Here is a 55,887-nt window from a genome sequence, read left to right on the forward strand (position 1 = left end):
CAAGGAGATACCTCGATGTCGGCGCAAGGCAAGGCGCCGGTCCGGCCCCGGGGGCGCATGAAAAACCCCGGCCCGCATCAACTGCGGACCGGGGCCGGACATGGGATCGGGTCGAAGAACCCGGCCGAAGCGATCAGGCGTTCGGCAGGATCACGATTTCGACGCGGCGGTTCTGGGCCTTGCCCTGCGCCGTCAGGTTGTCCGCCACCGGCTGGTCTTCGCCACGGCCGATGGTCTGAAGCCGGCTGCCCGAGACGCCCGCGGCGACCAGCACATTGGCAACCGATTGCGCCCGGCGTTGCGACAGGCCGAGGTTATAGGCGGCGTCGCCGTCGCTGTCGGTGTGGCCGACGATCTGGACGGTCGAATTCGGATAGGCCTGGAGGTTGCCGGCCAGCGCCCGCAGGTCGCGTTGCAGATCGGGACGTACGGTGGCGTCATTCACAGCAAAGAGGATGTCGTTCGGCAGGGTCACGATCAGCCGGTCACCGGTGTTGGTGATGGTGCCGTTGCTCATGCTCTGGCGCAGGTCTTCTTCCTGTTGGTCCAGACGGTTGCCGATGACCGCGCCGGCGCCGGCACCGACAATCGCGCCGCCGATGATCCGGTTGCGTTTCTCGACCTCGTTGCCGCCGGCGATCGCGCCGGCCGCCGCCCCGGCAAGGCCGCCGAGGATCGCGCCCTGTCGGGCTTTCTGGTTCTGGTTGGGGCCCTGGGTGGTGCAGGCCGCAAGCGAAAGCGCGGCGGCCGAAGCCAGCAGGATGGGTTTGCTCAGAAAAGTCATGATAGTCGTTCGCCTCATTGATTGCGCTGTCGCACGCCGCGCGTGCTTTACACTGGTCGCGATCCTGTCGCCGCTCACAATTACGTGCAAGGGGGAATCGGCGAAAGCTTGCCACCTCTCGGCGTTGACGCGGTGTCGCGAGGGCGGGGCGGTGCCGCCCCCGACCCGACCGAGGATATCTGTGAACCGAAGAAGGACCGGCGTCAGGCTTCGGCGCGGGCCGATTCATATGCCAGCAGCGCGCGTTTCACCGGCAGGCCCCAGTGATATCCGCCAAGCGCGCCTGATTTGCGCAGGGCGCGATGACAGGGGATCAGCCAGGAGACCGGGTTGCGGCCCACCGCCGTGCCCACCGCGCGCACCGCCTTGGGCCTGCCGATGCTCGTCGCGATTTCGGAATAGGTGGTGACATGGCCCGAAGGGATCGCGAGCAGCGCCTCCCAGACCTTGATCTGGAACGGCGCGCCGATCAGGTAGAGCGGGGTCTCGCCCCGCACCTCGCCAAAGGCGGCGCCGACCCAGGCGGCGAGGCGCTCCGGCGCCTCCTGGTAGCGGGCCTCGGGCCAGCGGCGGCGCAGATCCTCCATACAGGCCGCCTCGCCCATCTCGGCGGCAAAGCCCAGCCCGCAAAGCCCACGGTCGGTGCCCATCACCAGCGCCCGGCCAAAGGGGCTGTCGAACCAGCCCCAATATATGCTCAGCCCGGCGCCGCCATGGGCATAATCGCCGGGGCTCATCGCCTCCCAGCGCAGGAACAGATCGTGCAACCGGCCGCCCCCCGAAAGCCCGGCACCATCGGCCGCCGCCAGCGTGGTGAAGCGCTCGCGCAGCAGCGCCTTGGCATGACCCAGTGCCAGATACTGCTGATAGCGTTTGGGCGAGACACCGACCCATTTCGAAAACAGCCGCTGGAAATGCGCCGGGCTCATGTTCATTTCGCCGGCCAGCGCCTCCAGCGTCAACGGCGTCTGGCTGGCGTCGATCAGATCGATGGCGCGGCGCATGACCTGATAGTGATATCCGTTTTCCTGCATGGTCATCGGGCAACTCCTTTGCCTCAATCTAGGGTGCAGGCCGGACTGTCGCGACCCGAATGTTGCGCTTGCGTCGGGGCTGGGCCATAGAACGGGCATGGCCAAGCAGCTCGATTATCACACGATCCGCGAGATTTTTAGCCGGTTTCACGCCGCCGAGCCCGAACCGAAGGGCGAGCTCGACCATGTGAACGCCTATACGCTGGTGGTCGCCGTGGCGCTTTCGGCGCAGGCGACCGATGCCGGGGTGAACCGGGCGACCAAGGAGCTGTTTCGCATCGCCGACACGCCGGAGAAGATGCTGGCCTTGGGCGAAGCGGGGCTGACCGAGCACATCAAGACCATCGGTCTCTATCGCAACAAGGCCAAGAACGTCATCAAGCTGTCGAAAATCCTTGTCGAGGACTATGGCGGCGAGGTGCCCAATTCCCGCGCCGCGCTGATCTCGCTGCCCGGGGTCGGGCGCAAGACCGCAAATGTGGTGCTCAACATGTGGTGGCGCTACCCGGCGCAGGCGGTGGACACCCATATCTTTCGCCTCGGCAACCGGTCGGGCATCTGCCCGGGAAAGGATGTCGAAGCCGTCGAACGCGCCATCGAGGATCACATCCCGGTGGATTTCCAGCAGCACGCCCATCACTGGATGATCCTGCACGGCCGCTACGTCTGCAAGGCGCGCAAACCGATGTGCGCCACCTGCATCATCCGAGATCTCTGTATGTACGAGGACAAGAACCTATGAAGACCTATCAGGTTGTCGGCATCGGCAACGCCGTCGTCGATGTGATCACCCAAGCCGACGACAGCTTTCTCGAACACATGGGGATCGGCAAGGGCATCATGCAGCTGATCGAGCGCGAGCGCGCCGAGGTGCTCTATGGTGCCATGGGCGAACGCAAGCAGGCGGCTGGCGGGTCGGTGGCCAATACCATCGCCGGGGCCGGCAATCTGGGCATGCGGACAGCCTTTGTCGGCCGGGTGCATGACGATGCGCTGGGCCGCTTCTATGCCGAGGCGATGGAGAAGGTGGGCACCGCCTTTGTCAATCCGCCGGTGCCGGGCGGCGAACTGCCGACCTCGCGCTCGATGATCTTTGTCTCGCCCGATGGCGAGCGGTCGATGAACACCTATCTCGGGATTTCCGCCGAACTCGGGCCGGAGGATGTCGACGAGGCGGTGGCGGCTGCGGCCGAGATCGTCTTTCTCGAGGGCTATCTGTTCGACAAGGACAAGGGCAAGGACGCCTTCACCCGCATGGCTCGCGCCTGTAGCGCCGCCGGCGGCAAGGCCGGGATTGCGATCTCGGATCCGTTCTGCGTCGAGCGGCATCGGGCGGATTTCCTGCAATTGATCGAGAACGAGCTGGATTACGTGATCGGCAACGAGGCCGAGATCCGCTCGCTGTATGAAACCGACGACACCGAAGAGGCGCTGGCCAAGGTCTCGGCGATCTGTTCGCTGGTCTGCTGCACCCGATCCGGCGACGGGGTGACGATCGTGGCCGACGGCCAGCGTACCGATGTCGGCGTGCAGCGGATCGTGCCGGTGGATGCGACCGGGGCGGGCGACGGCTTTGCCGCCGGCTTTCTTTACGGTCTGGCGCAGGGCCGTGACATGCAGACCTGTGGCCGCATGGGCTGTGCCGTGGCCGGCGAGGTGATCCGCCACGTCGGCCCGCGGGCCGAGACCGAATTGTTGCAGGTTCTGGAGGCTGCGGGCCTGGCCTGAGACCGCGGCCCCGAACCTCGCGGTTTTGCGCGTTGAGGCCGGCCAAGAGGCCCCGGCGCGGGGGCCGGGGCACGGTTTTCGGGGTGGCCGGTTTCTGAGCAACGGGTGACAAACCGGCGCCCGGTGTCCTGGCCTATTCCCCCAGCTTGGCGTGTACCTCGTCGAGGTCGATCTCGGCCACCGGCATCTTGTTCGACGGATCGGCGGGATCGTATTTGAAGACGTCGAAATCGCGCTTGTACATTTCGTAGACCAGGTGCATCGACAGGTCGTCAAAGTAATCCTCGACCGGATGCGCGCGTTTCGGCCCGTGGCCCTCGCTCTCGTTGAAGCGCGGGATCTCCGCGAGCTTGACCTCGTGGCGGGTGTCGATCTTGCCCAGCACCTCGGACATGCCCTCGTTGAACTTCTCGGTCCAGATGATCTTGTCGTAGCGCCCGCCGTTGCAGATGAAGGTCGAAACGTGGCCGGAGGTCGCCGACCAGTGGATGTCCGGGTCCATCGGCTTGCGCCAGCGAATGGTGTCGCGGGCGAACAGCAGGAAGCGACGGAAGCTGGCGATCTGGTCGAACTCGCCCTTGCCGTCGTCGCCGCCGACCTCGATGCCGTATTTCTGCACCAGCATCGGCACCAGGTTGCCGCGGTAGCGGTTGCCGTTGCGCTGGATGCCGCAGATCTTGTCGAAAAAGGACGACAGGATGCGGGTATAGGGGTTGCGCACACAGGTGAAGGCATAGGCCTGATGCGTCTTGACGTTGGCGTTGATCAGGTTCTGGCTGTCCTCGCGGGACCATTTGTGCAGCCCCGTGGTGGCGTCATGAATGTCGCCATCGTAAAATTCGCCGTGGTCGGAATAATAGAGGATCTGTCCAATGGTCGAGCAGGCGCATTTCGGCACCACGCGATAGACCACGCTTTCACTCTCCGTCATCCATGTGCCGGGAAAGCCCATGGGCTGCTGCCTCCAGTCTGCTCTTGTCGTTGCAAAGCTTATACGCTCGTTTGTTTTTGTTACTAAACCCTGTTTATTCAACACGTCATCGGCTTTAACTGAGGGCCAGGGCGGGACGCGCGGAATATGACCTAGATCACAATGTCGAAAATAGCCTTCATATTGCTCTGTCACAAGGATCCAGAGGCCGTTATCAAGCAGGCCCAGCGGCTTACGGCAAAAGACGACTACATGTCGATCCATTTCGACGCGCGGGCGCCGCGGGCCGCCTATGACCGGATCCGCAGCGCTCTGGCCGACAACGCGCATGTCACCTTTGCCAAGCGCCGGATCAAATGCGGCTGGGGGGCCTGGTCGCTGGTCGAGGCGACGCTTCTGGCCACCGAGGCGGCAGTCGCCGCCTTTCCCAAGGCGACGCATTTCTACATGCTCTCGGGCGATTGCATGGCGATCAAATCGGCCGAATACACGCATGAGTTCCTCGACGAGAACGACGCCGATTTCATCGAGAGCTTCGACTTTTTCGAGTCGGACTGGATCAAGACCGGTATCCAGGCAGAGCGGCTGATCTATCGCCACTATTTCAACGAGCGCGAGAACAAGCGGCTGTTCTACGCCGCGATGAACCTGCAAAAACGGCTCGGGCTGGAACGCGAAATCCCGTCGGATTTGCAGATCATGATCGGCAGCCAATGGTGGTGCCTGCGCCGCCGCACCATTGAATGGATCCTGGCCTTCACCCGCGAACGTCGCGACGTGATGCGGTTCTTTCGCACCACCTGGATCCCCGACGAGACCTTTTTTCAGACCTTGGTGCGCCATCTGGTGCCGGAAGAGGAAATTCGCAACCGCACGCTCACCTTCCTGATGTTCTCGGACTACGGGATGCCGGTGAATTTCTACAACGATCACTACGATCTCCTGATGAGCCAGGATTACCTCTTCGCCCGCAAGATCAGCCCCGAAGCGCAAGAGCTCAAACGCCGGCTGGGGGTGCTCTATTCCTCGGACGGGGCCGAGTTCCAGATTTCCAACGAGGGCCGCAGCCTTTACACCTTTCTCACCGGGCGGGGCCGCGAAGGCCGGCGCTTCGCCCCGCGCTTCTGGGAGAACGAGGGGTCGCTGGGCCGCGACCGCGAGATGCTGATCGTGGTCTGCAAGAAATGGCACGTCGCCAAGCGGCTGGTCTGGCGCATCCAGCAACTTACCAATGTTCCGGCGGTCGAATATCTGTTCAACGAAGACAATTGCGCCCTGCCCGATCTCGGGGGCATCCAGGCCTCGATGGACAAACGCCACCGCCACCGCAGGGCGCTGATGCGGATGCTGTTCGACTATTACGACACCGACCGGCTGCTGATCTGCCTCGACCCGGCGAACATCGACCTGTTGCAGGATTTCTACGGCGACCGCTCGGTGACCCGGCTGCTCGAGGTGCAATGCCACTTTACCGACGCCTATCTCGTCGGCCACGCCAAACGCGTGGGTCTGGCCGGGGACCACACCAAGCCCGACGCGCTGCGCCGTCTGCTGCCCACCATCCGCAACGACGTGCTGTTCGAGAGCGAGACGATCCGCGATGCCGGGTTCGCCAATCACAGCCAAATCCGCGAATGGGAAACCGCCGAGCAGAATGCCCGCGCCCTCGCAGATTTCCTGCAAGTCCCGCCAGAGACCGCGCTGGACGTCGCCCACACCGATCACCTGTTTGCCGATTGAGGAACCGCCATGTCTTATGCCTATGACGACCAGAACATCTTCGCCAAGATCCTGCGCGGCGAGATCCCCAACACCACGGTGATCGAGACCGAGCATTCGCTGGCCTTTCACGACATCACGCCGCAGGCGCCGACCCATGTGCTGGTGATCCCCAAGGGAGCCTATGTGAGCTTTGACCATTTCGCCAGCGAGGCCGGCGAAGCGGAAATCATCGATTATGTCCGCACCATCGGCCAGGTCGCCCAAATGTGCGGCGTCGACCTGGGCGAAGGCGGCGGCTTTCGCCTGATCTCGAACGCCGGCCGCGACGGTGTGCAGGAGGTTCCGCACCTGCATGTCCATGTTCTCGGCGGCCGCGGGCTGGGCCGCATGCTGCAACCGGCGTGATCGCGCCCCGGCGCCGTGCCTTGATTGGCCGGGAGGCCCCGGATCGGGTCCGGGGCGCGCGGGTTCTTTGCCGCACCCACAGACCGTCTTCCGGACCTATTCATGCCACCGGTCTCCCGCCCGTCCCGGCCGCCGCGCCGGGACCTCTCCGCCCCAGGCCAAGGGGCCCCGGCGCGGAAGCCGGGGCGCGGTGGTCGCCTGACAAGGCGCCAATGTAAAAACCCCCGGCACAGGGACCGGGGGTGAAATCGTTACACGGAGACAAAACTTACCAGTCGGTCGGGCCCTTGTCGGCAAAGGCATGGACCAGGAAATCGATGAAGGCGCGCACCTTGGGCTGGGTGAACCGGCCCGGCGGATAGACCGCATAGACGCCCTGGGTCTCGACCGGCAGATCGGGGATCGCATCCTCGACCAGGCCTTTCTCCATCGCCTCGCCGTACAGGAAAGACGGCAGATAGGCGATGCCCAGCCCCGCCACCGCGGCATTGAGCAGCGATTGGCCGTCGTTTACGCTCAGCCAGCCGGCGGTGCGCACCTGGCGTTTTTCGCCCGAGGGGGCGGTCACCTTCCAGACATTGCCGCTCGACTGGTTGGAATAATGCAGCAGCTTGTGCTCGTTCAGATCGTCGATCTTGGTCGGCCGGCCGTATTTCTCGAAATAGGCCGGGCTGGCGATCATCCGCTTGGTGGTTTCGGTCAGCTTGCGGGCGCGCAGCGTGCTGTCCTCCAGCTCGCCGATCCGCACCGCCATGTCGAAACCTTCCGAGATCAGCTCGACGTAGCGGTTGTTCAGCACCATGTTGACGGTGATGTCGGGAAATTCGGACAGGAACTCTCCCAGGATCGGCGACATGTGGTTGACGCCGAAATCGGTCGCGACCGAAATCCGCAGCAGCCCAGATGGCGCCGATTGCATCGAGGTGACAAGCGCATCCGCCTCGCCGGCATCGTTCAGCACCCGTCGGGCGCGGTCGTAATAAGCCAGTCCGATCTCTGTCGGGCTCACCCGGCGGGTGGTGCGGTTCAGCAGCCGCGCGCCCAGCCGGGCCTCGAGCGAGGAGACATGTTTGGAAACGGCGGACTTCGAAATTCCCATCTTCTTGGCGGCATCGGTAAACCCGCCCTGATCGACAACGGTGGCGAAAGCTTCCATTTCAGTCAGGCGATCCATACGTGTTCCTCGATAAACTGTGACATCCCGGAGAACAGTAATGATCGTCAATTCGGGCAGAACCGGGGCCGTGCGCTGACAATATCGCGGTATCTAGCGCACTGTTCACAGGGCAAAACACGCATGGCGGGTGTCCCTCATCGTCGCACCATTTTGCGGTGCAAGCCCGCACTTTGTTTCCAAAGATTGTGGCCGCTCCGTGACGTCCGGGCGACAAAAAAAGGGCGGGCACAGCGGCCCGCCCTTTCCTCGATTCACGGCGCGCGTCAGGCGGCCTGCCGATCGTGCCTGCCCTCTTCGATCTCCTCGACGATCTTCGAGACAAACGCCTTGAGGTCTTCGGGCTTGCGCGAGGTCACCAGCCCCAGGTCGGCCACGACCTCCTTGTCCTGCCAGAGGCCGCCGGCATTTTCGACATCGGTGCGGATCGACGGATACGAGGTCACTTGGCGGCCCTTGACGAGCCCGGCCTCGACCAGCAGCCAGGGCGCGTGACAGACCGCCGCCACGACCTTGCCCTTGGCATAGAACGCCTTGATCAGCGAGATCGCATCGGCTTCGACGCGCAGCAGATCGGGGTTGATCTGGCCACCGGGCAGAACGATGGCGTCATAGTCCTCGGCCTTGGCCTCGACGATCCTGAGGTCGGCCTCGGCCTCGCGGCCCCAGTCGGTGCCTTCCCAGCCCGTGATGGCTTTGCCGTCAAGCGTCGCCACGTCGACCTTGGCGCCTTTGACGCGCAGTTGGTCACGCGGGAATTCCAGTTCCGATTGCTCGAAGCCATGGGTGGCGACGACGAGGATACGGGCATTTTCGATCTTGGGCATGACGCGGCCTCCTGTTTTCGGTTCAGCCCGCCCAACGCAGTCCGGCGCCGTACGTTCCCCCCGGCCCGCGGCTTCTCCGGTCACGCCCGCGTGAGGTCCAGCGCCGCGGCATCGCCCCCCCCCAAGACGCGCGGCCCGTGGGCCGGCCGGCCTCAGAGCGCCGCGGCCAACCGCGTGCCCTGGTCGATCGCGCGTTTGGCGTCGAGCTCCGCCGCCACATCGGCGCCGCCGATCACATGCACCGAAACGCCGCGCGCCTCCAGCGCATCGGCCAGCGACCGCTCCGACAGCTGCCCGGCACAGAGCACCACGGTATCGACCTCCAGCAGCTCGGGAGCCTCGCGCGCCTCCCCCTTCGAGATCCACAGCCCCTCATCGGTGATCCGCTCATAGTTCACCCCGGCGCGCATCTCGACCGACTTCATCTTCAGAGCCGCCCGGTGGATCCAGCCGGTGGTCTTGCCCAGCCGCCTGCCCGGACGCTCGGGCTTGCGTTGCAGCAGAATGACCTCGCGCTGCGGCGCCTCCGGTCGCGGCCCCTCGGGCGCCAGCCCGCCGCGTGCGGTTTCGGGGTCGGTCACGCCCCAGGTCCGCATCCATTCCGGCAGGTCGAGCGTCGGCGACTGGCCCTGCTCGACAAGAAATTCCGCGACGTCAAAGCCGATGCCGCCGGCGCCGATCACCGCCACCCGGCGGCCCGGCACCGCGGTGCCGCGCAGCACCTCGACATAGCTGAGCACATTCGGCCGCCCTTGCCCCTCGATGCAGGGGTCGCGCGGCAGCACGCCGGTGGCGACAATCACCTCGTCAAAGCCCTGCAAATCCTCCGCCCCGACCCTCCGGCCCAGCGTCACGTTGACGCCGGCCGCTTCGACCATGCGTTCGAACCAGGCGACGAAGGGCACGAATTCCTCCTTGCCGGGGATGCGCTTGGCCATGTTGAGCTGGCCTCCGAGCTCCTCGGCCTGGTCGAACAGCGTCACCGCGTGGCCGCGCTCCGCCGCGGTGATCGCCGCCGACAGCCCCGCGGGCCCGGCGCCGACAACCGCCACCCTCTTCTTGGTCCCGGCCGGGGCGATCACCAGCTCGGTCTCATGGCAGGCCCGCGGATTGACCAGGCAGCTCGAGATCTTGCCACCGAAAGTGTGATCGAGACAGGCCTGGTTGCAGGCGATGCAGGGCGCGATCAGATCGGCCTGGCCGGCCTCGGCCTTGGCCACGAAGGCCGGATCGGCCAGGAAGGGCCGCGCCATGCTGACCATGTCGGCACAGCCCTCCGCCAGCACGTCCTCGGCCACCTCCGGCGTGTTGATCCGGTTCGAGGTGATCACCGGAATGCCCACCTGCCCCATCAGCTTCCTAGTGACCCAGGCAAAGGCCGCGCGCGGCACCGAGGTGGCGATGGTGGGAATCCGCGCCTCGTGCCAGCCGATGCCGGTGTTGAGGATCGAGGCCCCGGCCTTCTCGATCTCCTGCGCCAGCTGCACCACCTCCTCATGGGTCGAGCCATCGGGCACCAGGTCGATCATCGACAGTCGGTAGATCACGATGAACTCCGGCCCCACCGCCGCCCGCACCCGTTTGACCACCTCGATCGGCAGGCGGATGCGGTTCTCGTAGGAGCCGCCCCAGCGGTCGGTGCGCCTGTTGGTATGGCTGACGATGAACTGGTTGATGAAATAGCCTTCCGAGCCCATCACCTCGACGCCGTCATAGCCCGCCTCCTTGGCGCGGCGGGCGGCCTCGGCAATATCGGCGATCTGCTTTTCGATGCCGGCCTCGTCCAGCGCCTTCGGCGGAAACGGCGAGATCGGCGATTTGACGGCACTGGGGGCGACGCAATCGGGGCCATAGGCATACCGTCCGGCATGCAGGATCTGCATCGCGATCATGCCTCCGGCGGCATGCACCCGGTCGGTGACCACCCGATGATTGGCGATGTCCTCGGGGCTGAACAGCCCGGCGGCACCGGGAAAGACCCCGCCTTCGCGGTTCGGCGCCATGCCGCCGGTGACCATCAGCGCCACGCCACCGCGGGCCCGCGCAGCATAGAACTCCGCCACCCGGTTCCAGTCCCGCGTCTCCTCGAGCCCGGTGTGCATCGACCCCATCAGCACCCGATTTTTCAGCGTGACATGGCCCAGATCCAGCGGGCGGAACAGGTTTGGGTAGCGGGTCATCGGCAGCCTCCTCTTTCGCAGCGGAGGTCAGCGGATTGACGTGACTTTGTCACGCGGAACGTGGGGTCAGAACGCCATCCGCCGTTCCGTCACCCGGTCACGGCTTTCCTCTTGCGGAAAATACCGCGGGGGTCCGGGGGCAGCGCCCCCGGCCTGTCGGCCTGCGCAGGCAGGACGAAATCCCCGCCTCAGCCGGTCTCGCGGCAATGCCGGCGAAAGGCGCGCTTGAGCATGTCGAGCTCGGCCCGCAGCATGTCCACCTCGGCACGGATATCGTCGCCCAGCGCCTCGCCGGCGATGATCGAGAAGCTGTCCAGCACGCCGCCATCGCTGGCATCGGCAAAGACAAAGGTATGGCTGCCCTCGCTCAACAGCCGCGCCGGCACCGGAAAGCGCAGCGTCCAGCTGCCCGGCGCGGCGTCGCGGCGCAGCTCCACGCCCTCGACCGGCCGATCCTTGAGCAGGACCTGAATCGCCGGGTCGCCGGCCCCGGGGGCGCGGTCCTGCACCACGCCCTCCCATGTGCCCTCAAAGAACCGGGTCCTGGTCAGCGTCAGTTCCGACATGTCATCCCCCTCATATCTCTGCGCGCAGCCGGCGGCTGAAGGTCAGGTCACGCAGCACCACCTGGTTCATCTGCGGCCCCTCGAAGATCAGGTCGAGCCAGGCCTTGTCGATGCGTTTCTCGTTCAGCCGGGAATAGGCGAGGTCGAACTCCACATACCGCTCGCCGCTGTTCAGCGGCACTTCGCGCACGAGCTTTTCGGTATTGGGCCCACTTTTTACGTTCAGCCGGGCAAAGATCTCCAGCGGGCTCTCCAGCTCGACCATGCAGTCGACCCGCATCAGATGCGCCTTGGTCAGCCCCGCGACCGCCGCCGACGGCAGCGCCACCGCCAGCGAGAGATAAGAGCCGTCGAACCGGAACACATCCATCCGCAAACCAAAGGGCGCCAGGTCGGCCTCGCGGGTGTTGCGCAGCTGGCGCAGGGTCAGCTCGGAGATCGTGCAATCATGAAACAGCGTCACTTCGCCACCCAGCTGCACGCCGCTCTCGACCGCCGCGCCCCCCGCCGCCGGCAGTGGGCCGCGCCAGGCCTCGGGGCGCCAGGTCCAGTCGCTGTCATGCGGTGCGGCGATGGCATCGCTGCCGATCGCCGGCAAGGCCAGCCGGTAGTCCGCCACATGCAGAAGCTCGTCGAGCTGCCGGCGGAGCTTGCGGGCGCGGCCGCGCTGACGGCGCAATTCGGCCAGGTCGGCCTGCGGCGCGGCCAGCGCCGCATTGCGCCAGCGGCGCAGCGCGCCGCGATGGGTGATCCGATCCAGAAAGCCGCGTCTCTGCCCTGCCATTGCCCTGCCTGTTCTACTGCCCCTGCTGCACCGGTGCCGCGTGTCGTTGCCGCACGCAGTCTTACCCCGAACCCTTACAATTCCACAAACGCCCGAACCGTGCTGCCGGGTCAAGACCCATGTGCCCGCCCCGGCGCGAACTCACTCCGGCCTGTTGCCGCGGATCCCTTTGGCAATGGCCAGCAGCAGCGCCGCGCCGGCGCCGCCGGCGATCTGGCCGCCCTCCGGCCCATAGGCCGCCAGCGAGATCGCCCGCTGTTCATGCACAAAGACCGCGCGCCAGACCGGATCGCCGAGCTGCGAGGGATCGGAGGACACCCGGGGCCGCAGCCGCATCAGCGCCACGTCGTCCACCCGGTCCTCGCTGCGCACCGCACCGCTCTCGACCGCCTGGCGCAGCGCCTCGACCGCATCCGCCTCGCCCGGGGCGCGCCGCGCCGAGACCGCGACCGTCAGCACGCCGCTGGGCACGGCGCCGCCGGTCTCGGTCGCGCCGAGCGCATGACACCCGACCAGCAGCGCAAAGCCCTGCTGGCCGCGCGCCTGAAGCGATTCCGGTTCGATGCACCAGCCGCGCGGCGCGGTAAGCTGCACATCGCCCCGCGCCAGCGCCGCCCGCGATTGCGGCGCCGCCGGCTGTCGGGGCTGGGTCAGCGCCGACAAAAAGCCGCCGCCCGCCGGCCGGTCGATCAGCGCCAGTCGCGGCACCTCCTCGCCGCAGGCGGTCAGCCCGGCAAGCAGCAGCGCCATACCGGCCGCCTTTGGCACCGTGATCCCTTGTCGTCCTGGCATGCCCTCGTCCCGCCGGATCCCGGCGGGCCATCTCCGTTGAAGTGACCTGGTGCAATCTATGCCGGGCGCCGGATTTGCCGCAAGCCCCGATGCGCGACATTTCCCGGCCGGCTTTCCGGCGCCCCGCCGCGGCTCCGGTCATGATTGCATTTCACCGCCATCCCGCTTAAGTCGAGGGCAAATGGCCGTGATATGGCCCGAAGAACAGGTCGGACATGAACTGGATCACCAACTACGTGCGTCCGCGCATCAATTCGATTTTCTCGCGGCGCGAGGTGCCGGAGAACCTCTGGACCAAGTGCAGCGAATGCGGCACCATGCTGTTTCACCGCGAGATCCGGGAAAACCTGAACGTCTGCACCAGCTGCGGCCATCACATGCCGATCAGCCCGCGCGACCGGTTTCACACCCTGTTCGATGGCGGCATCTTCCGCGAGGTTGCGGTGCCCGAACCGCTGGCCGATCCGCTGCATTTCCGCGATCAGAAAAAGTATCCCGACCGCATGCGGGCGGCACAGAAGACCACCGGTGAAAAAGAGGCGATGCTGGTCGCCGAGGGCGAGATCGGCCGCACGCCGATCGTGGCCGCCGGCCAGGATTTCTCCTTCATGGGCGGGTCGATGGGCATGTATGTCGGCAATGCGATCATCGCCGCCGCCGAACGTGCCGTGGCCCGGGGCTGTCCGCTGATCCTGTTCTCGGCCGCCGGCGGCGCGCGCATGCAGGAGGGCATCCTGTCGCTGATGCAGATGCCGCGCACCACGGTGGCGGTGCAGATGCTGAAAGAGGCCAACCTGCCGTATATCGTCGTGCTGACCCATCCCACCACCGGCGGCGTGACGGCCTCTTATGCGATGCTGGGCGACGTGCAGATCGCCGAGCCCAATGCACTGATCTGCTTTGCCGGGCCGCGGGTGATCGAACAGACGATCCGCGAAAAGCTGCCCGAAGGCTTCCAGCGCGCCGAATATCTGCTCGAACACGGCATGCTCGACCGGGTGACGCGCCGCAAGGATCTGCGCGACGAGCTGATCACCATCTGCCGCATGCTGATGGGCCAACCGCCGGCGGTTCACGGTGACCTGCCCGCCCCGGCCGATGCGGTGCCGGAACCGAAGCCGGAACCGACAAAGCCGCCGAAAGCGGCGGACGAGCACGCCGCAAAGGAATGAGCGCCGAGACCTCCGACGTCATCCTGCAACGGATGATGGCGCTGCACCCCAAGGTGATCGATCTGACGCTCGACCGGGTCTGGCGCCTGCTCGAAGCGCTGGGCAATCCGCAGAACGACCTGCCGCCGGTGATCCATATCGCCGGCACCAACGGCAAGGGGTCGACCCAGGCGATGATCCGCGCCGGGCTGGAAGCCGCCGGCAAACGCGTGCACGCCTATACGTCGCCGCATCTGGCGCGGTTTCACGAACGCATCCGGCTGGCCGGCACGCTGATATCCGAACCGGCGCTGACCGATTATCTCGATGAATGTTATGCCGCCAACGGCGGCGAAAGCATCACCTACTTCGAGATCACCACCTGCGCCGCCATCCTCGCCATGGCGCGCACCCCGGCCGATTACACCCTGCTCGAGGTCGGCCTCGGCGGTCGGCTGGACGCCACCAACGTCATCGACCGCCCGGCGCTGACGGTGATCACCCCGGTCTCGATCGACCACGAACAATTCCTCGGCAACACGCTGGCAAAGATCGCCGCCGAAAAGGCTGGCATCCTCAAGCGCGGTGTGCCCTGTGTCATCGGCCCGCAACAGGAGGCAGCGCTGGAGGTGATCGAGGCCCGGGGCGCGCAGCTAGGGGCGCCTCTGCTCGCCCACGGCCAGCACTGGCATGCCCATGAGGAACGTGACGGCATGGTCTTTCAGGATGACGCCGGACTGCTCGACCTGCCGTTGCCCAATCTGCCCGGCGCGCATCAGATCGACAACGCCGGCACCGCCCTGGCCGCGCTGCGGCACCTGGGCTTTGACGAAGCCGCCTGCACGGCGGCCGTCACCCGGGCGGTCTGGCCGGCGCGGATGCAGCGTCTTACTGAAGGGCCGCTGGCCGAAATGGCGCCCCGGGCCCAGCTCTGGCTCGACGGCGGCCACAATGCGGCGGCGGGCGTGGCGCTGGCGGCGCATCTGGCCCGGCTGCCGGCGCGGCCGACGCATCTGATCTGCGGCATGCTCAACACCAAGGACGTCACCGGCTATCTGCGACCGCTGGCACAGGTCGCGCAAAGCCTCACCGCCGTGCCGATTCCGGGCGAGGCCAACACCCTGCCGGCCGAGGAAACCGTTGCCGCCGCCAAGACCGTTGGCCTGCCCGCCAAGGCCGCCGCCACGGTGGCCGAGGCGCTGACATCCGTAACGGCAACCGCGCCGGAGGCCCGGATCCTGATCTGCGGATCGCTCTATCTCGCCGGATCGGTCCTGCGCGAAAACGGCTAACACGCTGAGGATGAGTCCTTTTCGCCGGCCGCCCCAGGAAATCGCCCGACGAATCAGGAAATCATTGACTGATTCGGCCATTTTTCGCTATATTTGGGCCTAATAGCGAGCGTTCCGCCCAGATCAATACTTTCCATCGACATATGGCGGGGGCGCTCTCGGGGAACATTAAATGTTGTGGATTGTGGAGAGCTTCTCCGCCGGCCTGCCCTTGGCACGCCAGGCGGTCGATGCCGGGTACGGGTGTATCCCGCCCGTGCCGCCGCGGCCACGCGACAGCCAGCCCCGGATACCCGATGGGGGGCCTGCCGCGTGACCCGCCTCCTGCTCAGCGGCGGCATACTGTCCTGCGCCATGGCGCTGGCCTTTGCCGTCGCACCCGGGGACGGTGGCCCCAATGCGCCGCTTGTCACCGGCGCCACCACCGGCAAGGCGCTGCGGCTGCCCGGGGTGCCGGCGAGCCCCGAGGGAATGGGGTACGTGGTGCAACCAGGCGACAGCCTGGCCGGGATCGCGCTGCGCCACTACGGCACCGCCACGGCGGAGGAGATTATCTATCGCGCCAACCGCGACAAGCTGGCGTCACCGGGGGCCGTGCGGCCCGGCATGAGATTGAAGATTCCGGCAATGTGACCGGACAGGCATAACAAACAGGCAACAAAGCCAGAGCAGCACCTCAAGGGGCCCTTCGGGGCCCCTTTCCTTTGCCCTCCGGCTGCGCCCGTTCAGTCGATCTCGCGCGCCTCTTCGGTCAGCATCACCGGGATGCCATTGCGGATCGGAAAGGCCAGCCCGGCCTTGCGCGAGATCAGCTCCTGTTTCGCGGCATCATACTCCAGCCGCGACTGGGTGCGCGGGCAGACCAGCGCCTCGAGCATCCGGCGGTCAAAACCGCCTTCCTTGATCTCCTGGTCCATCATTGCATGATCTCCTCGGCTGTGCCGCCCCGCAGGGCGAATTCGATCAGGGTGACAAGCGTCTCGCGCCGGGTGGGCAGCGACGGCGCCTCGAGCAGCGCCTGCTTGTCCTCGGGGGCGAACTCCAGCAACATCGCCAGGGAATTGATCAAGAGCTCGTCCTCGGCGTCGTTCAGCGTGTCCCAGTCCGCCGCCAGCGATTGCGCGTCGAAATACCGCTCCAGCAACGACATGAAGCCGGCGCGGTCGAACCCCAGGTCCTGCTCGTCCTGCCCGAGATCGCGGGCGAAGTGGCTCCAGTCGACCTCGCAGCGGCGATAGGGGGCAAATCCCTCGATCTCGCGGACCATGCGAAAGCGGGACACCCCGCCGAGGGTGACCATGTAGCGGCCGTCCTCGGTTTCGGAAAACTGGGTCAGCCGTCCGGCGCAGCCGATGGCATGCAGCCGGCCGTCCTCGTCCCCGGGGCCGGGGTTTGGCTGGATCATCCCGATCAACCGTTGCGGCGTCTTCATGCAATCTTCGATCATCGCCAGATAGCGCGGCTCGAAGATGTGCAAGGGCAGCCGCGACCGGGGCAAGAGAAGCGCCCCGGGCAGGGGAAAGACCGGGAGTGTGTCGGGCAAGTCTGCTGCGCTGATCATGAAGGCTAACCTAGCCTGCGAATGCGATCAGGCAAATATCATCGAGCTCAGTTTTCGCCGTCCGTTGAGAACCACCGGGTCATTCGGCTTGAGCGCCTCGAAAATCGTGAACAGCTGCGCCTTGGCGGCACCGTCGTTCCATTCACGGTCCCGGCGGAAGATTTCCAGCAATTCGTCCACCGCCGCCGCGGCATCGCCGCCGGCATAATGCGCCTGCGCCAGATCGAATCGCGCCTGATGATCCTCCGGGTTGGCCTCGACCGCGGCGGACAGCTCGCCCAGCGGCCCCGCGCCGGCGGCCTGTTTCGCCAGTTCAAGCTGGGCATGGGCGGCTTCCAGCTCGGGCGCCTTGGAAATTTCGACCGGCGCGCCATTGAGCACCGCCTCGGCCTGATCGAGATCGCCCATCGCGATATGCGACCGGACCAGCCCGCCATAGGCTTTGGCATTGGCCGGCTCCTCTTCGAGGATCGCGGCAAAGGTCTGGGCCGCATCCACCGCGGCGCCCTGCTCCAGCATCTCTTCGGCGGCGGCAATGGCATCGTCGAGTCCGTTGTCGGCCGGCGTGCCGCCGGCGGCCTCGATCACCCGGTCGACAAAGGCCTGGATCTCCGATCCCGGCACCGCGCCCTGAAATCCGTCGACCGGCTGGCCCTGCCAGAAGGCATAGACCGTCGGGATCGACTGCACCCGAAGCTGGCCGGCGATCATCTGGCTCTCGTCCACATTGACCTTGGCCATCTTGACCGCACCGCCGGCCTTGGTCACCGCCTCTTCGAGCATCGGGCCCAGCGTCTTGCAGGGGCCGCACCAGGGAGCCCAGAAATCGACGATCACCGGCGTCGTCATCGAGGCATCGACGACCTCGGCCATGAAATCCGCTTCCGAGACGTCCTTGATCAGGTCGCCCGGGGCTGCGGCGGCGTTCTGCGATTGTCCGAGTTCCAGCATTGACGGCTCCTTGAGATATGCGTGTTGCGCCTGATATGGGCCTTGCCGCGCCGGCTGCAAGCCACACGGCGGTTTACCTTGACTTGCCGGCTATCTAGCATCGCGCGCGGCAAATGTGAAAGGGCAAGAGATGGCGCGCATCGTTCTCATCTTCGGCGACAGCAACACCCATGGCACCATGCCAATCCTCACCCCGGGCGAATCCCGCCGCTTCGGCCCCGACATTCGCTGGCCGCGGGTGATGGCGGCCAGGCTCGGCGCGGGCTGGGAGCTGGTGGAGGAAGGCCTGCCGGGGCGTACGACGCAGATGGGCGACCCGGTGATGGGCGCCCACATGAACGGCCAGGAGGGGCTGAAGATCGCGCTGGCCTCGCATGGGCCGGTCGACGTGCTGACGCTCATGCTGGGCACCAATGACCTCAAGCACCGGTTTCAGCCCAGCCCGGCGCGGATCACCGCAGGGCTGGCCGGGCTGCTCGACATTGCGCTGCACCGAGACATGCTGGCGCGCCATCCCGGCATGCAGGTGCTGGTGATCTGCCCGCCACCGGTCCAGGAGACCGAACCGCTCCGGGCCGATTTCCTTGGCGCTGAGATGCACGGGCCCGCGCTTGCCGCATCTTACCGGGCCGTGGCCGAGGCCCGCGGGCTGGCGTTTTTCGATGCCGGCTCGGTGATCGCAACCAGCGCGGTCGACGGCGTGCATTTCGAGCCGGAGGCGCATCAAACGCTTGGCGCGGCGCTGGCCGAGGTGGTCCGCGCCATGGGGTAGCGCGCCCGCCCCAGACCTGATCCGGGGCCTCCCCGGCCAAGGGCGGGGCGAGGTTCCGGCGCGTGGTCAGAGATCGAAGCTGGCGAAGACCGGCGCATGGTCCGATGGCTGCTGCCAGCCGCGCACCGGCCGCAGGATGCGGCTGGAATGGCCGGCGCTGGCGATATCGGGCGTGGCCCAGACGTGATCGAGCCTGCGGCCCTTGTCGGCGTTGTCCCAGTCGGGCGAACGATAGGACCACCAGCTGTAGAGATTGCCTTGGGGAATGTCCTTGCGGGTGATGTCGACCCAGCCGCCGGCATCCTGGGTCTCGCCCAGATGCTCGACCTCGATCGGCGTATGCGACACCACTTTCAGAAGCTTCTTGTGGTCCCAGACGTCATCCTCACGCGGGGCGATGTTGAGATCGCCCACCAGAATTGCCTTTTCCGGGGGCTCGGCGCGGAACCAGTCGCGCATCTCGGTCAGATAGTCGAGTTTCTGGCCGAATTTCTCGTTGATCTCGCGGTCGGGCTTGTCGCCGCCGGCGGGGACATAGAAGTTGTGGATGGTAACGCCGTTTTCCAGCCTGGCCGCCACATGGCGGGCGTGGCCCAGGGCGGCGAAATCCTTGTCTCCCACATCCTCGATCGGCAGTTTCGACAGGATGGCGACGCCGTTATAGCCCTTCTGGCCGCGCGCCACGACATGGCGGTAGCCCAGCGCCTGGAACTGCGCCACGGGGATCTTCTCGACCGGGCTCTTGCATTCCTGAAGGCAGAGCACATCCGGCGCCTCTTCGGTCAGGAGCCGCTCCACCAGCCCCGCCCGCAGGCGGACGGAATTGATGTTCCAGGTGGCGAGGGAAAATGACATGAGGCGGCTCCGAGACGTGAAAGGCTGGCGGAGAATGACCGGTCACGCCACGGGTTGCAAGAGCCAGAGTCGGTGGCTGCCCGGCCCTCTCCCGGGCGGGACAGGTCCGCCGCTCCGCAGGCTGGGTTTCCAACCCGCCGCTTGCGCCAAGGCGGGTCAAGAACCCGCCCCGCGCCCTTCTTACGACGGCGACATGCCCCGAAGCCGCTCGGACCGGCGCCGCAGGATTTCCACCGTCGACAGCAACCCGATGGAGATCGCCACGAGGATCGTCGCGGCCGCCAGGATGGTCGGCGAGATCTGCTCGCGCAGTCCGGTGAACATCTGCCACGGCAGGGTCTGCCACTCAGCCGAGCCGAGGAAGATCACCACCACCACCTCGTCGAAGGAGGTGATGAAGGCAAACAGCCCGCCCGAGATCACGCCAGGCAGGATCAGCGGCATCTGCACCCGGAAAAACGTGGTCACCGGATCGGCCCCCATGTTGGCCGCCGCCCGGGTCAGCGAATTGTCGAAGCTGACCAACGTGGCGGTCACGGTGATGATGACGAAGGGAATGCCCAGCACGGCGTGGGCCAGCACGATGCCCCAATAGGTGCCCTGGATGCCGATCGAGGAATAGAAGAAATACATGCCGGTGGCCGAGATGATCAGCGGCACGATCATCGGCGAGATCAGGATCGCCATGATCGTCCGTTTGCCCGGCACGTGGCTCTGGCTCAGCCCGATTGCCGCCAGGGTGCCCAGGGAAACCGAGATCAGCGTCGCCACCGGTGCGATCTTGACCGAGTTCCACACCGCGCCGGTCCATTCCGAGTTGGTCAGGAAATCGCGGTAGTGTTTCAGCGAATAACCCTCTGGGTCCAACCGCAGCATTTCGGGCGTGAAGGTAAAGAAATCCTCGGCGTTGAAGCTCAGCGGCATGACCACGATGATCGGCGTGATCAGAAAGATGAAGATCGCGCCGCAGATAACCCGAAAGGCATAATGCCAGAGCACCTGCCCCGCGGTGAGATAGGGCACCAGCTTGGCACGGTAGCGGCCTTCGGCGATCCAGAACAGGAACCAGCCGACGAACCAGCCAAACAGTAGCCCCATGATGGCCGCCGAAACCCCGCCCATCAGGAACCCGCCAAGGCCGAAGCCGGCAATCAGGATCCATTTCGCCGGTTTTTCCTGCCGCCACATCTGGGTGAAGACAAAGGCCACCCCGGCCAGAAGCGCCGCGCCGACGATCAGGCCGATCAGCCCGGCGTCGTTGGCGATGCCCACCAGCAGGCCCATAAAGCCGCCGACGCCGGCCATGACGGGCCCGACAAAGGAAAACGGCTTGGGCTCGATCGGTGTCAGTGCTGCCATGTCGCTTACCCCAGCTTCACGTTGTCAATGCCGACAATCTTGTCATAGGCCCAGTAGAGGACCAGGACGACCACAAAGAGGATCGTGCCCAGCGCCGCCGCAAGGCCCCAGTTGAGCGAGGACGAGATGTGATAGGCAATTCGGTTCGAGATGAAGACACCCTTGGTGCCGCCGACGATTTCGGGCGTGATGTAATAGCCGATCGACAGGATGAAGACGAGGATCGACCCGGCGCCGATGCCCGGCACCGATTGCGGGAAATATACCCGCCAGAAGGCTGTCCAGTTGGTCGCGCCCAGTGATTTGGCGGCGCGTAGATAAGACGGCTGAATGGTCTGCATCACCGAATACATCGGCAGGATCATGAACGGCAGCAGAATGTGGGTCATCGCCACGATAGTGCCGAACTGGTTGTTGATCATCACCAGCCGCGATCCGTCGCCGACCAGTCCGAGCCAGACCAGCACGTCGTTGATCACCCCCTGCTGTTGCAGCATCACCTTCCAGGCCGAGGTCCGCACCAGAAGCGAGGTCCAGAACGGCAGCAGCACCAGGATCATCAGCAGGTTGGCGGTGCGCGTCGGCAGGTTGGCCAGGATCCAGGCCACCGGATAGCCCAGCAGGATGCAGGAGCCGGTAATCACCAGCGACATGAAGATCGTGCGCTGGAACAGGGTGATGTAGATCCGTTCGTTTTCGGGCCGGGCCTCGAAGCCGTCGGGCGTCTTTTGCAGGTCGACTGAATTCAGGAAATAGCCGTCCGTGTATTTCGGGCTGTAGACTTGGAAGGTCTCCCAGCGGTTAATGTCGCCCCAGTCCTCGTCGATGTCGAGGAAGGCGGCGGTGAAATCGGCTTCCGGCAGAATCTCGAGGTTGGCGGCAGCCTCTTGCAGGAGTTCGGCCTGCGGGCCGTCATAGGCCGCGATCCTGTCGGCCGCGCCGGGGCTCTGAAGGTCGAGCGCCAGGGCGGCATAGACCGCTTCCCAGGGGTCTTCGGCGGCCACCACATCCTCGTCTTCGAATACGGTGAACACCGCCCATGCAGTATAGGCGCGGGTGGTTTTCGGCAGCAGCGCCGCGATCTCTTCGGAGGGGGCAAAGCCGATGTCGCCCCGCAGGTTCGAAGAGGTCAGCTTGTTGAAACGGTCGATCTGGTTGGTGACGACGCCGTCAGAGGTCTGGCCTTGGCCCGACATCAGCTCGAACCAGACGGCGCCCTCTTTCCAGGCTTCGTTGAGGTCTTCGAGCGGGTCTTGGTAAGCCTCGCCAATGTCGTCGAGCCGCCGGCCGGATTGCCGGAACAGCGACGAGACGCCGGTGCTTTCATAGTTCAACCGGGTGCCGAGCTTGGTGTGTTCCTTGGCCTCGGCGGCGAGGAACAGATCGAAAAACAGGTCCTGAAACACCGCTTCCGGCGGCAGCTCGCCCTGAGTGGCATCCCAGCTTTCCAGCCGGTCGGTGGTCAGTGGCAGGGTGTTGGCAACGATCTCGTTTTCGACCGAGCGGAACAGCATCGAGGCGATCGGCGCGATGAAAGTGACCAGAACGAAGATCAAAAGCGGCGCGATCAGCATCATGGCGCGCGCCTTCTGCAACCGCAGCGCCCGGTTCAGCGAGGATTTCAGCGATCGGCCGTCCGCCGTCACCAACCGCCCGCTGGCGTCGCGATGATCCTCGGCATTCAGCGCCTTGGCTTCGTGCAACGCGTCTTCCGGCGTCGGCGCATCCATGGTCTGGGGACCGGTGCTCTTGAGATCGCTCATCTGTCTTTCCCTCTGCCGCGAGCCCAGCCTGTGGCGGTCGCGCGTTTCTGTCGGGGTGGAAGGGCCGGATCCGGCCCTTCCGCTTGGTGTTCAGACGGGGCGCTTATTGCGCCAGCCACGCCTGGAATTTGGCGTCGATGTCGTCGCGGTAATCCGCCCACCATTCGTAGTTGTAGAGGAAGGTATTGGTGGCGTTCGCCGGATCGGTCGGCATGTGCGGACCCATCTCGATGCCCAGTTCGGCGTGCTGGCCGACCAGCGGCGCCGAGCTTTCACGCGCCGGGCCATAAGAGATGTACTTGGCCTGATCCGCCAGACGCTGGGTGTCGGTGGCGAACTTGACGAAGTGCTTGACGCGGTTCAGGCGGTCTTCGGGCAGACCCTCGGGGATGATCCAGCCGTCGAGGTCAAAGACCTGCGCGTCCCACATCATCGCAACCGGCTGATCCTGCTCTTCGATCACCGAGAACAGACGGCCGTTGTAGGTCGAGCCCATGAAGACCTCGCCATCGGCGAGAAGCTGAGGCGTGTCGGCACCGGCGGACCACCAGACAACCTGATCCTTGATGGTGTCGAGCTTGGCCAGCGCCTGTTCCTGGCCTTCGTCGGTTTCCAGAACGTCGTAGACGTCTTCTTTGGCCACGCCGTCACAGAGCAGCGCCCATTCCATGTTGTTGATCGGGCGTTTCTCGAGCGACCGCTTGCCCGGATAGGTTTCCAAGTCGAAGACCGAGCAGATGTCGGAGGGCGGTTCGACACCATCCGGCACCAGGTCGGTGCGATAACCGAAGGTGGTCGAATAGACGATCTGCGGAATGAAGCAATCCGACACCAGCAGATCGCCGAAATCGTCCTCGGCCGAGGTGCCGTCAGGCGCGGCGGCCAGGTCTTCGTCCGGGTCGATTTCCATCGCCAGGCCTTCGTCGCAGAGACGGATGGCGTCCGAGGCCACCACGTCGACGAGATCCCAGGTCACGTTGCCCGCTTCGTTCATGGCGCGCAGCTTGGCCACGGCCTCGGCCGAGCTTTCGTCCCAGGCCACGGAGACCTCGGGGAACATTTCCATGTAGGGTTCGGCGTAGGCCTTGGTTTGCGAGGCCTGATAGGCGCCGCCCCAGCTGACCAGCGTCATGTCGTTGGCGCAGTCCTCACAGGCTTCCATCTCGCTGTGCGAGGCGGCGAAACTGATGCCGCCGACAGCCGTCAGAACGGAAGTGGCCAGAAGTAATTTGGTACGTTTCATTTATAGCTCCCTGATTCACCCGTTGCTGTACTGTGCGGGCCGGTACGCGACGGGTGACGCCAAGCCGGACCGCATCCCTGAAGCGCAGCGCCGTTGCCGGTCTGCGCGATGTATTCGTCAGGCGGCGTCGAGCGCGCGGCAATCCTCGGGCAACCAGCCGATCTCGACCTGCTCGCCGGGTTTGAGCCGCACCTGGCCGGGCGCATTGCGCGTCTTGACGATGAAATCGTTGTTGCCCGCCACCCGCAGCCGCGTGCGGAAGATGTCGCCCATGTAGATGAACTCGAGCACCTCGGCCTTGAGCGTATGGGCATCGTCGCTCAACCGCGCGGGGTTGAACTCCACCCGCTCCGGCCGGATCGAGACCCGGGTGCGTTGCCCGATCTCGCTGACGTTGATCGGCTTGCAGTCGATCAGCCCGCCATCGTCGAGCTGCACCAGCGCCAGGCCGCCCTTGATTTCCTTGATCGTGCCTTCCAGCGTGTTGTTCTCGCCGATAAACTGGGCCACGAAGCTGTTTTCCGGCTCTTCATAAAGCTGATCCGGCGGCGCCAGCTGCTGGATGCGGCCGTCGTCGAACACCGCGACCCGGTCCGACATGGTCAGCGCCTCGGTCTGGTCGTGGGTGACATAGACCGTGGTGATCCCCAGCCGGTGCGCCAGATCGGTGATCTCGAACTGCATCTTTTCACGCAGCTGCTTGTCGAGCGCGCCCAGCGGTTCGTCCATCAGCACCAGTTCGGGCTCGAACACCAGCGCGCGGGCCAGAGCGACCCGCTGCTGCTGCCCGCCGGACAATTGCGCCGGACGGCGGCCACCGAAATCGCCCATCTCGACCATGTCGAGCGCGCGTTTGACCTTTTCCTCGCGCTTGGCCTTGCCGATCTTGCGCACCTCGAGCGGAAAGGCGAGGTTCTCGGCGATCGTCATATGCGGAAACAGCGCGTAGTTCTGAAACACCATGCCGATGCCGCGCTTGTGCGGCGGAATGTTGTTGATCGAGGTGCCATCGAGGCGGATGTCGCCATGGGTGGCGGTCTCGAACCCGGCCAGCATCATCAGGCAGGTGGTCTTGCCGGAGCCCGACGGCCCGAGCATGGTCAGAAACTCGCCTTTCGGCATCGAGAGGTTGAGATCTTTGACGACGAGCGTTTCGCCATCATAGCTTTTCTGCACCCGTTCGAATTCGACGAATGCGCCGTTCGCTGAAGCGTCTGCCAAAATTGGCTCCCTGTTATTTTGCAAGGGTTGATCCCTTTGTAACAGAGTAAAACGCGCAATCCCCCCGACTGCAACTGAGTTGCGACACTTTAGGGGACGTTCCCGCCATCGCGGGACAATTGACTGAATATCAGGCACGTATAAGGCAAAGCGAACTCGAATTTGCACAGTTCGGGGAATTTTTCCTGCACTGTCAGGATTTCACTGGACATTAGTCCGCTCAATCTTGTGGCATACGCTTCGGAATCCGGCACGGAACCGGCTCGACTCACACAGGCGACCAAGAATGTATTGCGCCCAAAAGCGAGGTGAAATGTCGTTTTCCGGCACGCAGCCAACGCGGCTTGCAGGCCAAGGTCCGTACACAGTTAGTAGGAAGGAAGTGCCATGTCAGACCACCGCTTTGCCAAGGACATCCCGTTCACTCAGGCGGAATATGCCCGCCGGTTGACCAAGGTGCGCGCTGCCATGGCCGAACGCGAGCTCGATGCGCTGCTGGTCACCGATCCGTCGAACATGGCCTGGCTCACCGCCTATGACGGCTGGTCGTTTTACGTGCATCAGGCGGTGATCGTGCTGCCCGATGCCGATCCGATCTGGTGGGGCCGGGCGCAGGATGCCAATGGCGCCCTGCGCACCGTCTGGATGGCCGACGACCGGGTGATGGGCTATGCCGATCACTTCGTGCAATCGACCGAGATGCACCCGATGCAGGATCTCGCGGTGCGTTTTGGCGATCTAGAGCTTTCGGCCGCCTGCATCGGGGTGGAGATGGAGAACTACTACTATTCCGCCAAGGCCCATGCCGAGCTGCTCTCGGCCCTGCCGCAATGCGCATTTGCCGATGCCACGGCGCTGGTCAACTGGTGCCGGGCGGTGAAATCCGACGAAGAGCTGACCTTCATGCGCCGCGCCGCGCGGATCAGCGAAAAGATCATCGACGGGCTGATGGAGCGCACCGCCCTCGGCGTGCCCAAGAACGAGGTAGTGGCCGCCGCCATGGCCGATGCGGTGACCGGGGCCGAGGGGCATTGGGGCGACTACCCGGCGATCGTGCCGCTGCTGCCCTCCGGCCCCGACGCCGCCGCGCCGCATCTGACCTGGAACGGCCGGCCCTTCGCCGGCGGCGAGGCCACCTTCTTCGAGATCTCGGGCTGCTACCGCCGCTACCACGCGCCGCTCTGCCGCACGATCTTTCTCGGCACGCCGCCGGATTTCCTCAAACGCGCCGAAGAGGCGCTCCTGCGCGGGCTCGAGGCCGGGATCGACATGGCCCGTGCCGGCAACCGCGCCTGCGACGTGGCCGAGGCGCTGGCCGACGAACTGGGCAAATCCGACATCAAGCGCGCCGCTCGCTGCGGCTATCCCATCGGCCTGTCCTATCCGCCCGACTGGGGCGAACGCACGATCTCGCTCCGCGCCGAAGACGAGACCGTGCTGGAGCCGGGCATGACCTTCCATTTCATGCCCGGCCTCTGGATGGAGGACTGGGGGCTGGAGATCACCGAATCGATCCTGATCACCCCCGACGGCCCGGCCGAACCGCTCTGCAACCGCCCGCGCGACGTGGTGGTGAAATGAGCCACCTCAGATCAAGTACCGAATTGCTGGGCGAGCTGATCGCCTTTCCCACCGTCTCGGCCGACAGCAACCTGGCGCTGATCGACCACCTGGCCAACCGGCTGGAACATGTCGGCGCCCGGGTGCGGGTGCTGGGGGACGACAGCGGTGGCAAGGCCAATCTCTTTGCCACGCTGGGCCCCGAGGGCGACGGCGGGCTGATGCTTTCGGGCCATACCGACGTGGTGCCGGTGGTCGAACAGCCCTGGGACAGCGACCCCTTCGAGATGGTCGAAAAGGAAGGCGCGCTTTTCGGCCGCGGCACCTGCGACATGAAGGGCTTTATCGCCTGCGCCATGGTGATGGCCGAGGAATACGCCCGGCGCCCGCTGACCCGCCCGGTGCATTTCGCCTTTACCTATGACGAAGAGGTCGGCTGTCTCGGCGGCCAGGCGCTGGTCACCTCGCTGCGGGAAATGGAAATCCGCCCCGACATGGCCATTGTCGGCGAACCGACCTCGATGCGCATCATCGAAGGCCACAAGGGCTGTTGCGAATACACCGCCCGCTTTCGCGGCCTCGAGGGCCACGGCTCGGCGCCGGACCGAGGGGTCAACGCCGCCGAATATGCCGCCCGCTACGCCATGCGGCTGCTGGAGCTGCGCGAAGAACTCAAGGCGCGCACCCCGGCCCTGAGCCGCTTCGACCCGCCCTGGAGCACGATCAACATCGGCGGCATCCACGGCGGCCATGCCCACAACGTCATCGCCGCCCTGGCCGAAGTGGAATGGGACATGCGCCCGGTGCATTGGGGCGACGCCGATTTCGTCAAGGCCGAGATGACGCGCTATGTCGATGCCGTGCTGAAACCGGCGATGCAGGCCGTCGACCCCGAGGCCGACATCACCGTCGAGACCATCGGCGAAATCCCCGGCCTGGAACCGATGGAGCTCAACGCCGCCCGCGATCTGGTGGCCCGGCTCACCGGCGCCAACGGCACCGATCTGGTCGCCTTCGGCACCGAAGCGGGTCTGTTCCAGAGCCTCGGCGCCGATGTCATCGTCTGCGGTCCGGGCTCGATCGAACAGGCGCATATGGCGAACGAATACATCACCGTCGCCCAGATGCAGGCCTGCCTCGACATGCTCGACCGGCTGGTCTGAGGCGCCCCGCCGCCCCTTCCTCTTGCTGCAAATACCGCGGGGAGCGCGAGGGGCTGGCCCCTCGCCGCCGAAAGGGTGCAGGGGCGCGCGCCGCCTGGGCCGCGCGCGCCACCGCTCAGAGGTCGGGCTGGCCCGGGAGTGCACGCAGATAGACGACGAGGGCATCGAGATCCTGATCCGTCATGCCGGCGAACTGGCCATAGGGCATCGGCGGCATCATCCGCTCGCCATCGGGCCGCACGCCTTGGGTGATCATGGTCTTGATCTCGGCATCGGAATAGCCCACCAGCCCGTCGTCGTGGTGGGTCAGATTGGCCGAGACCGAGGTGCCCCAGGGCCCGTGAAACTCAAAGCCGCCACGCCCCATGTTCGCGCCCAGATCGGGGCCTTGCGGCGTCATCGGGCTGTGGCATTCCATGCAATGGGCCAGCTGCGCGACATATTCGCCGTACTCCGCGTTCACCGCGGCGGCCGGCGCGCTGACGCTGTCGATCGGCGGGCCGTAGGCCGGCGGCAGCGGCATGTTGTATTCCGAGGTCCCGGGGTCGGCCTCGACCGCAGGAACCCGGCGCAGATAGGCCACGACAGCCGCCAGGTCATCGTCGGAAATATGACGATAGAGCAGCATCGGCATCGGCGGTCCGATCACCGTGCCATCCGGCCGCAGGCCTTCGCGGATCGCCCGGGCGAGGGCCTCGTCGGACCAGTCCGACACCCGGCCCGCCGGGGTGATATTGGGCGCGATGGCGGTGAACATCGGGTTCTTTTCCACCAGGCGCCCGGCCAGCGCCTGATCGGCAATCGGGCCCTGCGGGCCCATCGGCGTGTGGCAATTGCCGCAGGCCATCACGGTGGTGACAAGGTATTCTCCGCGGTCCATATGGCCCTCGGCACCGGCCAGACCGGCCAGACTTGCAAGAAACATGGCAGATACGACGTGTCGCACGGCTAATCTCCTTTTTGAAATGCGCGGCTCGAATCAGAGCCGCACCCGGAGTTTACCCCAAGCCGCGCGAATCCCGGCGCCCGGATGGCGGCCGCCTCAGCCCGGCCAATCCTGTCGGCGCATGCGATAGCAGAGGTAGTCCGCGGGCTGGGCACCGATGCTCAACCGCGCCGCGCCCATGCGCCGGGCGCCGATCTTCTCGGCGGCGCGTTGCGAACGCAGGTTGTCGACGCCGATGTCGAGCCAGACCGCATCAAACCAGCGGAACACATGAGCAAACATCAGCGCCTTCATCTCGCGATTGGCCGCCCCGCCCCAATGGGCGCGGGTCAGGAAAGTAAAGCCGATGGCCATGGTGCCGGGGCGTTCGGCCACCTCGTAAAATCGCGAGGCGCCGATGATCGCCCCGTTGCGCCGGTCGGTCACCGCCAGCGTGCCGCCCGCAGTGCGAAGAAAATCGAAATAGGGGTCGAAGGCCGCCCGCTCATGCCGCGTCCTGGCCGGATGCCCGGCCCAGATCAGCGGATCGCGGGCCGCGCGGTAGAGCCCGTCCCGGTCCTCCGCCCGCAAGGGCCGCAGGTGCAGCGTCTCGCCGGTCAGGACCGGTGCAAAGTCAAAGTCTGGCCCGGTCACGCCGCCGCCCAGAGCCCGTCCTTGCGGATTTTCTCATAGGTCTCGTCGAGCGACTTGCGGGCGCGGTCGATCAGGATGTCGATCTCGTCGCGGGTGATCACCAGGGGCGGGGCGATGATCATCCGGTCGCCAACATGGCGCATCACCAGGTTGTTGGCGAAACAGCGTTCGCGGCAGATATAACCCACCGTCCCCGCTTCGCCGGCAAACCCCGCACGGCTGGCCTTGTCGGGCGTCAGCGCGATCGACCCCATCAACCCGACGATCCGGGCTTCACCGACCAGCGGGTGATCTTCCAGCGCCTGCCATTTTTCTTTCAGATATGGCCCCGCCACATCGCGCACATGCTCAACCACCTTTTCCTCTTCGAGAATGCGCAGGTTCTCCAGCGCCACCGCGGCGGCGACGGGATGGCCGGAATAGGTGTAGCCGTGGTTGAATTCGTCCTTGGCAATGGTCTGGGCGACCTCGTCACAGACGATCGAGGCGCCGATCGGCGCATAACCCGAGCTGAGTCCCTTGGCCACGGTCATGATATGCGGCCGGATGCCCATGGTCTGCGACCCGAACCAGTTGCCGGTGCGGCCAAAGCCGCAGATCACCTCGTCGGCGATCAGCAGGATGCCGTAGTGGTCGCAGATACGCTGGATTTCCGGCCAGTAGGTCTCGGGCGGCACGATCACCCCGCCGGCGCCCTGCACCGGCTCGCCGATAAAGGCCGCCACGCGCTCGGGCCCATGCTCCTTGATCGCCGCTTCCAGCTCGCGCGCGCGGGCGAGGCCGAAGTCGGCCGGATCGCTGTCGCCGCCCTCGGCCCACCAGTTGGGCTGGTTGATGTGGTGGATGTCGGGGATCGGCAGACCGCCCTGGGCATGCATGCCCGCCATGCCGCCCAGCGAGCCGGAGCCCATGGAGGAGCCATGATAGGCATTCTTGCGCGACAGGATGATGTTGCGTTCCGGCTGGCCCTTCATCGCCCAGTAGTGGCGCACCATGCGGATGTTGGTGTCATTCGCTTCGGAGCCGGAGCCGGCAAAGAACACATGGTTGAGATCATCCGGCGCCAGTTCGGCCAGCTTTCTCGCCAGCGCGATGGCGGGCACATGGGTGGTCTGAAAGAAGGTGTTGTAGAACGGCAGCTCGCGCATCTGCCGCGCCGCCACCTCGGCCAGCTCGTCCCGGCCATAGCCGATGGCCACGCACCAGAGCCCGGCCATGCCGTCGAGGATCTCCTGCCCGTCGCTGTCGGTGATCCAGACCCCGTTGGCGCGCGTGATGACCCGCGCGCCCTTTTCCGCCAGCCCCTCGCCCTCGGTAAACGGGTGCATGTGATGGGCGGCGTCCAGCGCCTGAAGCTCTTCGGTCGGAAGGTGATTGGTGATCATGTTCATCGGGCTCACTCCTCGCGCGCCATGGTTTGCGGAGAGAATATGATCAAATTATCCGCTGTCAATCGAATCGAGCGCCGCCGACGCGTCATTCCACCGATTGCTGGATATGTTCCATGCCCTGACGTACGTCATCCTCCATCGCGCGGGCAACGGCTTCGGTATCACCGGCCGCCAGCGCGGCGAGAATCGCCTTGTGCTGATCGGGCAGGCTCTGGGTGCCGTAGCGGCCACAGACCACCCGTAGCGAGGGGCCAAAACGCAGCCAGAGCCCCTCGGCCAGATCGAGCAGGATCGGCGCCCCGGCCAGGGCGTTCAGGCCGGCGTGAAAGCGGTAGTTTTCCTCGAGATAGCCGCGCACGTCGCCGCTGTCGATGGCGGCGTCGAGCCGGTCGTCGATGGCGCGCAGGTCGGCGATATCCTCTGCCGTCGCAAAGCCGCAGGCGCGGCGCGCCAGCTCCGGCTCGATCGCCACCCGGGCGTGGATCAGCTCGCTCACCGCTCCGGCATCGAGCCGCGGCACACAGACCCGGCGGTTGCCCTGAAAGCTCAGGGCGCCCTCGGCGGTCAGCCGGCGGATCGCCTCGCGCACCGGCGTCATGCCGGCGTCGAGCCGGGCGGTCAGCCCCTGGATGGTGATCGGGGCGCCGGGCGGCATTTCGCCAAACAGCAGCAGCGCCCGCAATTGCCGGTAAACCCGTTCATGCGCCGGCAGCCCGGGCTTGTCTGGCTGGGTGTCGATCTGGTTCATGCGCTCAATTTATCACCATCTTATGGGGTCTTGCGACTTTACCGCGCCCGATGCAGCATTTCCATATTGCCTGATACGGCATAATTTGATCAAATCAAGGGAAGGTGGCAAGCAAAATGACCGCCAGAACCCAACGGGAGTCAAATATGAAGAATGCACTCATGCTCTGCACCGCGGCGCTGGCGCTTGGCGCCTCGATGGCGGCGGCGGAAGAGGTCCGGGTCTACAACTGGTCGGATTACATCGACGAGGCCCTGCTGGAGAAATTCGAACAGGAGACCGGGCTCGAGCTGGTCTATGACGTCTTCGACAGCAACGAGGTGCTCGAGACCAAGATGCTGGCCGGCGGCTCGGGTTATGACGTTGTGGTGCCCACCGGCACCTTCCTGCAACGGCAGATCGCGGCCGGCGCCTTTCAGCCGCTCGACAAGTCGAAGCTCTCCAATCTCGACAACATGTGGGATGTGATCTCGGATCGTACCGCGAAATACGACCCCGAAAACGCCCATGCGATCAACTACATGTGGGGCACCACCGGGCTTGGCGTGAACCTCGGCAAGGTGCGCGAAGTGCTGGGCGAGGATGCCCCGGTCGACAGCTGGGATCTGGTGTTCAAGGCGGAGAACATGGAAAAGCTGGCCGAGTGCGGCGTGCATTTCCTCGACGCTCCGGCCGAGATGATCCCGGCGGCGCTGAACTACATCGGCGAAGACCCCGACAGCCATGACCCCGAGGTGATCGCCAAGGCGGAAGCGGTCTATGAACCGGTCCGGCCCTTTATCCAGAAGTTCCATTCCTCGGAATACATCAATGCGCTGGCCAATGGCGACATCTGCGTCGCGGTCGGCTGGTCGGGCGACGTGCTTCAGGCACGCGACCGCGCGGCCGAGGCCGACAACGGCGTCGAGATCGGCTATTTCGCACCCAATGAAGGGGCGCAGATGTGGTTCGACATGATGGCCATTCCGGTCGATGCGCCGAACCCCGAGGGCGCCCACACGTTCCTGAACTTCATCATGGATGCCCAGAACATGGCGGCGGCGTCGAACTACGTCTACTACGCCAACGGCAACCTAGCCGCGCAGGAGTTTCTGGCCGAGGACGTGATCACCGATCCGGCGATCTATCCGACGCCGGCGGCGATGGACAACACCTATACCACCACGCCCTACCCGCCGAAGGTACAGCGCGTGGTCACCCGTCTCTGGACCAAGATCAAGTCCGGCACCTGAGCCTGACGAAGCGGCCCGCGCCTGGCAAGGCGCGGGCCTTTTTTCTGCGAGCAGGAGATATCATGGCCGAACCCGTCTTTGCCCCCTGGACCGATCCGAACGAAAAGCCATTGATCCAGTTCAAGGGCGTGACCAAGCGGTTTGGCGATTTCACCGCCATCGACAACCTGACCCAGGACATCTACGCCCGCGAATTCTTTGCCCTGCTCGGCCCCTCGGGCTGTGGCAAGACAACGATGATGCGGATGCTGGCCGGGTTCGAGACGCCAAGCGAAGGCCAGATCCTCATCGCCGGGCAAGACATGTCGCGGGTGCCGCCGAACAAGCGCGCGGTCAACATGATGTTCCAGTCTTACGCGCTGTTTCCGCATCTGACGGTGTTCGACAACATCGCCTTTGGCCTGAAACGCGAGGGCAAACCCAAGGACGAGATCGAGGCCCGCGTCGCTGAAATGCTGCGGCTGACCCGGCTGGAAGGTTTTGCCCAGCGCAAACCGCACCAGATTTCCGGCGGCCAGAGGCAGCGCGTGGCGCTGGCGCGGTCGCTGGCCAAGGCGCCCAAGCTGCTGCTGCTCGACGAGCCGCTGGGCGCGCTCGATGCCAAGCTGCGCCAGCAGACCCAGTTCGAGCTGGTCGACATCCAGGAAAAGACCGGCACCACCTTCGTGATCGTCACCCACGACCAGGAAGAGGCGATGACAGTGGCCTCCCGCGTGGCGGTGATGGACGAGGGCCGGATCGTGCAGGTGGCGACGCCCTCGGAGATCTACGAACAGCCGAATTCGGTCTATGTGGCTGATTTCATTGGCGAAGTGAACATCATCAACGGCGTGGCCACGCCGCAAGGCGATGGCTATGACATCGCCTGGGCCGAAAGCCAGCCGCCGCTGCATGCCCAGACGACACGCGGATTTTCCGACGGCCAGAGCTGTCACCTTGCAATCCGGCCGGAAAAGATATCGATCGGCACCGAGGAGCCCGAGACCCGCAACAAGGTGCGCGGCACGGTGCATGACATCGCCTATCTCGGCAATCTCTCCACCTATCATGTCCGGGTGCCGGGCGAACGCATCATCAAGGCCCAGACCGCCAACACCCGCCGGTTGTCACGCCGCGCGCTGACCTGGGAAGACGACGTCTGGCTGAGCTGGACCGACACCGCCGCCGTGATGCTGGAGGAGTAGGGGATGGGGCAGGAGTCTGGCCAGACGGCGCGTCTTCACCCCGCGCGAAGCTCTCAAGACGGCAGGCCGCAGGCCCGCACGGCGCTCGACACCCGCCAAAAGGCGCGCCTGCGCGCTGTCCGACCTCGGGCGGGCCTCGCGGCCTGGAGCCAGGGTGGCCCTGCGAACCTCGAGCGGCCTGGCGCCGTCACCCGTTCCCCCAAGGAGGCCTCCACATGCGCCGCCTGACCCTGATCGCCATTCCCTACCTCTGGCTGCTGGCGCTCTTTCTCGTGCCGTTCCTGATCGTTCTCAAGATCTCGCTGTCGGACACCGCCATCGCCATACCACCTTACACGCCGACACTCGATCTTTCCGAGGGCTGGGCCGGCTTCAAAGCCTTCCTGTCGCAGCTCGACATGGAGAATTTCACCTGGCTCACCCAGGATGACCTCTACTGGAAAGCCTATCTCTCCAGCGTCCGCATCGCCTTCATCTCGACGATCCTGACCCTGATCGCGGGCTACCCCATCGCCTATGCCATGGCCCGCGCCGCGCCGGAATGGAGGCCGACTCTTCTGATGCTGGTGATCCTGCCGTTCTGGACCTCGTTCCTGATCCGGGTCTACGCTTGGATGGGGATCCTGTCGAACGAAGGTCTGCTCAACAGCCTGCTGATCCAGATCGGCCTGATCTCGGAGCCGCTGACCATCCTCAACACCAACACGGCCGTCTATATCGGCGTGGTCTATACCTATCTGCCCTTCATGATCCTGCCGATCTATTCGGCGCTGGAAAAAATGGATGACAGCCTGCTCGAAGCCGCCGAAGACCTTGGCTGCTCGCGGCTGCAAGCTTTCTGGCTGGTCACCGTGCCGCTTTCGAAACAGGGCATCATCGCCGGCTGTTTCCTGGTTTTCATCCCGGTGGTGGGCGAATTCGTCATCCCCTCGCTGCTGGGCGGCTCGGGCACGCTGATGATCGGCAAGGTGCTGTTCGAAGAGTTCTTCAACAACCGCGACTGGCCGGTTGCATCGGCCGTGGCGGTGATCCTGCTGTTGATCCTGATCGTGCCCATCGTGCTGTTCCAGCGCAACGAGCAGAAGCAACGGGAGGCCGAGGGATGAAACGCTTTTCCGCCTTCAACGCCGTGTCGCTGACGCTGGGGTTCGCCTTTCTCTACCTGCCGATGATCATCTTGGTGATCTAGGGTCAGGATTCATAACCAATAGATGACAATAGCTGCGAGGGCTATGGCAGAGAGGAATACCTTTGGACAGCGGTCATAGCGGGTCGCGACGCGCCTCCAGTCCTTGAGCCTTCCGAACATGATCTCGATGCGGTTGCGCCGCTTGTATCGGCGCTTGTCGTATTTGACCGGGGTCTTGCGTTGCTTTCGACCTGGGATGCAGGCGCGTATCCCTTTGTCTTTCAACGCTTCCCGGAACCAGTCGGCATCGTAGCCGCGATCCCCGAGCAGCCAATTGACTTTTGGAAGGCCGCTGAGCAATGCCCGCGCGCCGATGTAATCGCTGACCTGACCGGCGGTGACGAACAGGTCGAGCGGGCGCCCCTGACTGTCGCAGATGGCGTGCAGTTTGGTGTTCATGCCGCCCTTGGTGCGACCGATCAGGCGACCACGCCCCCTTTTTTCACGCCCAGGCTGGACGCCGTGCGATGTGCCTTCAGGTAGGTCGCATCGATCATCACTGTATTCTTCTCGCCGTGCAGGGCGGCCAGACCCGCCATCATCCGCGCGAAGATGCCTTTCTCGCTCCAACGCTTCCATCGGCTGTAGAGCGTCTTGTGCGGGCCGTAGGCGGCAGGAGCGTCACGCCAGCGCAAGCCATTACGATTGATAAAGATTATGCCGCTCAACACACGCTTGTCGTCAACGCGCGGCTTTCCGTGCGATTTCGGAAAGAAGGGCTTCAGACGCGCCATCTGCGCGTCGGTCAGCCAGAAAAGATCGCTCATGTCACAGCTCCGTTTTAAGAGCCGTGAATCACGCGGTGCGGCCGAAATCAATGCATCCTGAGCCTACAGCTTCAACGCCTCCAAGCTGGTCACCGTCTGGGCCGGGTTCTCGACCCGCTGGTACGCCGAGCTGTTGCAGAACGAGGCCTTTCTCGACGCGGCCTGGGTCACCATCCGCGTCGCCGTCGTCTCCTCCACCATCGCGACGGTGTTGGGCACCATGGCGGCCTATGTGCTGGTGCGCGCCGGGCGGTTTCATGGCCGCACGCTGTTTTCCGGCATGATCTACGCACCGCTGGTGATGCCAGAGGTGATCACCGGGCTGTCGCTGCTGCTGCTCTTCATCGGCATCGGGCTCGACCGGGGCATCCTGACCATCATCCTCGCGCATACGACGTTCTCCATGTGCTACGTCTCGGTCGTGGTTTCGTCGCGGCTGGTCAGCTTCGACCGTTCGTTGGAAGAAGCCGCCTTGGACCTCGGCTGCACGCCGTTCGAGGCGTTCCGGCTGGTCACCCTGCCGATCATCGCCCCGGCGGTGATTTCGGGCTGGCTTCTGGCCTTCACCCTGTCGCTCGACGACCTGGTGATCGCGTCCTTCACCGCCGGACCCTCGGCCACCACCCTGCCGATCAAGATCTTCTCGGCCGTGCGGCTGGGTGTCAGCCCCGAGATCAACGCGCTGTCGACGATCATGATCGGGATCGTCACCCTGGGCGTGATCACCGCCTCGCTGGTGTCGAAACGCGCCAGCATCCGGCAACAGGCCGAGGCCCAGGCCGCCGTCCGTGCCTGATGCAACGGCTCTACGAGGATCACGCCTATTCCGACGCGCCGCTGTCGGGATGCCTGTGGACTGCCGATGCGGCCCCGGCGCGCGCGGCCTTTGACGGGCCGCAAAGCACCGAGGTCGCGGTGATCGGCGGCGGCTTCACCGGGCTCTCGGCGGCGCTGCATCTGGCGGAGGCCGGCACGGAAGTGACGCTGCTCGAGGCGCGCCACATCGGCTGGGGCGCTTCGGGGCGCAATGGCGGCTTCTGCTGTCTCGGCGGCGGCATGATCTCCAATCCGCAGCTCGCGCGCCGTTTCGGACCCGAGGCCCCGGCGATTTACCGTGCCGCCGAGAAAGCCGCCGTGGCGCTGGTGGCCGAGCGTCTGGCGCGCCACGGCATCGACGCCGAAACCCATTCCGAGGGCGAGACCCTGCTCGCCCACACCCCGCGCCACATGGCCGCGCTGCGCCGCGAGCTGCCGCATGTCGCCGAGGTCTATGGCGTCACGCCCCAATTGCACGAACCAGCCGATCTCGCCGCCCTTGGCATGTCAGGCCCCTTCCACGGCGGGCTGACCATTCCGCTGGGTTTCGCGCTCAACCCGCGCAAATATGTCACCGGCCTCGCCAGTGCCGCCGAGGCGGCCGGCGCCAGGTTGCATGACGCCAGCCCGGTCACCGCCATCACCCAGGGCGACGGCTTTACCCTGACCACGCCCAAGGGTCCGCTGAAAGCGAAACGGCTGATCCTCGCCACCAACGGCTATTCCAGCGACGACATCCCCGGCTGGCTGCGCGCCCGCTACATGCCGCTGCAATCCAACATCCTCGCCACCCGTCCGCTGACCGAGGCCGAACTGTCCGCCCAGGGCTGGACCTCGCGGCAAATGGCCTATGACACCCGCAGACTGCTGCATTACTTCCGCCTGCTGCCGGACAACCGCTTTCTCTTCGGCATGCGCGGCGGCACCTTTGCGACGCCCCGCGCCAATGCCCGATTCCGCCGCAAGATCGAGGCCGATTTCGACGTCATGTTCCCGGCCTGGGCGCAGGTGGAGCGGCCGCACTTCTGGTCGGGTCTCGTCTGCCTCGCGCGCAACCGCACACCCTTTGTCGGCCCGATCCCCGAGATGCCCGGCGCATTCGCCGGCCTCGCCTTTCACGGCAATGGCGTCGCCATGGGCAGCTATGCCGGCCGTCTGCTCGCCGACCTGGTCCGCGACAAACAGCCCGACGCGCCCTACCCGGCCGCCTTTGCCACAGCACCGCGCCGCTTCCCGCTGGGCCGCCACCGCCGGGCGCTGCTGGCCCTGGCGACCGGGGTGATGTCGCTGCTGGACAGGTAGCCCGAGCCAGCGGCGGGGCAGGAATTTCAGACCTTCCCAACAGGGGGAACATTTGCCAGACTTTCCCCAAGGCCAGCGCATCGCCCCGATGTAAATACGCATAACATTACCTATATTCACCAGATACATTCGCAACAGGAAGCCACCCATGTCCAATTTCGACACGCAGCTGCGCGAAAGCCAGGCCCAGGTGGCCGAGGCCCAATCCAAGATCTCCGAGATCACCAGCCGGATCGAGACCGCGCGGGAAAAGATGAAACAGGGCACCGAAGCCGCGATCGACGTGGAAAACGCCACGCTCGAGGATGTGCATGCCCATACCGAGGTGATGAACGCCAATATCGCTGAGCTGATCATGGGGCTTGACGATGTCACCGCCGCCTTTTCCCGCGATTTCGACGAGATGCGGTCCAAGACCGGCTGGGAGAGCTTTGTCGGTTTCTTCTCCAAGGACCGGTCCGACGCCCTGCGGCAGGAGCGGATGAAGACCGCCAATATCGATGACAAGCTGCAAGACCTGATTTCCAAGTCCGACATCATCACCAAGCTGCTGGAAAGCCAGCTTGCGGTGCTCAACGACCAGAAGGACCGGGTGGAGAGCAATCTCACCGAGACGCTGGACGAACGCGAGTTTACAGTCGGCGAGCTTGAGGCCACCAAGGCGGAGATCCTCGCCATGGACCCCGAGATCATCGCGTTGGAGAACAAGATCGCCGTCGAACAGGATGCCAGCGCCCGCACCCGGCTCGAAACCGAGCTCGCCGATCTGAACAAGGCCTACAACGAACGGGTGCAGCAGGAACAGGTCAAGCTGGCCAAGAGCCAGACGCTGGAGCGCTACATCGAAAAGGGCAAGAGCTGGGTCGACAGCCTGCAAAACCAGGCGGCGACGCAGATGGTGCTGATCAACAAGCTTCAGACCGACACCCGGCAGCGGGTGGTGCTCTATGACGCCCTGACCAAATCTCTGAAGACCGCGCAACAGCAGGACGTGGCGCACCGGATCAACGAGATCGGGGTCAAGACCGATCAGGAGGCCCAGACCGCGATGGCCGCCATCGGCACCGCGACCAACCAGAAGATGGCCGACATGCTCGAGGCGCATGAGGATCACATGGTCTTTGCCCGCGACGTGCTCGAGGCCAAGGCCAAGGCCGACGAGCGTTTCGCCCGCCGCTTTGCCGAGATCGTCGAGAAACACGACAGTAACGCCTACGGCGCCTGATGCCCTTTGTCGTGACAGGGCTGAGCCAGCCGATGCAACCTTCGCCCGACCGCGACACACGGCCGGCCCTGCCCCCGACACCCCCGTCCCGGGCCCGCCCCGGGACCTCCTGGCCCGCCACAGGCGCGAGGCCCCGGATCAGGTCCGGGGCGCGAGGCGGCATCCCGACATCGCTGGGCCACCCAATGCAACTCCCGCCCGACCGCGACGCACGACCGGCCCCGCCGCCGATACCCCCGTCCCGGGCCCGCCCCGGGACCTCCTGGCCCGCCACTGACGCGAGGCCCCGGATCAGGTCCGGGGCGCGAGGTGACATTTCGACATCGCTGGGCTACCCGATGCAACCGCCGCCCGACCACGTTGCACGACCGGTCCCGCCCCCGACACCCCCGTCCCGGGCCCGCCCCGGGACCTCCTGGCCGGCCACAGACGCGAGGCCCCGGATCACGTCCGGGGCGCAAGGCGGCATCCCATCACGGCAGAGCCGCCAAACCGGTCGCGGCCTTGTCGCCCACGCGTCGCACGGCCCAACCCGCTCCCGACGCCCCCGTCCCGGGCCTGCATCGGGACCTCTTGGCTCACCATTGGCACGAGGCCCCGGATCACGTCCGGGGCGCGAGGTGGCATCGTGACCAACCCGGCCCAGGACCATCGCGGCCTCACCGACCTCCTCGCCTCGCGCCGCTATTTCCGCAAGTTCGAGACGATCACCACCCATCTCGGCCGGGTGGCGGCGGTGATGGAGGCTGAGGGCAGCCTGAGCCGCGAAGACGTCAAGATCCTCGCGCGCTACATTCGCGGCATCGCCTACACCTTCAAGGCGCTGAGCATGAAGTACCTGCTGGTCGGCCGCGACACCGGCCAGTTCTTTGGCTCGCTGGCCATCGACGCCACCGAGAGCGGCTTTCCGACCTTTCAGGAGCTGCTGGTCATGGCCAATGACGCGCAGCAGGCCGAGGCGCATCTGGAAAACATGCCCGGGATCGCGGCGCTGAAGGACCGGATGGTCCGCCAGATCGTCTCGGAACAGGCGATCCCGACCCGGCTGCAATTCGCCCTGTCGCAGCGGCTCTATTACGAGGAGCTGCTCGGGGGCCATCTGTTCTGGGCCCGGATGGACCCGCGCATCGACTGGGTCGAGGGTTTCGAGGGGCGGCGCAAGTACCGCATTTACTGGGCGGTCTATGACAGCCAGATTAACCTGCCGACGATCTACGTGCTCGAACTGGACGACACCGGCCGCACCGCCCTGCCCAAGGACGAGCGCCGCTGGCCCGAAGTGCAGCGGCATCTGATGGCGCAATCGCTTGGCGCGCTGAAGCTTTTGACCATCGCCCGGGGCTTCGACGAGAGCTTTGACGATCTCCACCCCAAACGCCTGCGCCGGTTCCACATCGGGCCGATGTATTCGCACAGCTTCACCCGCCAGTCCGGGCCGATCCGCGACGTGCTGGCCGAGGCGAAATCGCCGCCGGGCGAAGACTGGACGCTCGCCTGGACCTCGGAAATGCTGCGCAGCGAAGACGTGACCGAAACCCGCGCCGGCTGGTTCTCGACCGTGGAGCGCGAGGTGTTTGCGCTCGATCCCTTCTCGGGCCGGGGCATCGACACCGGCGCCACCGAGACCCAGCGCGCCATCATCCTGCCCCAGCGCCCGTTTCAGGTGCTGGCGGAAAAGAACCCACCGGGCTTTGCCGCGGTGCGCAAGTTCGTCGTCAGCCCGGGCGGACGGGTGTTGTCCTATTGACCCGGACGCCGGGCAAAGGCCCGGCCCCGTTTGGAGAAAATCGCATGAGCCAGACCACCGACCAGATGGAGCTTCGCGAAGAGGACATCCGGAAACACTACCCCGCCGCCACGGCGCTTCTGACCGGTTTCGATCACACCCCGCGCATTGCCACCGCCACGGCTCCCGCAAGGGCGCAGGAGCGCTCCCCCGGCATTCCCCGCAGCTCGCGGTTCCGCTCCACCACCCCCGGCCTCGCCACCCGCCGCACCGCCGCCAAACACGGCGTCAGCCTGCGCGCCACGATCGAGGCGGCGGACGCCGACGACGCCCTCACCACCCCCCTGCAAGCCACCGCACTGCACGCCCTGCGCCGCGCCATCGCCATCGCCCAGGCCATGGGCGAGGCCTATGCCGAGGCCACCGGCCTTGCCGATCTGAAACGCGCCAACCTCGCACATGCCCTGCCCGCCAACCGCAAGACCGAATTCTCCGAGCGTCTGAGTGCCGAGGCGCTGATCACCGCCCATTGCTGGGCCAATGCCACCGCCTATCTGCTGTCGCCCCACGCCTCCGAAACCAGCGTCGAGGTCGGCGAGGTCGAGGAGCTGATCCCCGACAATGCCCAGATCGCGCTGCACGGCCTCCTGTGGGAACTGGAACAGGACATCGACACCCACGCCCCCGACGATGCCCATCTGATTGCCACTCTGACTGCCTTTGCCGAGCAGGTGATGGACAAGGTGAGCTTGCGCAGCCAGGCCGCCCCCCACCTCGCGCCGTTCCAGAACGCGACGTGGCAGGTCGAGGCCGACGGTCTGACGATCCGCGGCTTCACCCCGGCGGCCAAGGCCAAATCCACCACGCTCACCATGACCTTCAAGAAGCCGCATGAGGTGGTCGGCAACCATATCGCCAAGTACCAGGCGATGAAGCTGTCGAAGATGCTGATGGCCTATGACTTCGAGCGCCGGCTCAACCCCTTTGCCGAACTGGGCGGCTTCATCTTCACCTTCATGGGCGACGGCAAGCCGGGCACCGGCAAGACCACGCTGATCCAGATGATGGCCGGGCTGATCAACGACTATTGCAAGGTGGCCGACTACCCGTTCCGCTACCAGAATCTGTCAACTGACAACATCGACAGCTACCAGGGCAAATCGGGCCAGAACGCCAAGGCCTTCATCAACACGATCGTCGACCCGAACGTCATCGGCTTCGGCACCATCGACGACATCGACCAGCTTGCCGGCAAACGCGGCGACCGGCAGTCCTCGGCCGGCCAGCTCGAGATCACCGCCGTCCTGATGGAGAGCTTTGCCGGCGCCAATACCGTGGTGCGCGGCAATTGCACCTTCGGCATGTTCTCGAACTACCCCGAGAACGTCGACGACGCGCTGCGCCAGCGCGCCGGGGCGCGGTTTCTCGTCGACGGGCCGCAAACGCGCGAGGATTACATCGACATCCTGCATCTGCTGATGGGCAAGGGCCACGATATCCCCCTGGGCGACCACCAGGCCTTTGCCGCGCAAGAGATCAAACGCGCCGTCGCCGCCAGCTTCGAAAGCCACGCCCGTCCGCATGAGGAGGGCCTGCTGCGTGTCTTCGACCGGGTGCACGCGCAGGTCGGCGCGCTGGACACGATTGCCAGGATGGGCAGCTATCTGAAGGCCATCCAGCAGGCCGACCCGCGCTTTACCGGCCGGGCGATCAAGAACATCACCGATGCGGTCAAGGTGCGTTCGATGGATTTCGAGCTTCCGGACACATGGATGGAGGACCCGACGCTGTTCCTGCACCAGCCTTATGACACCAAGCTGGCGATGATTTCCGAGCTGCGCGTGCCGGTGACGCCGGAGATGGTGATCCAGGAGATCAACCGCTACGCCGACAGCGAATTCCGCTACGCCGACAAATCCGACGAGGCGGCCATCGCGGCCATGGTGCGGGAGTATGGCCGGCAGGAAGAGGCAAAGCGGCGATATCTGGAGGGCAAGGGATGAGTTTGGTGCTTCGCCGTCCCGGACCTGATCCGGGACCTCATCGCGACGTTGGCCAAGAGGCCCCGGATCAAGTCCGGGACGGGCGGCCTTGCGCCGAGGGCCGCGCAGCGAGTGCCGGTGACGCCGGAGATGGTGGCGCAGGAGATCAACCGCCACGCCGACAAATCCGACGAGGCGGCCATGGTGCGGGAGTATGGCCGGCAGGAAGAGGCAAAGCGGCCGTATCTGGAGGGCAAGGGAAGATCCCTGCGTTTCCCCGTCCCGGACCTGATCCGGGACCTCGTCGTGGCGTTGGGCAAGAGGTCCCGGATCAGGTCCGGGACGGGCGGCCTTGCGCTGAGGGCCGCGCAGCGAGTGCCGGTGACGCCGGAGATGGTGGCGCAGGAGATCAACCGCCACGCCGACAAATCCGACGAGGCGGCCATGGTGCGGGAGTATGGCCGGCAGGAAGAGGCAAAGCGGCCGTATCTGGAGGGCAAGGGAAGATCCCTGCGTTTCCCCGTCCCGGACCTGATCCGGGACCTCGTCGTGGCGTTGGGCAAGAGGCCCCGGATCACGTCCGGGGCGCGGAGGGCGGCGCTCGATCTGGGGAACGCCTTCTCCTCTTGTGCGCGTCGCGGCGCCCGCGCATCAGACGCGCCCTGCATTTCGGTGACGCCACCGCGACCGCGCCCTCCGGGGGATTGCGAGGGCTCCCCGGAAAGGCGCGGCCCGGGGTAACCCCGGGCGGGAGGCAAACTCACAGAAATTGGAAAATGCTCTGGGTTCTCGCGACAAACAACCAACGCCGCCACGCAATACGCAATACGCAATACGCAATACGATGAATGCCTTTCGTTTCGAGGATCAGTGACCACCAAAACCAGTTTTCAGGAAGCCTTGCTAGAACCATGACACGGAAGTCCCAATGAACCGCCTCATCCAATCCGGCCTCATGTTCGGCAACCTGATCCGCGTCGACAGCCCCGCGCTCATCGACCGCTACAACCGCGCGCTCCGGCATCTGGCCGGCACGCAGACCGCCCTCACCGAATTCCACATCGACATCTCCGGCTTCTCCCCGGAAATCGGCGACGAGCTGGGCGATCCGCTCTATCTCAACCACCATGGCGTCAACCGGCAGTTCATCCTGCTCACCACCGAGCAGAAGACCGCGCCGCTGCTCGATGCCACCTTCTCCACCAGCCGCACCATTCTCAGACAGTTCATCGAAACCAACGAGGCCCAGCTCTTTGCGCTCACCGCCCGCGATGCCGTCGCCGGCGAGTTGGTGAATTCGATCTTCAGCCTGACCACGCCCGCCCGCCTGCTCGACATCCGCAAGATCACCGTCGAGGCCGACACCACCGGCGGCACGTTGCGGCAGGCGCGGGAGCTGGCGGAAATGGTCGATGAGTTCAAGACCCGCGAGGATGCCTGGTTCGATGACCAGCTGATCGCACGGATGATCGGCGCGGCGCGGAACACCGGCGACATCCTGCGCAACCCGGTGCTGCTCGAGACCATGAGCTTCGAGACGCAGAACTTCTGGACCAGCCATTTCGGAGGCTTCTACCTGTTCCGCGCGGTCGATCGGCCGGCGCTGATCACCGCCGGCGACAAGACCGCAATGCAAGACCTGCCGATCGGCGCGGTTTTCGACCTGTCGGACCGCAGCCGCATCGCCCGCTTTCTCGAAAGCAACCGCCTGGTCGAATCCATCGTCACCGCGCCCGGCCTCGACGCCGCCGCCATCCTGCGGCAAAAGATGGATTTCATCGTCGTCGACGCCGCCCAGGACGCCGGGATCGATCTCACCGGGGCGACGCGGCGCGACATTCGCCACCTGGCGCGGCGCCACGCCGGCCAATTGCCCGAGGCCTATCACGGGCTGGGCCGGCTGGTGCACTGGGCCGAGGGCGCCGGCGACTGGCCGCGCATCACCTCGGAGCACCCGTCCTATTTCCTGTCGCTGCGCGCCGCCGACACACCCGACCGCGACCTCGTCAACATGCTGCTGGCCGAGCTGGCCCCGCGCGACATCCGCCAGCTCTTCATCTGTCACAAGCAACTGTTCTATCAGCTCCATCGCGCCTGGTCCGAGACCAAGCGCAGCTATGTTGTCGATTTCCTGACCCGTGAATATCAGGTGGACAAGGCCGGGGCGCGTGCCGCACTCTTTGGCCATGAGCCCCCGATGCAAGAGCCGGGCGACGACCTGATCGCCCGGGTCGGCCCCTGGGGCGCGGTAAGAGGACGTTAGACGATGCTGGCATTCCTGAAACTCGCGGGCCTGGGCTTTCTCCTTCTCACCGTGGTCTATATCTGCCTGTCGCTCTATTCCCGCGCGGTCCGCCGCGACAAGCTCGAGGCGCAATGGGAGGCCGACGGTTTCGAAGGCGACGAGGCGACCCGCCGCTCCTTTGTCGAGGACGGGCTTGCCGAATACGACAAATCCCTGCGCCGCAAGCTGATCCTCGGGGTCTATGTCGTGCCGCTGGTGCTGATCACCGCGGTGATCTATTTCACCAACTTCCACTAGCGTCCGCCGGCCCGGCCCCTCGCGGGCCGAACCATCGTCGCGCGCCCCTGTGTCGCGGTCTGAAAATCTCCGGCGGGCGGGCTCAAGCCGCCGGCAGATGTTTCCAAATGCCCGGCAAGGCACTACATATCCAGTAAATCACGGGGCCTCTCACATGCGTTACATCAAATGGTTTTTCATCCTGGCCTTCTGGGCCCTGGTTGGCGCCTTTTTCCACTACACCCTGCCGCAGCATGACGTGGCGCGTATCACCGATACCGAGATCCGCCGGGTGGATTTCGGCGAGAACTCGATTTTCTGGTCCAGCCCCGACAGCGGCAATGCCACCGGTCAGGTCAACCGCGACGTCTTTTTCATCCAGACGATCCGCGACAATGGCCGGCCGATGGTCTATCGCAACGAGGATACCGGCTGGGGCTGGCCGCCCTATTTCAAGTTCGACACCGCCAACCTGCAAACCGAGGCCGCCGACCTGCGCTCGACCTCGGACAACCCGCGCTGGGTGGTGATCAGACATTACGGCTGGCGCAACGAATTTCTGTCGATCTATCCCAACGCCGTCGACGTGCGGCGGGTGGACAGCCCCGACGTGACGATCATCCCCTGGACCAACATCATCATCCTGACGCTGACGGCGCTGGTGTTCTGGGCGATCTACGTGCGCTGGCGGCGGTTCCGCAGACGGCGCATCGATCCGATGCTCGAGGATGTCGAGGAAGGCTTTGCCGATGCCTCCGACGCGGTGAAAGGCACCGGAAGCCGGATGCGCGGCTGGTTCGGCGGCCGCAAGTAAGCCCCCTCAGAAGGTCAGAACCTCGTCGCCTCGCTCCGGCAGGGGCGGCTGGGCGGCACCGGCAAGATCCGGCGCCCGGCGCAGCCTGCGGGGTGCGAGATCGCCGTCAAAACCGACGATCCACATGGCATATTCGTCGGTCTCGTAATCCTGCACCGCCAGCCAGAGCCGCGCCTCTGTATCGATATGAAGCGCGATCGGCTCCCACTCCTCGATCGGCGGCCCGGCGACCCAGCCGAAGCGGTGCTTGCAGCCCGCGATCGCGGCACTGACCGCCTTGGGCAGCACCACCCGATCGAAGGCCCGCAGCCCCAGCCCGAGCATTGCGGCGGCGGCCGGCGGCGCCTCGGGCGCGTTGGAGCGCGGCAGGTCGGGGTCGGCGACGCTGACCGCCATGCCACGCCATCGGCCCAGCCATTCGCTGAGGCGACTGTCGGGGCGGAGCGTGGGCGGCTTGCGGGTCAATCGCGGTCTCCCAGCGGCACATAGGCGCGCCGTTGCGGCCCGTTGTACAGGGTGAGCGGCCGGATCAGGATATTGCTCTGCTGCTGTTCGAGGCATTGCACGATCCATCCGGGCATCCGACCGATGGCAAAGATCGGCACGTAGAGATCCATCGGAATGCCATGCAATTGATAGACGACCCCAGAATAGAAATCCACGTTCACGTTCAGCCCGTGCCGGGCATAGGGCTGCATCGCCGTGACCACGGCCTGCAAGATCTCGTACCACTCCGGCGCGCCTTTTTCCTCGCCCAGCTTGCGCACGCCGTCGCGCATGTGGCGCGCGCGCGGGTCTTCGGCGCGATAGACCCGGTGGCCAAAGCCGGTAACCGGCTCCTTGGCGGCGCGCTTGGCCTTGACGTAGGCGGCGGCGTTCTCCGGCGTGCCGATCTCGCGCACCATCTTCATCACGTCCTCGGCGGCGCCGCCGTGCGCCGGCCCGGCCAGCGTGGCCAGGGCGGTGACGATGGCCCCGTGCAGATTGGCCTCGGTGCCGACGGTGACCCGGGCGGCGAAGGACGAGGCATTGGCGCCGTGCTCGGCGTGCAGGATGAAATCGACATCGGCCAGCCGCGCCGCCTCGGCCGAGGGTTTCTCGCCGGTCAGCATCCAGAGCCAGTTGGCAGCATGACCCAGCGCCAGATCGGGCGCCACCGGGTCGCGGCCGTTGCGGATGGCCTCATGCGCGGCAATGATCATCGGCACCTGGGCGGTGAGACGGATGCCGTTGCGCAGAAAGGCTTCCGCGCCGGTTTCGCGGCTGTCCGGCTCCAGCGCCGCCAGCGCCGAGACGGCGGTGCGCAACACATCCATCGGGTGGCCGTCGGCCGTGGCGCGAATGATCTCATGCACTGCCGCCGGCAGGTGCCGAGCGGCCCTGAGCGCGGCGTCGAAGGCGTCCAGCTCGGCGGCGCCGGGCAATTCGCCATGGATCAGCAGATAGCAGACCTCCTCGAAGGTGCTGTGCTCGGCCAGATCATGGATCGTGTAGCCCCGGTACAGCAGTTCGCCGGCCCGTCCGTCGATATGGCTGACGCCGGAGCGTTCAAAGTAGATGCCCTTGAGGCCCCGGTTGATCTTCACGTCGTCAGTCATCATGGTCTCCTGGAAATGCGGAAAGGCGGGGCATGGCAGTTCTTGAAAAGGCATATGAGGCCGTGCGCGGGCGCGGAGCCCGCGTGGTCTTCCCCGAGATCGACGAGCCGCGCGTCGCCGAGGCCTGCGCCCGGCTGCGCCGGCAGGGCCTGGCCGAGCCGGTGGGCCTGGGCCCGGTGAGCGAGGCGCAGATCGCGGCACTGGCGGCCAATCGTGGCATGAAGGAAGGGATCGCCCGGCGGATGCTGACGCGGCCGCTGATCCGGGCGGCAGCGATGGTGGCGGCGGGCGAGGCGGATGCCATGGTCGCTGGCGCCGACAGCCCGACCGCCAAGGTGATCGAGGCGGCCGGGTTGGCCATCGGCCTGGCAGAGGGCGTGGCACAGCCCTCGTCGTTTTTTGTCATGGTCTTTCCCGACGGGCGCGAGATCATCTTTGCCGATTGCGCGGTCACCGTCGCCCCGGATGCCAGGGGCCTGACCGCCATCGCCCTGGCGTCGGCAGCCTCCTGCGAGGCGCTGCTCGGCCCGGCGCGCGTCGCGCTCTTGTCGTATTCCACCGGCCGCAGCGGCAGCGGGCCCGGCGTCGAGATGGTGCGCGCGGCGGCCGAGGCCACCGGCTTTCTCGGGCCGGTCCAGGCGGATGCGGCACTCAATGCGCGGATCGCGGCAAAGAAGGGGGCGGGCGCGGGCGATGCCAATGTGCTGATCTTCCCTTCTCTGGACGCAGGCAACATCGCCTACAAGCTGGCGCAGGAACTGGCCGGCGCCCAGGCCATCGGCCCCTTCCTGCAAGGGTTCCGCCGCCCGGTCTGCGATCTTAGCCGCGGGGCGACGGTCGCGGATATCGTCGCCGCAACCGTGGTGACGCTGGCGCTTTAGCCGGGCCCTTTCCCCTTGGCGGATCAGGGCCCCGCCCCGCCGTTAAAGACGGCGCATGTCGGCCCGGTCGATCCCGGCCACCGCCACCGGTTTCTTCATCGCGTCGCGGCGGAAGGGCTCGCCCAACTCCTGATTGATAAGCGCCTCGATCAAGGTGGTCTTGCCGTTCTCCATCTGATCCTTGATCGCGGTGTTCAGCGCCTCGGTCAGTGCGTCCATGGTCTTGGTCTGAACGCCCTTGAGCCCGCAGGCCTGGGCGATGCCGGCATAGCTCACCCCGTCGTCAAGCTCGGTGCCGACGAAATTGTCCTCGTACCACAGCGTCGAATTGCGCTTTTCGGCGCCCCATTGGTAGTTGCGGAAGACGACCATGGTCACCGGCGGCCATTCCGCGCGGCCGATGGCGGTCAGTTCGGTCACCGCGATGCCAAAGGCGCCGTCGCCGGCAAAACCCACCACCGGCGTGTCGGGGCAGCCGATCTTGGCGCCGATGATCGCCGGCAGTCCGTAACCGCAAGGGCCAAAGAGGCCGGGCGCCAGGTATTTGCGGCCCTGCTCGAAGGTCGGATAGGCATTGCCGATGGCGCAGTTGTTGCCGATGTCGGACGAGATGATCGCCTCGCGCGGCAACGCATTCTGAATCGCGCGCCAGGCCATGCGCGGGCTCATCCAGTCGGGCTTGGCGTCGCGGGCGCGCTGGTTCCAGGTGGTGCCGGGGTCGTCGTCCTCATGGTCCATCGAGGCGAGCTGCTGCGCCCAGGCCGATTTTGTCTGGATGATCAGGTTTTCGCGGTCCTTGCGGCCGTCGTCGCCGGCGCTGTCATCCAGCCCCGCGAGGATGCCCTGCGCCACCTTCTTGGCATCGCCGACGATGCCGACCGAGACCTTCTTGGTCAGGCCGATGCGGTCGGGGTTGATATCGACCTGGATCACCTTGGCATCCTTGGGCCAATAGTCGATGCCATAGCCCGGCAGGGTCGAGAACGGGTTGAGCCGCGTGCCGAGACAGAGCACCACATCGGCCTTGGAAATCAGCTCCATCCCGGCCTTGGAGCCATTGTAGCCCAGCGGCCCGGCAAACAGCGGATGCGAGCCTGGGAAGGCGTCATTGTGCTGATAGCCGACGCAGACAGGCGCCGAAAGCCGCTCGGCCAGCTGCATGGAGTCGTCGATGGCATCCGCCAGGACGACGCCGGCGCCGTTCAGGATCACCGGGAATTTCGCCTCGGAGAGAAGCTTGGCCGCCTCGGCAATCGCGGTTTCGCCGCCCGAGGGCCGCTCGAAGGAGACCATCTCCGGCAGTTCGATGTCGATCACCTGGGTCCAGTAGTCGCGCGGCACGTTGATCTGCGCCGGAGCAGACGCGCGATGGGCGTTCAGGATCACCCGGTTCAGCACCTCGGCGATGCGCGACGGGTCGCGCACCTCTTCCTGATAGGCCACCATGTCCTCGAACAGCTTCATCTGCTCGACTTCCTGGAAACCACCCATGCCGATGGTCTTGTTGGCGGCCTGCGGCGTCACCAGCAAGAGCGGCGTGTGGTTCCAATAGGCGGTTTTCACGGCGGTGACGAAATTGGTGATGCCGGGCCCGTTCTGGGCGATCATCATGCTCATCTTGCCGCAGGCGCGGGTGTAGCCGTCGGCCATCATCCCGCCCGAGCCTTCGTGGGCGCAATCCCAGAACTGGATGCCGGCCTTGGGAAACAGGTCCGAAATCGGCATGAAAGCCGAGCCGATGATGCCGAATGCATGTTCGATCCCGTGGCGTTGAAGCACTTTCACGAAGGCTTCTTCGGTGGTCATTTTCATCGGTCGGCATCTCCTGAAGAATCTGTGGAACGGACGGCGCCCATTGTGTGGCCGCAGGCTAAAGCTTTGACCGCGCCCGCGATAGCGCCAGTGAATTCCAGCGGATAGGTCCAGTTTCGGTAAATCAAAGCGCTCTGGGCGCTCTTAGCGGTGCCGCGCGCGCAGATGAGCGTCGACCGACCGACCCCAGGCATCCCAGTTGAGCCGCTCTTCGTATTCCCGCCGGGACGACCGGCGCAGCGCCTCGTACTTCTGCGGCGCCGCCAGATAGGCCTCGACCCGGGCCGCAAAGCCTTCGGCGCCGGTGCCCAGCGGCAGGGCATGGCCATTGACGCCTTCGCGCACCGGCACGCCGCCAATGCGCAGGCAGAGCGCCGGCAGCCCATAAGCCGAGGCCTCGCAGAAGGCAAAGCCGAAGCTCTCGAAAGAGGGTTGAAACAGGAAATGCGCCCGGCGCATCACCGCCGCGAAACGCGCCATGTCTTCGGGGCGGGATTTGTCCAGCACGCCATGCGCGGTGATGTACTCCGCGCCGGCCGCCTCTGGCGGCGTGACGCCGATCACATCAAGCACCGCGTCCACCCCCCGCGCGCGCAGCAGCTCAACAGTCTCGAGCACCAGCGGCCCGCCCTTGGCGTGCCAGTCGCGACCGATCAGCGCAAAGCGCAGCCGGGCGCCACGGCTGAGCGCCGGCGGGACATCGACCGCGCCGGGATCGGCCACATTGGCGCCCCAGGGCAGGATGACAGATCGCTCGGGGGCCAGCTCGTAAAGCACATCCGCACCCGATTTCAGCCATTCCGTCGGCCAGAGCAGCAGGTCCATCGCCCGGAACACCCGCCGCTCGGCGCCCAGGATCATCGGATCGAACATCCGCGAGAGGCTGAGGTAGGAACCGAAGGATTGCCCCACCTCGGAGCGCTTGTAGGTGGTTGGCGTGGCGTCCGAGGAATAGATCGAGAACACCCCCGGCGGCACCCGCAGCCCGGCCAGCGCGTGAAAGGCATAGGCGCAGAACAGCACGTCATAGCGGCCCCGGGTCAGCTGTTTCTGAAGCTCCGGCGCGATCAGCCGCGACAGCCCCAGCCGGGCGCGCCACAGCGCGCGAATGGTCACCGGTTCGGGCAGCGCGCAGATCAGCCGACGCAACGGATCGATCCGGCCCCAGCCGGGATCGAGCACCGAGACATCGCCGACATGGGTCTGCAAGGCAGAGAAAATGCGCGCATTGCCGCCGGAATAGGTCAGCGGATCCTGCGGAGAAAGATCGCAGAGATAGGCTATCTTGCGGCGGTCGGGCAATGGAGTCTTGTATGAATTAGGGACAATCGCGCATACGCTGGCCAAGCGCCGGGCCGAGTGCAAGCGAAAAATCTGCCCTGCGCCATTTCGGCGCGTATGGCGCCGGGCAAACGCCCCCTTTCCCAAACCGGCCGCCGGCGGCTAGACTGCGACCGGCCCAAAACCTGCCGCATTCCTGTTCTAGTGTTCCGCTGTTGCAACCAAAGACGCGCTGATGCCCAATATCCTGGCCAATCTGATGCTGGCTGTCTGGCCAGTGGTGACGGTGATCCTGTTTCGCCGCCTGTCCCTGCCGCAGGCGCTGGTGATCTGTCTGGTCAGCGGTTTCCTGATCCTGCCGCCGCCACCGGCCGCCTTCGATTTTCCGCTGCTGCCGCCGCTCGACAAGCATTCTATCCCGGCGTTGACCGCGCTGATGATGGCCATTGCCACCTACGGCCTGCGCAAATCGGTGCTGCCCGACACGCTTCTCGGCAAGGCGCTGATGCTGATCTTCATCTTTTCACCCATCGCCACGGTGATCACCAATACCGAGCCGGTGCGCTGGGGCGACGTGCTGCATCTGCCCGGGCTTCTGGTGACCGACGCGATCGCCCTGACGCTGACCCAGATCCTGATCTTCATTCCCTTCGTGCTGGCCCGTCAGTATCTGGTCGAGGCCGCCTCGCAGCGCATGGTGCTGTTGGTGCTGATGTGGGCCGGCTTTGCCTACAGCTTCCCGGCGCTGCTCGAAACCCGGCTCTCGCCGCAGCTCAACATCTGGATCTACGGATATTTCCAGCATGATTTCGCCCAGACCATGCGCTTTGGCGGCTGGCGGCCGACGGTGTTCCTGTATCACGGCATCTGGCTGGCCTTTTTCGGGATGATGGCCCTGACCGCCGCGGCGGCGCTGTTCAAGTTCGAAAAGAAGCGCAAGCTGATGTATGCCGGGCTGACGCTCTGGCTGGGAGCGAGCCTGGTGCTGTACAAATCGCTCGGCGCTATGCTGTTTGCGGTCTGCCTGATCCCGGTGGTTCTCCTTTTCGGCGTGCGGGCGCAGCTCAAGGTGGCGGCGCTGGTGGCGCTGCTGGCGATCGGCTATCCGATGCTCAAGGCGGTCGACATGATCCCCAGCGAACGGCTGCTCGCCGCCGCCGCCAGCATCGAGACCGAGCGCGCCAATTCGCTCAAGTTCCGCTTCGACAACGAGGATATGCTGCTGGAGCGCGCCTATGAAAAGCCGGTCTTCGGCTGGGGCAGCTGGGGTCGGAACATGATCTACAACGACATCACCGGCGCGATCGAGACGATCACCGATGGCCGCTGGATCATCGTCATGGGCAAATACGGCTGGCTCGGCTTTCTGGCGGAATTCGGCTTGCTGGTGCTGCCGATCTTCCTGCTCTGGCGCGAGATGCTGGCGCGCAAACCCGACGAAATCTCGCCCTTTGTCGGCCCGCTGACGCTGATGCTGGCAGCCAATGCCGCCGAGCTTGTGCCCAATGCCACGCTGACGCCGCTGACCTGGCTGCTGTCCGGCGCGCTGATGGGCTATGCCGAAACCCTGCGCCGCGAAAGACTGCGGCTTCGGGAAGACGCGCTCAAGGGGCGCAATTCGCGGTTCGCGCTGAAATGGCGCCCGGTGATGGAGTAGATGGTATGACAAGACGCCGCGTTCTGGCGATTGCGGAGGCCGCCAATCCCGATTGGGTCTCGGTGCCGCTGGTGGGCTGGTCGCTAGCGCATGCGCTGCGCGAGGTGGCCGATGTCCACTTGGTCACCCATGCCCGCAACCGCGCGGCGATTCTCGATGCCGGCTATGTCGAAGGCCGCGAGGTGACCTTTATCGACAGCGACAGGCTGGCCCGCCCGCTGTGGCAGCTGGGCGAGGCGCTGCGCATGGGCCAGGGCAAGGGCTGGACGACGATCCAGGCGCTCAACGCACTGGCCTATCCGCATTTCGAACGGCTGGTCTGGCGCGCCTTCGGGGCCGAGATCAAGGCCGGCGCCTATGACATCGTGCACCGCATCACGCCGCTCAGCCCGACCATCGCCAGCCCCGTCGCGGCGCGTTGCGCGCGCGCCGGCGTGCCTTTCGTGCTTGGCCCGCTCAATGGCGGCGTGCCCTGGCCCGAGGGGTTCAACAGCGAACGCCTGCGCGAACGCGAGTTGCTGAGTTATCTGCGGTCGGCCTATCGCTACCTGCCCGGCCGCGTCCGCACCCTGCGCCACGCGGCCGCGATCCTGACCGGATCGCGCCACACCCAGTCCGAGATCCCGGCCCGCTACCAGGACAAAGTGATCTATCTGCCCGAGAACGCCGTCGATCCGGCGAAATTCTCGCGCCTGTCGCGGCCGGGGCCGAAGCCGTTGCGCGCCTGTTTCATCGGCCGCATGGTGCCGTACAAGGGGCCCGACATGCTGCTCGCCGCCGCCGCGCCGCTGCTGCAATCAGGGGCCATGATCCTCGAGATGATCGGCGATGGCCCGATGATGAACGAGCTGCGCGCCCAGGTCGCCGAAGAAGGCACAGACGCGGCCGTCACCTTTCACGGCTGGCTGCCCCACGGCGAGGTCGAAAGCGTTGCCGGGCGCTGTCATATGCTCACCTTCCCCTCGATCCGCGAATTCGGCGGCGGCGTGGTGCTCGAGGCGATGGCGCTGGGGCTGGTGCCGCTGATCGTCGACTACGCCGGCCCGGGCGAGCTTGTCACCTCCGGCACCGGGCTCAAGATCCCGATCGGGCCGCGGGCGGCGATCATCAAGGGCCTGCGCACCGCACTCAAGGACGTGGTGGCCAATCCGGGGCAGCTCGGACCGATGGCCGAGGCCGGCCGCGCCCGGGTGTTCGACCATTTCACCTGGCACGCCAAGGCCCGGCAGGTGGCGGATGTCTATGAGTGGACGCTCACCCCCGCCGCCACCCGGCCCGATCCGCTGGCGCTCAGGCCGGCACCTGCCCGGCGAACCAGCTGACCAGCAGCGCCATGGCGGCCAGCGTGGCATAGCCCGCCACCAGCCAGAGGCCATCGCGCACCATCAGCCCGAAGGCCAGCAGCGACACCGCCATAGCGCCCACCGAGGTGACCATCGGCAACAGCTCGAGCAGCGGCCAGGTCAGCGCGATCAACAGGATCAGCAGCTTGGTCACCAGCGCCATCGGCGGCGCCGTCATCGGCCGCAGCCGGCTTTGGCTGCGCGCGTCGACCCATGCCGCCATCGGCCTGAGCCAGGCAATCGCGCGGGCCAGCCTGGCGCCGGTCACCGCCCGCCGCAACACGAAACCAGGCAGCCAGAGATGCCGCCGCCCGGTCAGCCATTGCGCCGAGATCAGCACGACAATCAGCGCCCCGATGGTGGGCGTCCCCGGAATGCCCGAGAGCGGCGTGACCAGCAGCACCGACACCACCAGGACCAGCGGCGCGAAAGAGCGCTCGCCGATTTCCTGCAACAGATCCGCAACCGTGACCTTGTCGGCGCAATCCGCCTCGGGTTCGATGGCGCTCAGTACCTCGCCGAGGCTGCGCGGCGGCGTCACTTTCCGCGATCCCGGTCAAGCAGCGCGCGCAGACCGCTGCGGTAATCGGGGTATTTCAGCGTCACCCCCAGTTCGCGTTTGATCCGGTCGTTTCGCACCCGCTTGCTTTCCGCATAGAAACTGCGCGCCATCGGCGTCATCTCGGCGCTGTCAAACGGCACCGCCTCGGGAATGGGCACGTCCAGAAGCTCGGCGGCATAGGCGATCACGTCCTGCGGCGGCGCCGGATCGTCATCGCAGAGGTTGTAGATCGCGCCCGGGTCGGGCCGGGCGATCGAGGCCCTGAGCACCTGGGCGATATCCTCGACATGGATGCGGCTGAACACCTGCCCCGGCTTGATGATCCGCCGCGCGCTGCCCTGCCGCACCTTGGCAAAGGGGCCGCGCCCCGGCCCGTAGATGCCCGCCAGCCGAAAGATATGCAGCGGCAGGCCGGGGATCGCCTGCCAGGCCGCCTCGGCCTGCTGGCGCCAGACGCCG

General features: G+C 65.5%; 52 protein-coding genes and 2 pseudogenes (1 of these 54 running past the window's edge). 26 read left to right on the top strand and 28 right to left on the bottom strand.

Annotated elements, in window-relative coordinates; all coding sequences use genetic code 11:
• Nucleotides 1–133 precede the first annotated feature (133 nt).
• Entirely contained in the window at nucleotides 134–784 is a 651-nt protein-coding gene (locus AC0J5K_RS15590) for a YiaD family glycine zipper/OmpA-like lipoprotein (protein WP_074835985.1), read from the bottom strand.
• 203 nt (nucleotides 785–987) lie between these two features.
• On the bottom strand, nucleotides 988–1,824 hold the full coding sequence (locus AC0J5K_RS15595) for a bifunctional helix-turn-helix domain-containing protein/methylated-DNA--[protein]-cysteine S-methyltransferase (protein WP_274565319.1): 837 nt from the start codon (nucleotides 1,822–1,824) through the stop codon (nucleotides 988–990).
• 91 nt (nucleotides 1,825–1,915) lie between these two features.
• Here AC0J5K_RS15595 and nth point away from each other — a divergent pair, with 91 nt between their 5' ends.
• Entirely contained in the window at nucleotides 1,916–2,560 is a 645-nt protein-coding gene (nth, locus tag AC0J5K_RS15600) for an endonuclease III (protein ID WP_048533267.1), read from the top strand.
• A complete protein-coding gene (locus tag AC0J5K_RS15605; RefSeq protein ID WP_274565318.1) occupies nucleotides 2,557–3,546 on the top strand; it encodes an adenosine kinase in 990 nt (329 codons plus the stop codon). The genes nth and AC0J5K_RS15605 overlap by 4 nt, the downstream gene beginning before the upstream one ends.
• A gap of 133 nt (nucleotides 3,547–3,679) precedes the next feature.
• Here the strand turns inward: AC0J5K_RS15605 and AC0J5K_RS15610 are convergent, their stop codons facing one another.
• On the bottom strand, nucleotides 3,680–4,498 hold the full coding sequence (locus AC0J5K_RS15610; RefSeq protein WP_074835988.1) for a sulfotransferase family protein: 819 nt from the start codon (nucleotides 4,496–4,498) through the stop codon (nucleotides 3,680–3,682).
• Between the two features lie 141 nt (nucleotides 4,499–4,639).
• Between AC0J5K_RS15610 and AC0J5K_RS15615 the strand changes: the two genes are divergently transcribed.
• A complete protein-coding gene (locus AC0J5K_RS15615; protein WP_074835989.1) occupies nucleotides 4,640–6,217 on the top strand; it encodes a DUF5928 domain-containing protein in 1,578 nt (525 codons plus the stop codon).
• A 9-nt stretch (nucleotides 6,218–6,226) separates the two neighbouring features.
• A complete protein-coding gene (locus AC0J5K_RS15620; protein WP_048533271.1) occupies nucleotides 6,227–6,604 on the top strand; it encodes an HIT domain-containing protein in 378 nt (125 codons plus the stop codon).
• 268 nt (nucleotides 6,605–6,872) lie between these two features.
• Here the strand turns inward: AC0J5K_RS15620 and AC0J5K_RS15625 are convergent, their stop codons facing one another.
• The 6 genes from AC0J5K_RS15625 to AC0J5K_RS15650 all read right to left on the bottom strand — a co-directional run bounded on the left by AC0J5K_RS15625 (nucleotide 6,873) and on the right by AC0J5K_RS15650 (nucleotide 12,885).
• Nucleotides 6,873–7,778: a LysR family transcriptional regulator gene (locus AC0J5K_RS15625; protein ID WP_048533272.1), complete on the bottom strand. Its 906-nt coding sequence runs from the start codon at nucleotides 7,776–7,778 to the stop codon at nucleotides 6,873–6,875.
• Between the two features lie 266 nt (nucleotides 7,779–8,044).
• A complete protein-coding gene (locus tag AC0J5K_RS15630; protein ID WP_074835991.1) occupies nucleotides 8,045–8,605 on the bottom strand; it encodes a type 1 glutamine amidotransferase domain-containing protein in 561 nt (186 codons plus the stop codon).
• Nucleotides 8,606–8,757: 152 nt separating this feature from the next.
• Nucleotides 8,758–10,785, bottom strand: coding sequence for an NADPH-dependent 2,4-dienoyl-CoA reductase (locus AC0J5K_RS15635; protein ID WP_274565317.1), 2,028 nt, complete (start codon nucleotides 10,783–10,785; stop codon nucleotides 8,758–8,760).
• 188 nt (nucleotides 10,786–10,973) lie between these two features.
• Nucleotides 10,974–11,351 (bottom strand): hypothetical protein, encoded by a 378-nt coding sequence (locus AC0J5K_RS15640; RefSeq protein ID WP_048533275.1) that lies wholly within the window; start codon nucleotides 11,349–11,351, stop codon nucleotides 10,974–10,976.
• A gap of 10 nt (nucleotides 11,352–11,361) precedes the next feature.
• A complete protein-coding gene (locus AC0J5K_RS15645) occupies nucleotides 11,362–12,135 on the bottom strand; it encodes a DUF6478 family protein (RefSeq protein WP_274565316.1) in 774 nt (257 codons plus the stop codon).
• Nucleotides 12,136–12,276: 141 nt separating this feature from the next.
• On the bottom strand, nucleotides 12,277–12,885 hold the full coding sequence (locus AC0J5K_RS15650; RefSeq protein WP_048533277.1) for a hypothetical protein: 609 nt from the start codon (nucleotides 12,883–12,885) through the stop codon (nucleotides 12,277–12,279).
• A 257-nt stretch (nucleotides 12,886–13,142) separates the two neighbouring features.
• On the opposite strand from AC0J5K_RS15650, the gene accD reads away from it, so the two are divergent.
• The 3 genes from accD (at nucleotide 13,143) to AC0J5K_RS15665 (ending at nucleotide 16,003) form a co-directional block, all read left to right on the top strand.
• A complete protein-coding gene (accD, locus tag AC0J5K_RS15655) occupies nucleotides 13,143–14,099 on the top strand; it encodes an acetyl-CoA carboxylase, carboxyltransferase subunit beta (RefSeq protein WP_074835997.1) in 957 nt (318 codons plus the stop codon).
• On the top strand, nucleotides 14,096–15,370 hold the full coding sequence (locus AC0J5K_RS15660) for a bifunctional folylpolyglutamate synthase/dihydrofolate synthase (protein ID WP_274565315.1): 1,275 nt from the start codon (nucleotides 14,096–14,098) through the stop codon (nucleotides 15,368–15,370). The genes accD and AC0J5K_RS15660 overlap by 4 nt, the downstream gene beginning before the upstream one ends.
• A 312-nt stretch (nucleotides 15,371–15,682) precedes the next feature.
• Nucleotides 15,683–16,003 carry a LysM peptidoglycan-binding domain-containing protein gene (locus AC0J5K_RS15665; RefSeq protein WP_274565314.1) on the top strand — a complete coding sequence of 107 codons (321 nt, stop codon included), beginning with the start codon at nucleotides 15,683–15,685 and terminating at the stop codon, nucleotides 16,001–16,003.
• Nucleotides 16,004–16,095: 92 nt separating this feature from the next.
• On the opposite strand, the gene AC0J5K_RS15670 is transcribed toward AC0J5K_RS15665, so the two are convergent.
• From AC0J5K_RS15670 to AC0J5K_RS15680, 3 genes are read right to left on the bottom strand one after another with little or no spacing between them, the layout of a single operon-like run.
• A complete protein-coding gene (locus AC0J5K_RS15670) occupies nucleotides 16,096–16,290 on the bottom strand; it encodes a Trm112 family protein (RefSeq protein ID WP_074836003.1) in 195 nt (64 codons plus the stop codon).
• Nucleotides 16,287–16,931 (bottom strand): LON peptidase substrate-binding domain-containing protein, encoded by a 645-nt coding sequence (locus AC0J5K_RS15675; protein WP_048533282.1) that lies wholly within the window; start codon nucleotides 16,929–16,931, stop codon nucleotides 16,287–16,289. The genes AC0J5K_RS15670 and AC0J5K_RS15675 overlap by 4 nt, the downstream gene beginning before the upstream one ends.
• A 27-nt stretch (nucleotides 16,932–16,958) precedes the next feature.
• On the bottom strand, nucleotides 16,959–17,882 hold the full coding sequence (locus tag AC0J5K_RS15680; RefSeq protein ID WP_048533283.1) for a thioredoxin family protein: 924 nt from the start codon (nucleotides 17,880–17,882) through the stop codon (nucleotides 16,959–16,961).
• A 130-nt stretch (nucleotides 17,883–18,012) separates the two neighbouring features.
• On the opposite strand from AC0J5K_RS15680, the gene AC0J5K_RS15685 reads away from it, so the two are divergent.
• A complete protein-coding gene (locus tag AC0J5K_RS15685) occupies nucleotides 18,013–18,654 on the top strand; it encodes an SGNH/GDSL hydrolase family protein (RefSeq protein ID WP_274565313.1) in 642 nt (213 codons plus the stop codon).
• A gap of 66 nt (nucleotides 18,655–18,720) precedes the next feature.
• Here the strand turns inward: AC0J5K_RS15685 and AC0J5K_RS15690 are convergent, their stop codons facing one another.
• The 5 genes from AC0J5K_RS15690 to AC0J5K_RS15710 all read right to left on the bottom strand — a co-directional run bounded on the left by AC0J5K_RS15690 (nucleotide 18,721) and on the right by AC0J5K_RS15710 (nucleotide 25,095).
• On the bottom strand, nucleotides 18,721–19,509 hold the full coding sequence (locus AC0J5K_RS15690) for an exodeoxyribonuclease III (protein ID WP_074836006.1): 789 nt from the start codon (nucleotides 19,507–19,509) through the stop codon (nucleotides 18,721–18,723).
• Between the two features lie 180 nt (nucleotides 19,510–19,689).
• Nucleotides 19,690–20,868: an ABC transporter permease gene (locus AC0J5K_RS15695; protein WP_074836007.1), complete on the bottom strand. Its 1,179-nt coding sequence runs from the start codon at nucleotides 20,866–20,868 to the stop codon at nucleotides 19,690–19,692.
• Nucleotides 20,869–20,873: 5 nt separating this feature from the next.
• Nucleotides 20,874–22,631, bottom strand: a complete 1,758-nt coding sequence (locus tag AC0J5K_RS15700; RefSeq protein WP_083415995.1) for an ABC transporter permease — start codon at nucleotides 22,629–22,631, stop codon at nucleotides 20,874–20,876.
• A gap of 103 nt (nucleotides 22,632–22,734) precedes the next feature.
• Nucleotides 22,735–23,874: an extracellular solute-binding protein gene (locus AC0J5K_RS15705; RefSeq protein ID WP_048533287.1), complete on the bottom strand. Its 1,140-nt coding sequence runs from the start codon at nucleotides 23,872–23,874 to the stop codon at nucleotides 22,735–22,737.
• A gap of 117 nt (nucleotides 23,875–23,991) precedes the next feature.
• A complete protein-coding gene (locus AC0J5K_RS15710) occupies nucleotides 23,992–25,095 on the bottom strand; it encodes an ABC transporter ATP-binding protein (protein ID WP_048533288.1) in 1,104 nt (367 codons plus the stop codon).
• 387 nt (nucleotides 25,096–25,482) lie between these two features.
• Here AC0J5K_RS15710 and AC0J5K_RS15715 point away from each other — a divergent pair, with 387 nt between their 5' ends.
• Both AC0J5K_RS15715 and argE read left to right on the top strand, forming a co-directional pair.
• The gene (locus AC0J5K_RS15715) at nucleotides 25,483–26,676 is read left to right on the top strand and encodes a M24 family metallopeptidase (RefSeq protein WP_048533289.1); all 1,194 of its coding nucleotides are present in this window, start codon (nucleotides 25,483–25,485) and stop codon (nucleotides 26,674–26,676) included.
• Nucleotides 26,673–27,818: an acetylornithine deacetylase gene (gene argE, locus AC0J5K_RS15720; protein ID WP_048533290.1), complete on the top strand. Its 1,146-nt coding sequence runs from the start codon at nucleotides 26,673–26,675 to the stop codon at nucleotides 27,816–27,818. Before AC0J5K_RS15715 ends, argE begins: the two co-directional genes overlap by 4 nt.
• 115 nt (nucleotides 27,819–27,933) lie before the next feature.
• Here argE and AC0J5K_RS15725 read toward each other — a convergent pair whose 3' ends face one another.
• The 4 genes from AC0J5K_RS15725 to AC0J5K_RS15740 form a co-directional block, all read right to left on the bottom strand.
• Nucleotides 27,934–28,764, bottom strand: a complete 831-nt coding sequence (locus AC0J5K_RS15725; protein WP_274565312.1) for a c-type cytochrome — start codon at nucleotides 28,762–28,764, stop codon at nucleotides 27,934–27,936.
• Nucleotides 28,765–28,860: 96 nt separating this feature from the next.
• Nucleotides 28,861–29,397, bottom strand: coding sequence for a GNAT family N-acetyltransferase (locus AC0J5K_RS15730; protein WP_274565311.1), 537 nt, complete (start codon nucleotides 29,395–29,397; stop codon nucleotides 28,861–28,863).
• Nucleotides 29,394–30,788, bottom strand: a complete 1,395-nt coding sequence (locus AC0J5K_RS15735) for an aspartate aminotransferase family protein (RefSeq protein ID WP_274565310.1) — start codon at nucleotides 30,786–30,788, stop codon at nucleotides 29,394–29,396. Before AC0J5K_RS15735 ends, AC0J5K_RS15730 begins: the two co-directional genes overlap by 4 nt.
• Nucleotides 30,789–30,873: 85 nt before the next feature.
• A complete protein-coding gene (locus AC0J5K_RS15740; protein ID WP_274565309.1) occupies nucleotides 30,874–31,536 on the bottom strand; it encodes a GntR family transcriptional regulator in 663 nt (220 codons plus the stop codon).
• Between the two features lie 146 nt (nucleotides 31,537–31,682).
• On the opposite strand from AC0J5K_RS15740, the gene AC0J5K_RS15745 reads away from it, so the two are divergent.
• From AC0J5K_RS15745 to AC0J5K_RS15760, 4 genes and pseudogenes are all read left to right on the top strand, one after another.
• Nucleotides 31,683–32,768 (top strand): polyamine ABC transporter substrate-binding protein, encoded by a 1,086-nt coding sequence (locus tag AC0J5K_RS15745; RefSeq protein ID WP_048533294.1) that lies wholly within the window; start codon nucleotides 31,683–31,685, stop codon nucleotides 32,766–32,768.
• 62 nt (nucleotides 32,769–32,830) lie between these two features.
• Nucleotides 32,831–33,952, top strand: coding sequence for an ABC transporter ATP-binding protein (locus AC0J5K_RS15750; RefSeq protein ID WP_274565308.1), 1,122 nt, complete (start codon nucleotides 32,831–32,833; stop codon nucleotides 33,950–33,952).
• Nucleotides 33,953–34,167: 215 nt separating this feature from the next.
• Nucleotides 34,168–35,058: an ABC transporter permease subunit gene (locus tag AC0J5K_RS15755; RefSeq protein ID WP_048533297.1), complete on the top strand. Its 891-nt coding sequence runs from the start codon at nucleotides 34,168–34,170 to the stop codon at nucleotides 35,056–35,058.
• Nucleotides 35,055–35,138: pseudogene (locus tag AC0J5K_RS15760) on the top strand (putrescine ABC transporter permease PotI); the annotation flags it as partial. The gene AC0J5K_RS15755 and the pseudogene AC0J5K_RS15760, both read left to right, overlap by 4 nt.
• A 12-nt stretch (nucleotides 35,139–35,150) precedes the next feature.
• Here the strand turns inward: AC0J5K_RS15760 and AC0J5K_RS15765 are convergent.
• A protein-coding gene (locus AC0J5K_RS15765) for an IS5 family transposase (RefSeq protein WP_420398465.1) occupies nucleotides 35,151–35,908 on the bottom strand; the annotation gives its coding sequence in 2 pieces (ribosomal slippage) (nucleotides 35,151–35,572 and nucleotides 35,572–35,908; 759 coding nt in all).
• Nucleotides 35,909–35,972: 64 nt separating this feature from the next.
• Here AC0J5K_RS15765 and AC0J5K_RS15770 point away from each other — a divergent pair.
• From AC0J5K_RS15770 to AC0J5K_RS15810, 9 genes and pseudogenes are all read left to right on the top strand, one after another.
• Nucleotides 35,973–36,704, top strand: a pseudogene (locus AC0J5K_RS15770) (ABC transporter permease); the annotation flags it as partial.
• The gene (locus AC0J5K_RS15775; RefSeq protein WP_274565307.1) at nucleotides 36,704–38,026 is read left to right on the top strand and encodes an NAD(P)/FAD-dependent oxidoreductase; all 1,323 of its coding nucleotides are present in this window, start codon (nucleotides 36,704–36,706) and stop codon (nucleotides 38,024–38,026) included. The pseudogene AC0J5K_RS15770 and the gene AC0J5K_RS15775, both read left to right, overlap by 1 nt.
• Nucleotides 38,027–38,174: 148 nt before the next feature.
• Nucleotides 38,175–39,251 carry a coiled-coil domain-containing protein gene (locus tag AC0J5K_RS15780; RefSeq protein WP_074836017.1) on the top strand — a complete coding sequence of 359 codons (1,077 nt, stop codon included), beginning with the start codon at nucleotides 38,175–38,177 and terminating at the stop codon, nucleotides 39,249–39,251.
• 628 nt (nucleotides 39,252–39,879) lie between these two features.
• Nucleotides 39,880–40,998, top strand: coding sequence for a hypothetical protein (locus AC0J5K_RS15785; RefSeq protein ID WP_274565306.1), 1,119 nt, complete (start codon nucleotides 39,880–39,882; stop codon nucleotides 40,996–40,998).
• 44 nt (nucleotides 40,999–41,042) lie between these two features.
• Nucleotides 41,043–42,980, top strand: a complete 1,938-nt coding sequence (locus AC0J5K_RS15790; protein WP_274565305.1) for an AAA family ATPase — start codon at nucleotides 41,043–41,045, stop codon at nucleotides 42,978–42,980.
• 129 nt (nucleotides 42,981–43,109) lie between these two features.
• A complete protein-coding gene (locus AC0J5K_RS15795; protein WP_420398610.1) occupies nucleotides 43,110–43,700 on the top strand; it encodes a hypothetical protein in 591 nt (196 codons plus the stop codon).
• Between the two features lie 187 nt (nucleotides 43,701–43,887).
• Nucleotides 43,888–45,222 carry a DUF6638 family protein gene (locus AC0J5K_RS15800; protein WP_274565791.1) on the top strand — a complete coding sequence of 445 codons (1,335 nt, stop codon included), beginning with the start codon at nucleotides 43,888–43,890 and terminating at the stop codon, nucleotides 45,220–45,222.
• 3 nt (nucleotides 45,223–45,225) lie between these two features.
• Nucleotides 45,226–45,501, top strand: coding sequence for a hypothetical protein (locus AC0J5K_RS15805; protein ID WP_048533306.1), 276 nt, complete (start codon nucleotides 45,226–45,228; stop codon nucleotides 45,499–45,501).
• Nucleotides 45,502–45,655: 154 nt separating this feature from the next.
• A complete protein-coding gene (locus AC0J5K_RS15810; protein ID WP_048533307.1) occupies nucleotides 45,656–46,294 on the top strand; it encodes a DUF1523 family protein in 639 nt (212 codons plus the stop codon).
• Nucleotides 46,295–46,300: 6 nt separating this feature from the next.
• Here AC0J5K_RS15810 and AC0J5K_RS15815 read toward each other — a convergent pair whose 3' ends face one another.
• Both AC0J5K_RS15815 and AC0J5K_RS15820 read right to left on the bottom strand, forming a co-directional pair.
• Complete coding sequence (locus AC0J5K_RS15815; protein ID WP_274565790.1) at nucleotides 46,301–46,759, bottom strand: hypothetical protein; 459 nt, start codon at nucleotides 46,757–46,759, stop codon at nucleotides 46,301–46,303.
• Nucleotides 46,756–47,892: a citrate/2-methylcitrate synthase gene (locus tag AC0J5K_RS15820; protein WP_274565789.1), complete on the bottom strand. Its 1,137-nt coding sequence runs from the start codon at nucleotides 47,890–47,892 to the stop codon at nucleotides 46,756–46,758. Before AC0J5K_RS15820 ends, AC0J5K_RS15815 begins: the two co-directional genes overlap by 4 nt.
• A gap of 32 nt (nucleotides 47,893–47,924) precedes the next feature.
• Here AC0J5K_RS15820 and AC0J5K_RS15825 point away from each other — a divergent pair, with 32 nt between their 5' ends.
• Nucleotides 47,925–48,773, top strand: a complete 849-nt coding sequence (locus AC0J5K_RS15825; RefSeq protein WP_274565788.1) for a phosphate acyltransferase — start codon at nucleotides 47,925–47,927, stop codon at nucleotides 48,771–48,773.
• Between the two features lie 42 nt (nucleotides 48,774–48,815).
• Here the strand turns inward: AC0J5K_RS15825 and xsc are convergent, their stop codons facing one another.
• Both xsc and AC0J5K_RS15835 read right to left on the bottom strand, forming a co-directional pair.
• On the bottom strand, nucleotides 48,816–50,585 hold the full coding sequence (xsc, locus tag AC0J5K_RS15830; RefSeq protein WP_274565787.1) for a sulfoacetaldehyde acetyltransferase: 1,770 nt from the start codon (nucleotides 50,583–50,585) through the stop codon (nucleotides 48,816–48,818).
• Between the two features lie 144 nt (nucleotides 50,586–50,729).
• Nucleotides 50,730–51,887, bottom strand: coding sequence for a glycosyltransferase family 4 protein (locus tag AC0J5K_RS15835; protein ID WP_274565786.1), 1,158 nt, complete (start codon nucleotides 51,885–51,887; stop codon nucleotides 50,730–50,732).
• A 214-nt stretch (nucleotides 51,888–52,101) separates the two neighbouring features.
• On the opposite strand from AC0J5K_RS15835, the gene AC0J5K_RS15840 reads away from it, so the two are divergent.
• The gene (locus AC0J5K_RS15840; protein WP_274565785.1) at nucleotides 52,102–53,523 is read left to right on the top strand and encodes a hypothetical protein; all 1,422 of its coding nucleotides are present in this window, start codon (nucleotides 52,102–52,104) and stop codon (nucleotides 53,521–53,523) included.
• A gap of 5 nt (nucleotides 53,524–53,528) precedes the next feature.
• Complete coding sequence (locus AC0J5K_RS15845; RefSeq protein ID WP_274565784.1) at nucleotides 53,529–54,845, top strand: glycosyltransferase family 4 protein; 1,317 nt, start codon at nucleotides 53,529–53,531, stop codon at nucleotides 54,843–54,845.
• On the opposite strand, the gene AC0J5K_RS15850 is transcribed toward AC0J5K_RS15845, so the two are convergent.
• Complete coding sequence (locus AC0J5K_RS15850) at nucleotides 54,814–55,407, bottom strand: exopolysaccharide biosynthesis protein (RefSeq protein WP_274565783.1); 594 nt, start codon at nucleotides 55,405–55,407, stop codon at nucleotides 54,814–54,816. The two genes, AC0J5K_RS15845 and AC0J5K_RS15850, sit on opposite strands and share 32 nt — an antisense overlap.
• A protein-coding gene (locus AC0J5K_RS15855; RefSeq protein ID WP_274565782.1) for an SDR family oxidoreductase crosses the window boundary here: on the bottom strand, nucleotides 55,404–55,887 show its 3' portion. 377 nt of this gene lie beyond the right edge of the window; only the last 484 of its 861 coding nucleotides appear in the window; the start codon falls outside the window, past its right edge; it ends in the stop codon at nucleotides 55,404–55,406. The genes AC0J5K_RS15850 and AC0J5K_RS15855 overlap by 4 nt, the downstream gene beginning before the upstream one ends.

This window comes from Marinovum sp. E3 (assembly GCF_055755275.1).

Excerpts from the sequence above, each read along its gene's own strand:
- AC0J5K_RS15590 (WP_074835985.1), bottom strand. The coding sequence starts at position 784 with ATGACTTTTCTGAGCAAACCCATCCTGCTGGCTTCGGCCGCCGCGCTT.
- AC0J5K_RS15595 (WP_274565319.1), bottom strand. The coding sequence starts at position 1,824 with ATGACCATGCAGGAAAACGGATATCACTATCAGGTCATGCGCCGCGCC.
- nth (WP_048533267.1), top strand. The coding sequence starts at position 1,916 with ATGGCCAAGCAGCTCGATTATCACACGATCCGCGAGATTTTTAGCCGG.
- AC0J5K_RS15605 (WP_274565318.1), top strand. The coding sequence starts at position 2,557 with ATGAAGACCTATCAGGTTGTCGGCATCGGCAACGCCGTCGTCGATGTG.
- AC0J5K_RS15610 (WP_074835988.1), bottom strand. The coding sequence starts at position 4,498 with ATGGGCTTTCCCGGCACATGGATGACGGAGAGTGAAAGCGTGGTCTAT.
- AC0J5K_RS15615 (WP_074835989.1), top strand. The coding sequence starts at position 4,640 with ATGTCGAAAATAGCCTTCATATTGCTCTGTCACAAGGATCCAGAGGCC.
- AC0J5K_RS15620 (WP_048533271.1), top strand. The coding sequence starts at position 6,227 with ATGTCTTATGCCTATGACGACCAGAACATCTTCGCCAAGATCCTGCGC.
- AC0J5K_RS15625 (WP_048533272.1), bottom strand. The coding sequence starts at position 7,778 with ATGGATCGCCTGACTGAAATGGAAGCTTTCGCCACCGTTGTCGATCAG.
- AC0J5K_RS15630 (WP_074835991.1), bottom strand. The coding sequence starts at position 8,605 with ATGCCCAAGATCGAAAATGCCCGTATCCTCGTCGTCGCCACCCATGGC.
- AC0J5K_RS15635 (WP_274565317.1), bottom strand. The coding sequence starts at position 10,785 with ATGACCCGCTACCCAAACCTGTTCCGCCCGCTGGATCTGGGCCATGTC.
- AC0J5K_RS15640 (WP_048533275.1), bottom strand. The coding sequence starts at position 11,351 with ATGTCGGAACTGACGCTGACCAGGACCCGGTTCTTTGAGGGCACATGG.
- AC0J5K_RS15645 (WP_274565316.1), bottom strand. The coding sequence starts at position 12,135 with ATGGCAGGGCAGAGACGCGGCTTTCTGGATCGGATCACCCATCGCGGC.
- AC0J5K_RS15650 (WP_048533277.1), bottom strand. The coding sequence starts at position 12,885 with ATGGCGCTGCTGCTTGCCGGGCTGACCGCCTGCGGCGAGGAGGTGCCG.
- accD (WP_074835997.1), top strand. The coding sequence starts at position 13,143 with ATGAACTGGATCACCAACTACGTGCGTCCGCGCATCAATTCGATTTTC.
- AC0J5K_RS15660 (WP_274565315.1), top strand. The coding sequence starts at position 14,096 with ATGAGCGCCGAGACCTCCGACGTCATCCTGCAACGGATGATGGCGCTG.
- AC0J5K_RS15670 (WP_074836003.1), bottom strand. The coding sequence starts at position 16,290 with ATGATGGACCAGGAGATCAAGGAAGGCGGTTTTGACCGCCGGATGCTC.
- AC0J5K_RS15675 (WP_048533282.1), bottom strand. The coding sequence starts at position 16,931 with ATGATCAGCGCAGCAGACTTGCCCGACACACTCCCGGTCTTTCCCCTG.
- AC0J5K_RS15680 (WP_048533283.1), bottom strand. The coding sequence starts at position 17,882 with ATGCTGGAACTCGGACAATCGCAGAACGCCGCCGCAGCCCCGGGCGAC.
- AC0J5K_RS15685 (WP_274565313.1), top strand. The coding sequence starts at position 18,013 with ATGGCGCGCATCGTTCTCATCTTCGGCGACAGCAACACCCATGGCACC.
- AC0J5K_RS15690 (WP_074836006.1), bottom strand. The coding sequence starts at position 19,509 with ATGTCATTTTCCCTCGCCACCTGGAACATCAATTCCGTCCGCCTGCGG.
- AC0J5K_RS15695 (WP_074836007.1), bottom strand. The coding sequence starts at position 20,868 with ATGGCAGCACTGACACCGATCGAGCCCAAGCCGTTTTCCTTTGTCGGG.
- AC0J5K_RS15700 (WP_083415995.1), bottom strand. The coding sequence starts at position 22,631 with ATGAGCGATCTCAAGAGCACCGGTCCCCAGACCATGGATGCGCCGACG.
- AC0J5K_RS15705 (WP_048533287.1), bottom strand. The coding sequence starts at position 23,874 with ATGAAACGTACCAAATTACTTCTGGCCACTTCCGTTCTGACGGCTGTC.
- AC0J5K_RS15715 (WP_048533289.1), top strand. The coding sequence starts at position 25,483 with ATGTCAGACCACCGCTTTGCCAAGGACATCCCGTTCACTCAGGCGGAA.
- argE (WP_048533290.1), top strand. The coding sequence starts at position 26,673 with ATGAGCCACCTCAGATCAAGTACCGAATTGCTGGGCGAGCTGATCGCC.
- AC0J5K_RS15735 (WP_274565310.1), bottom strand. The coding sequence starts at position 30,788 with ATGAACATGATCACCAATCACCTTCCGACCGAAGAGCTTCAGGCGCTG.
- AC0J5K_RS15740 (WP_274565309.1), bottom strand. The coding sequence starts at position 31,536 with ATGAACCAGATCGACACCCAGCCAGACAAGCCCGGGCTGCCGGCGCAT.
- AC0J5K_RS15745 (WP_048533294.1), top strand. The coding sequence starts at position 31,683 with ATGAAGAATGCACTCATGCTCTGCACCGCGGCGCTGGCGCTTGGCGCC.
- AC0J5K_RS15750 (WP_274565308.1), top strand. The coding sequence starts at position 32,831 with ATGGCCGAACCCGTCTTTGCCCCCTGGACCGATCCGAACGAAAAGCCA.
- AC0J5K_RS15755 (WP_048533297.1), top strand. The coding sequence starts at position 34,168 with ATGCGCCGCCTGACCCTGATCGCCATTCCCTACCTCTGGCTGCTGGCG.
- AC0J5K_RS15775 (WP_274565307.1), top strand. The coding sequence starts at position 36,704 with ATGCAACGGCTCTACGAGGATCACGCCTATTCCGACGCGCCGCTGTCG.
- AC0J5K_RS15780 (WP_074836017.1), top strand. The coding sequence starts at position 38,175 with ATGTCCAATTTCGACACGCAGCTGCGCGAAAGCCAGGCCCAGGTGGCC.
- AC0J5K_RS15790 (WP_274565305.1), top strand. The coding sequence starts at position 41,043 with ATGAGCCAGACCACCGACCAGATGGAGCTTCGCGAAGAGGACATCCGG.
- AC0J5K_RS15795 (WP_420398610.1), top strand. The coding sequence starts at position 43,110 with ATGGTGGCGCAGGAGATCAACCGCCACGCCGACAAATCCGACGAGGCG.
- AC0J5K_RS15800 (WP_274565791.1), top strand. The coding sequence starts at position 43,888 with ATGAACCGCCTCATCCAATCCGGCCTCATGTTCGGCAACCTGATCCGC.
- AC0J5K_RS15805 (WP_048533306.1), top strand. The coding sequence starts at position 45,226 with ATGCTGGCATTCCTGAAACTCGCGGGCCTGGGCTTTCTCCTTCTCACC.
- AC0J5K_RS15810 (WP_048533307.1), top strand. The coding sequence starts at position 45,656 with ATGCGTTACATCAAATGGTTTTTCATCCTGGCCTTCTGGGCCCTGGTT.
- AC0J5K_RS15820 (WP_274565789.1), bottom strand. The coding sequence starts at position 47,892 with ATGACTGACGACGTGAAGATCAACCGGGGCCTCAAGGGCATCTACTTT.
- AC0J5K_RS15825 (WP_274565788.1), top strand. The coding sequence starts at position 47,925 with ATGGCAGTTCTTGAAAAGGCATATGAGGCCGTGCGCGGGCGCGGAGCC.
- xsc (WP_274565787.1), bottom strand. The coding sequence starts at position 50,585 with ATGAAAATGACCACCGAAGAAGCCTTCGTGAAAGTGCTTCAACGCCAC.
- AC0J5K_RS15840 (WP_274565785.1), top strand. The coding sequence starts at position 52,102 with ATGCCCAATATCCTGGCCAATCTGATGCTGGCTGTCTGGCCAGTGGTG.
- AC0J5K_RS15845 (WP_274565784.1), top strand. The coding sequence starts at position 53,529 with ATGACAAGACGCCGCGTTCTGGCGATTGCGGAGGCCGCCAATCCCGAT.